Genomic DNA, 57,671 nt, shown 5'->3' on the forward strand with positions numbered 1-57,671 from the left:
AACAGTACCCACCGACTCCCCAGCCTTGATGGTAATCACCGAGCCATTGCTCAAGGTGACAGTCACCGGGGTTTGCGCCGGGTTGGTCAGGGTAGCGGTATAGGTAATCTGACCGCCTTCGGTGACGGTGTTACCCGCCGTCAGCGTAACGGTGGTGGTGTCGATCGAATCAGTGATCGTAGTAACCGCAGGCGTCGTACTCGGYACCAGRTTTTCAAAGTTGCCGCCGGTCGCACCGGTAATAGTGGTGCTGACAGTCGAACCATTGTTGTAAACGTCGTTAGCCGGTGTATCGACCACAACAGTACCCACCGACTCCCCAGCCTTGATGGTAATCACCGAGCCATTGCTCAAGGTGACAGTCACCGGGGTTTGCGCCGGGTTGGTCAGGATAGCGGTATAGGTAATCTGACCGCCTTCGGTCACGGTGTTGCCTGCCGTCAGCGTAACGGTGGTGGTGTCGATCGAATCGGTGATCGTAGTAACCGCCGGCGTAGTGCTCGGTACCAGGTTTTCAAAGTTGCCGCCGGTCGCRCCSGTAATAGTRGTGCTGACAGTCGAACCATTGTTGTAAACGTCGTTAGCCGGTGTATCGACCACAACAGTACCCACCGACTCCCCAGCCTTGATGGTAATCACCGAGCCATTGCTAAACGTCGTTAGCCGGTGTATCGACCACAACAGTACCCACCGACTCCCCAGCCTTGATGGTAATCACCGAGCCATTGCTCAAGGTGACAGTCACCGGCGTCTGCGCCGGGTTGGTCAGGGTAGCGGTATAGGTAATCTGACCGCCTTCGGTCACGGTGTTACCCGCCGTCAACGTGACGGTGGTGGTGTCGATGGTGTCGGTAATCTGCGTAACAGCCGGGTTCGGGTCAATCGTCAGCACCAGGTTATTGCCGCCGGTGGTGCCGGTGACGTTCACGTTGATCTGGCTTGGGTCGATGTACGGGCTGTCATTCGGTGCCAGCGGCACGTTGACGGTGCCGGTCAGTTGGCCGGCGGTGATGGTGATCACTGCGCCGTTGGACAGGGTGATGCTCAGGTCATTGACCGGCGGCTGCGTGACGGTGGCGGTGTAGGTCAGCACGCCACCGGCTTCGGTGATGGTCGGCGTTGCGCTCAGCGTCAGGGTCGACGTCTGCAAGACCAGGTTGCCATTGCCGCCGGCGTTTTGGGCGCCCGTGAGTTGGGTTGTTGTCGCGGCGCCCTGGCCCAGTGGGCCGGTCGGGAAGCCGATCGTCGGGTCGACACGGCCCGCAGTCGCGTCCAGTACAACAAAGCTGTGGCCCCCGCCCGCAGCACCATTGCCGGCAGCCGTCGCGCCGGCGGCGGTAGCATCCAGGTCGGTGGTCGGGTCGGCGCCCGCGACGATGGCTTGCTGCAGTTCGGCTACCGACGGCGCGGCGTTCTCGGCGGCAGCGGCCAGGTCAAGGCTGGAGTCCGGCAAGTCGGCGCTCCACTGGGTTTCACGGCCCAGGTCCAGTGTGCGGCCGTCGGCCAGCTCAAGGCTCACAGCGCCGGACATGCCGGTATCGATCTGGTCGCCCGCAAACAGGCGGTCACCTTCTACAAGGACACGGCGCGTCCCTTCCGGAGAAATAACGAAAACTTGACCAACAATGCTTTTGACGATGGCAACAACACTGCTCATTAAAGATTTCTCCGGCGATCCGTTTCTGATGAATTCCATGTGGCCGCTCGCGGGGGTGAGGGCCAGACAGGAGGGGGCGTAGTCTAAGTAGTTACTGACGTCAAATTATTGGCTAGATTTATTCGTTATCTAGTTTATGCCAAACTATTGACCTTCTGGTCGCCATCCTAAACAATTGGCCCCGTAATGTCACATTGATATTTATGCGGCGAACCGTCCTACATGTGTGAAGCAGTTCCGCTTTTTGAACTTTCCGACGTACGGTCATTACGGTAGCCATTATCCGACGCAGCGAGGCCAATCGCTGTGATTTGAGACAAGAAGTCCTGGGGAATTTTTTAATGCGTCTGCACCTGTTCAAGGCAATACCGTTCGTACTCGCCGCCGGTTTCGTACAAGCCCAAACATTGCCCCAGGCCATGCAGCAGGCGCTGGATGTGCACCCGGAAATCCAAGCCGGTGTGAACAGCCGAATTGCCGCCGATTACCAACTGCGCGCCGCTCAAGGTGGTTACTTGCCACGCGTTGACCTGAACGCCGGTTACGGTCGTGAAGGCACCGACAACTCCACCACCCGCGCCGCCAGCGGCCCGAACGGCAACCAGTGGGACACCCACAACCGCGGCGAAGCGAGCCTGCGTCTGCAACAGATGATCTTTGACGGTTTCGCCACCTCCAGCGAAGTCGGGCGCCAACAAGCCAACGTCAACTCCCGTGCTTATTCGTTGCTCGGCACCTCCGAGCGCACCGGTTTGACCGTCGCCCAGGTCTACCTGGACGTGTTGACCCGCCGCGAATTCGTGCGCCTGGCCGAAGAGAACCTGCGCAACCACGAACGCATCTACGACCAGATCAAATTGCGCACCCAGCGCGGTGTCGGCAACGGTGCCGACCAGGACCAGGCCGAAGCGCGTCTGGCCCAGGCCCGCAACAACCTGATCACCGAGCAGACCAACCTGGCCGACTCCCAGGTCAACTACCTCAGCGCCGTCGGCCAGATGCCCGATCAGCTTGAGCGCCCAGCGCCCTTTATGGCCATGCTGCCGGCGGACCTGAATGAAGCCCGGCGCCAGATGCTCGATAACAGCCCGATCCTGCGTTCGGCCGAGTCGGATATCTCCGCCGCCGAGAGCCAATACGAAGCTGCCAAGTCGCCCTTCTACCCGCGCTTTGATGCCGAGCTTGGTACCAATGCCGACAACAACGTCGGCGGCGATGCCGGCCACAGCAATGGCTGGGAAGCCATGGTGCGCATGCGCTTCAACCTGTTTGCCGGTGGCAGCAACAAGGCCGACCTGCAGTCCAAGTCGTACCAGGCCAGCCAAGCCCTGGATATCCGTAACAACGCCTTGCGCCAGCTCAATGAAGAACTGGGCCTGGCCTGGAACGCCTTGAACAACGCCAATGCGCAGTTGCCGGTTGCCCAGCAATACGTGGACCACAGCACCCGCGTGCGCACGTCTTACCAGCAGCAGTTCAGCCTGGGCCAACGAACCCTGCTCGACTTGCTCGACAGTGAGAACGAGTTGTTCACCGCTTCCCGTCGTCTGGAAGAGATCAAGAACATTCAGTTATTTACTCAGTATCGAATCAAGGCGACCATGGGCGAATTGCTCAAAAGCCAGGGCGTGGTCGCACCGATGGCGTCCGTCGTACAGAACGACGTGAAACCTAAAGTCCAACTGCCTGGGATGAATTGAGCCACCCCAATAGCCCCATCTGTTAGTCGAGAGTGCACCGCGTGGAATCCGAAGTCAGTCGAGTTCATCTCAGTCATGATCCACGCACGCTGCACGACGACCCGTTACTGGACGGGCTGTTGGCGCTCTGTGCCCTGCATCAAAAGCCCGCCAGCGCGGCCATGCTTACCACCGGTTTGCCACTGCCGTCGCAGCGCCTGAGTGCCGAGTTGCTGCCGCGTGCAGCCGCGCGTGCCGGGCTGCAAGGCCGGGTGTTGCAGCGCAAGCTGGAACAGATCCCGACGATTGCACTGCCGGCGTTGCTGTTGCTCAAGGACGGTCGCAGTACCGTGCTGGTGGGTTGGCAAGGCGAAGACGAAGCACGCATCCTGCTCAGCGAAAGCGACGGTGGTGAAGTGCTGATCAAACGTGAGCTGCTGGCCGACGACTACATCGGCAAGGTCTTCTTCGCCCAGCCGCAGCACAAATTCGACGTCAACCACGGCACCCTGATTCCTCGGGCGCGCTCGTGGTTTCGCGACACGCTCAAACGTTCGCGCTGGCTCTACACCGACGCCATTGCCGCGAGCTTCCTGATCAACATCATCGCCATGGCCGCGCCGCTGTTTGTGATGAACGTGTACGACCGTGTCGTGCCAAACCAGGCCACCGCCACCCTCTGGGTGCTGGCCGTGGGTATCTGCGGCGCCTACCTGTTCGACCTGGTGCTCAAAAGCCTGCGCAGTTTGTGCCTGGACCTGGCCGGCAAGAAAACCGACCTGATCATCTCGGCCACGCTGTTCGAGCGCATTGTCGGCATGTCCATGAAGTACCGCCCGGCACGGGTTGGCAGCTTCGCGCAGAACATCCATGAGTTTCAGAGCCTGCGTGATTTCCTCGCATCCTTGACCCTCACCAGCCTGATCGACCTGCCGTTTACCCTACTGATTTTCCTGGTGATCGCCATCCTGGGCGGGCACCTGGTGTGGATCCCGGTACTGGCGTTCCCGCTGGCCTTGGGCATCGGCTATGCCCTGCAAAAACCGCTGGTGGCGACCATGGAACGGACCATGGCCCTGGCCGCCGAGCGTCAGTCCAGCCTGATCGAAACCCTCGCCGGGCTCGATGCGGTCAAGGTCAACAACGCCGAGAGCGAGCGCCAGTACGGTTGGGAGCAGACCATCGGCACCCTCAGCCGCCTCGAGCTGCGCGTGAAGTTGCTGTCGGGCCTGTCGATGAACATGACCTTGCTCATCCAGCAACTGGCCGGCGTGATCATGATCGTCTTCGGCGTGTACCAGATCATCGACGGCAACCTCAGCATGGGCGGCCTGATTGCCTGCTACATGCTCAGTGGCCGCGCCTTGAGCCCGCTGGCCTCGCTGTCGGGCCTGCTGACCCGTTACCAGCAAGCCAAGGTCACCATGACCTCGGTGGACCAGATGATGGAGCTGCCCCAGGAGCGCAATTTCGAAGAGCGCCCCATGAGCCGCCGCACCCTGCAAGGTGCCATCGAGTGCCGTGGCCTGAACTTCACGTACCCGAACCAGCAGAACGCCGCGCTGAAAAACATCAACCTGGTGATCAAGCCGGGCGAGAAAATCGGCATCATCGGCCGCAGTGGCTCGGGCAAAAGCTCCCTGGCCAAGCTGATTGTCGGCCTGTACCAGCCCGACTCCGGCGCCTTGCTGGTGGACGGCGTGGACGTGCGCCAGATCGACGTGAGCGAGCTGCGCCACAACATCGGCTACGTCGCCCAAGACATTCAATTGCTGGCCGGCACCCTGCGCGACAATTTGGTGTCCGGCGCGCGCTATGTAGAAGACGAAATGGTCCTGCAAGCCGCGGAATTGGCCGGCGTGCACGAATTCGCGCGCCTGCACCCACAAGGTTATGAACTGCAAGTGGGCGAGCGCGGGCAGAACCTGTCCGGCGGCCAGCGCCAGAACGTCGCCCTGGCCCGTGCGCTGCTGCTCAACCCGCCCATCCTGCTGCTGGACGAACCCACCAGTGCCATGGACAACACCGGTGAAGAACGCTTGAAACAACGCCTGCAAGCCGTGGTGCAAAACAAGACCGTGGTGCTGGTGACGCACCGTGCCTCACTGCTCTCGCTGGTGGACCGCCTGTTGGTGGTCGACCGTGGGCAGATCCTCGCAGACGGCCCGAAAGCTGTGGTTATGGAAGCGTTGAAAAAGGGGCAGATCAGTGTTGCTTAATTCCATCAAAAGCGCGGTCGGCCGCTACTTCAAAGGCACCGACTCGCTGCAGGGCCAGCCCCTGCCTGAAGTCAACAAAGCGCTGATCGAAGATGCGCCACGGGTGATCCGCCTGACTATCTGGGCCATCATTGCGTTCTTCGTCTTCCTGGTGACCTGGGCCGGTTTTTCCAGCATCGACGAAGTTACCCGAGGCGACGGCAAGGCGATTCCGTCGTCCAAGCTGCAGAAAATCCAGAACCTGGAAGGCGGCATCGTCTCCGAACTGTATGTGAAGGAAGGCCAGATCGTCGAAGCCGGTGCGCCGTTGATTCGCCTCGACGACACCCGGTTTGTCTCCAATGCCGGCGAAACCGAAGCGTTGCGCCTGGCCATGCAACTGCGCGTTGAGCGCCTGAGTGCGCAGGTGGATGACCGCCCGCTGAACATCCCCGACGACGTGCTCAAGGCCGCGCCCAGCCAGGCCGCCAACGAACGCTCGCTGTATGAAAGCCGCCGTCAGCAATTAAAAGACGAAGTCGGCGGTTTGCAGGAGCAACTGGTGCAGCGCCAGCAGGAGCTGCGCGAATTTACCTCCAAGCAAGGCCAGTACCGCAGCCAGTTGTCCCTGCAACGCCAGGAAATCAACATGTCCGAGCCGTTGGTGGCCCAGGGCGCGGTATCGCCGGTGGAAGTGCTGCGCCTCAAGCGCGCCGAGATGGAAACCCGTGGTCAGTTGGACGCGACCACCCTGGCGATCCCGCGCGCCGAGTCGGCGATCAAGGAAGTGCAGCGCAAAATCGACGAAACCCGTGGCAAATTCCGCAGCGAAGCCCTGACCCAACTCAACGAAGCCCGCACCGAGCTGAACAAGGCCGAGTCCACCGGCCGTGCCCTGGAAGATCGGGTCAGCCGTACCCTGGTGACCTCGCCGGTGCGCGGTATCGTCAAGCAGCTGTTGGTCAACACCGTGGGTGGCGTGATTCAGCCGGGCAGCGACATGGTCGAAATCGTGCCGCTCAATGACACCCTGCTGGTGGAAGCCAAGATCCGCCCGCAAGACATCGCCTTCCTGCATCCCGGGCAAGAGGCAATCGTCAAGTTCACCGCCTATGACTACACCATCTATGGCGGCCTCAAGGCCAAGCTCGAGCGCATCGGTGCCGACACCATCACCGATGAAGACAAGAAAACCACCTACTACATGATCACCCTGCGCACCGACCGCAGCCACCTGGGCACTGATGAGAAGCCCTTGTTGATCATTCCCGGCATGGTGGCCTCGGTGGACATCATCACCGGCAAGAAAAGCATCCTCAGCTACCTGCTCAAGCCGATCATCAAGGCGCGGGCCGAGGCGTTGCACGAGCGCTGATCTTCGGCGCCTGTTGTGGCCTCATCGCAGGCAAGCCAGCTCCCACATTTGAATGTGTTCACACATCAAAATGTGGGAGCTGGCTTGCCTGCGATAGCGCCATCCGCTTCACCGCAGATCCCAACCCTAAAGCATATCGATATTCGCTAACGGTATTTAAGCTTCCATTCTTATACCTATAAATTCACTCCCCTGTCCGACCGGGAGTGCCCTCATGTCCGCCACCTCTACTGTTCCAACAGCGACCCCAACCGCCCAATCCTTCGAGATTCGCCCACTGCCCGGCAGTGTCGGCGCCGAGGTCATTGGCCTGGACTTGTCCCGCCCGGTCAACGACACGGACTTCGCACGCATCCACCGTGCGCATCTGGACCACCACGTGGTGGTGTTCCGCGACCAACGCATTACCCCCGAACAACAGATCGCCTTCAGCCGCCGCTTCGGCGTGCTGCAGATCCACGTGCTCAAACAGTTCCTGCTGGCCAACCACCCGGAAATCCTGATCGTCTCCAACATCATCGAAAACGGCCAATCCATCGGCCTGGGTGACGCGGGCAAGTTCTGGCATTCGGACCTCTCCTATAAAGAGCTGCCCAGCCTGGGCTCAATGCTGCACGCGCAAGAGTTGCCGTCCGAAGGCGGCGACACCCTGTTCGCCGACATGCACAAAGCCTGGGATCAACTGCCCGAGCACCTGCGCAAAGCCGTGGAAGGCCGCAGCGCCGCGCACTCCTACACGGCGCGCTACAGCGAGACCAAATTCGAAGGCAACTGGCGCCCAACCCTCACGCCCGAACAGTTGGCTCAGGTGGCGGAAGTGGTCCACCCGATTGTGCGTACCCATCCGGAAAACGGCCGCAAAGCCCTGTTCGTCAGCGAAGGTTTCACCACCCGTATCGTCGGCCTGCCGGAAGACGAAAGCCGCGACCTGCTGGCCCAGCTCTATGCCCACAGCGTGCTGCCGGAGAACATCTACCGCCACCAGTGGCAGCCCCACGACATGGTGTTCTGGGACAACCGCTCGCTGATCCACCTGGCCGCCGGTTGCCCGAGCCACCTGCGCCGCAAACTGTTTCGCACCACCATCCAGGGCGATGCGCCTTTCTGATTCCCGGCAAGAGAGTTGACATGAACGCGCCCCTGCAAGGCCACGCGGCCAGCACCCCGAGTACCGCCAAACCGCTATTGGCGGTGGACAACGTCAGCCTCGAATACCGCACGCCCGAGCGGGTGGTGCGGGCCACGCACCAGGTCAGTTTCGAAATCGACCCGGCCGACCGTTACGTGCTGCTCGGCCCTTCGGGGTGCGGCAAATCCACCTTGCTCAAGTCCATCGCCGGGTTTATCAAACCCTGCGAAGGCGAAATTCGTCTGTTGGGGCAAAAGGTCGACGAACCCGGGCCGGATCGCATCGTGGTGTTCCAGGAATTCGACCAGCTGCCACCGTGGAAAACCGTCAAACAGAACGTGATGTTCCCGCTGCTGGCCTCCAAGACCCTCAAGCGCCGCGAAGCCGAAGAGCGCGCGCTGCACTACCTGGAAAAAGTCGGCCTCAGTGCCTTTGCCGACGCCTACCCGCACACCCTGTCCGGGGGCATGAAAGCCCGGGTGGCCATCGCCCGCGCCTTGGCCATGCAACCGAAAATCCTGCTGATGGACGAACCCTTCGCCGCCCTCGACGCCCTGACCCGGCGCAAGATGCAGGAGGAATTACTGCTGCTGTGGGAAGAGGTGCGCTTCACCCTGTTGTTCGTCACCCATTCCATCGAAGAAGCGTTGGTGGTGGGCAACCGCATCCTGTTGTTGTCGCCGCACCCCGGGCGCGTGCGGGCAGAAATCCACAGCCATCAATACGACCTGCACAGCCTCGGCGGTGTGGAATTCCAGGCGTCGGCGCGGCGTATTCACCGCCTGCTGTTCGATGAAGCGCCCGAAGCCGAACGTGAGTTGGGTTTCGCCGATATCCGCATTGCTTACTAAGGGGCCGCACCATGCGCCAGGAATTTGAAGTCACCCTCGAACCACTGCTCAGCGTCCCCGTCGAGCGCGAATTGCCCCTGCGCCAACGCCTGTGGCAGCAAGGCTGGCTGCGCAAGGGCTTGATCCTGATCGTGCTTGCGATCCTCTGGGAGGCGGTCGCCCGCTACCAGAACAACGACCTGCTGCTGCCGAGCTTTTTGCAGACCTCCCAGGCGCTGTTCGACGGCTTGCTCAGCGGTGAACTGTTGAGCAAGGTCTGGATCTCGCTGGCGGTGCTGATCAAGGGCTACCTGATCGGCATCGTGTTGGCGTTTGCCCTCACCACCTTGGCCGTGTCCACGCAATTGGGCCGCGACCTGCTCAGTACCCTGACGTCGATGTTCAACCCGCTGCCGGCGATTGCCCTGCTGCCGCTGGCGCTGTTGTGGTTTGGCCTGGGGCAGAACAGCCTGATCTTTGTGCTGGTGCATTCGGTGCTGTGGGCGTTGGCGCTGAACACCTATTCGGGGTTTCTCGGCGTGTCCGAAACCCTGCGCATGGCCGGTCGTAACTATGGCCTCAAGGGCATGCGGTTTGTGCTGTTCATCCTGATTCCGGCGGCGCTGCCGTCGATCCTGGCCGGCCTGAAAATCGGCTGGGCCTTTGCCTGGCGCACGTTGATCGCCGCTGAACTGGTGTTCGGCGCCACCAGCGGTAAAGGCGGGCTGGGGTGGTACATCTTCCAGAACCGCAACGAGCTGTATACCGATAAGGTCTTTGCCGGCTTGGCTGTGGTGATCCTGATTGGTCTGCTGGTGGAAAACCTGGTGTTTGATACCTTCGAGCGTCTCACCGTAAAGCGTTGGGGCATGCAGCGCTGAGCCACTGATCCCTGCTAGGATTGCGTGCAATTCACTCCCCACTGGTCACGAGTGCTTGGCATGCAACTACCGGACATGAACCTGCTGGTCGCCCTCGACGCCTTGCTCGACGAGGGCAGTGTGGTCGGCGCGGCGCGGCGGATGAACCTCAGCCCGGCGGCCATGAGCCGTACCCTTACGCGGATTCGCGAGGCGGTGGGCGACCCGATTCTGGTGCGTGCCGGTCGCGGCCTGGTGCCGACGCCCAAGGCCTTGCAGTTGCAAGGCCAGGTGCGCAACGTGGTGGAACAGGCGGCGTTGCTGTTTCGTTCGGCGGACGAGGTGGACCTCAGCACCTTGCGCCGCCGCTTCAGCGTGAGGGCCAACGACTTTTTTGTCGGCGTGTACGGCGGTCGTCTGTTCGACACCATGGAGCGCATGGCGCCGCTGTGCGAGCTGTGCTTTGTACCCGAAGCCGACACCGACGATGAAGCGCTGCGCGAAGGGCGCCTGGACCTGCGGGTCAGCAGCAACGTGCCGGCCACCCCGGAAGTGAAGGTGCAGAACTTGTTTTCCACCACATTCGTGGGGCTGGCGCGGGAAGACCATCCGCTGTTCGACGAAGAAATCACTGCCGCGCGTTTTGCCAGCTACTCCCATATCAGCATCTCGCGGCGTGGCATCGCCCGTGGCCCGATCGACACCGCGCTCAATGCCCAGGGCCTGGAACGCCGCGTGGCGATGATCGCTCCGGGGTTCCACGGTGCGATGTTCATGCTGCCCGATTCCGACCTGGTTATGCCGGTGCCCAAGGAAGCGCTCCTGAGTGCCAATCGCCTGAAGCTGCCGCTGCGCGCATTCACGTTGCCGATCTCGCTGCCGACCCTGGTGATCACCCAATCCTGGCACCCACGCTTCGACAAAGACCCGGCGCATAAATGGCTGCGCGAAACCATGCGCGAGAGCTGCCATGCCACCTGGCTCGAAGCCCAGCCCAGCAGCTGAGCTGCACTTGATCCATGTGGGAGCTGGCTTGCCTGCGATGGCGGTCTGACTGTGTAGGGATTCATTGCCTGACCCACGGCTTACACAACTTTTAAAGGCAGCCAATTACCCTTGTGGCGAGCAGGCTTGCCCTGCGTTGGGCTGCGAAGCAGCCCCAGTAAAGGCACTGCAGTTTTTCCTGAAAGTACTCAGCGTCTGGGTTTGGGGCCGCTTCGCAGCCCAACGCAGGGCAAGCCTGCTCGCCACAACAGCTCACTTGCCACAGACTTCGTGTTTACCCTCTTAGGATTGCGTCTGGCGCACTTATAAGCTTCCAACAAGTAACTTTTTTGTCATGTATGCACCCCATTAAACTGCTCGGGTATTTCTAATTCCGAGTTGCGCGTTCATGACATCCCTCGCTGCCCCCGCTCTCCAGGCTGCAGCCAAACCCACTGCCCTGAGCCCGCCTGTGTTCGGCCCGCGCATCATCATCGGCTTGGTCGGTGTGTTGTTGGCGGTGCTGGTCTCGGGTCTCAATGAGATGGTCACCAAGGTCGCCCTCGCGGATATTCGCGGTGCGCTGTTCATCGGTTTTGACGAAGGTACCTGGCTGGTTGCGGCCTACACGGCCACCTCCGTAGCGGCCATGGCCTTTGCGCCGTGGTGTTCGGTGACGTTTTCGCTGCGACGCTTCACCCTGTGCGCCATCGGCCTGTTTACCTTGCTGGGCATCCTGTGCCCGTTTGCGCCGAACTACGAAAGCCTGTTGATATTGCGAACCGTGCAAGGCCTGGCCGGCGGCGCATTGCCGCCGATGTTGATGACGGTGGCGCTGCGTTTCCTGCCGGCCCACGTCAAGCTCTACGGCCTGGCCGGTTACGCGCTCACCGCCACGTTCGGCCCGAGCCTGGGCACGCCGCTGGCGGCGTTGTGGACCGAATACGTCGGCTGGCAATGGGCGTTCTGGCAAATCGTCGGGCCGTGCCTGCTGGCGATGGTCGCGGTGGCTTATGGCTTGCCGCAAGACCCGCTGCGCCTGGAGCGCTTCAAGCAGTTCAACTGGCGCGGCCTGCTGCTGGGTTTTCCGGCGATCTGCATGCTGGTGATCGGCCTGTTGCAGGGCAATCGCCTGGACTGGTTCGAGTCGGGCCTGATCACCTTTCTGCTGATCGGCGGCAGCGTGTTGCTGGTGCTGTTCATGCTCAATGAATGGTCGCAACCGGTGCCGTTTTTCAAGTTGCAGATGCTCGGCCTGCGCAACCTGGCGTTCGCCCTGATCGTACTGGCGGGCGTGCTGATGGTGCTGACCTCTGTGATCATCATCCCGTCGAGTTTTCTCGCCCAGGTGCAGGGTTACCGGCCACTGCAAACCGCGCCGGTGATGCTGTTGATGGCATTGCCGCAATTGATCGCGCTGCCGCTGGTGGCGGCGCTGTGCAACCTGCGTTGGGTCGACTGTCGCTGGGTGCTGGGCATTGGTTTGAGCATGCTGGTGCTGTGCTGCATCGGCAGTTCGCACCTCACCTCAGCGTGGATACGTGACGATTTTTACGGCTGGTACCTGCTGCAGATTTTCGGCCAGCCCATGGCCGTATTGCCGTTGCTGATGCTCTCTACCGGCAGCATCCAGCCGATGGACGGGCCGTTCGCCTCGGCCTGGTTCAACACCGTCAAAGGCCTCGCGGCGGTCATCGCCACGGCCGTGCTGGACACGCTGACCACCCAGCGTGAGCACTTCCATTCGACCCTGTTGGTGGACCACCTGGGCAACTCGCCCCTGGCCGACGGCGACGCGCCGGGCCTTGCCCACCGCCTGCACCAGCAGGCCGTGGTGCTGACTTCTTCAGACCTCTATTACGTCATGGCCGGTGTCGCGGTGGCGTTGATCCTGCTGATTTTCTGGATGCCCACGCGGATCTTTCCGCCTCGCGCACCGACCTAGCCTCAAGGACTTCTCATGAAACGCAAAGACAAAATTGCCGTCTCCGTTATTGCTGTGTTTGCTGTCGGCGTATTGGTTTATCTGGTCGCGCCGGGCGTGCTGGGCAGCAAGCGCCAGACCACCAACGACGCTTTCGTCGCCGCCGATTTCACGCTGGTGGCGCCGCGCGTGGCGGGTTTTATCAAAGAAGTGCTGGTGGAAGACAACCAACAGGTCAAGGCCGGCCAACTGCTGGCGTTGATCGACGACCGCGATTTTCGCGCTGCCGCCCAAGCCGCCGACGCCGACACCCTGGTCGCCCAGGCCCAGTTGAAGAACGCCACCGCGACCCTGGAGCGCCAAAGCTCGGTGATCGCCCAGGCTCAGGCCACCGTCGCGGCCGACCGTGCCGAAGTGGCGTTTGCCGAGCACGAACTGAACCGCTACAACCACCTCGCCGGCGTGGGCGCAGGCACCGTGCAGAACGCCCAGCAAGCCAAGACGCGTATCGACCAGGCCACCGCAAACCTGGCCAAAGCCACGGCGGTGCTGGCGGCTGAACGCAAGCAAGTGGAAATCCTCACCGCCCAGCGTGACGCTGCCGACGGTGGACTCAAGCGCGCCCAGGCCGCATTGGAAATGGCCAGCTACCAACTGTCCTACACACGCATTGTGGCGCCGGTGGATGGCATGGTCGGCGAGCGTGCCGTGCGGGTCGGCGCCTATGTGACGCCGGGCAGCAAGATCCTCGCGGTCGTGCCGTTGGCCGAGGCCTATGTGGTGGCCAATTTCCAGGAGACGCAACTGTCGCATATGCATGCGGGCCAAGCCGTAGAACTCAGCGTCGACAGCCTCGACGGCGAATTGCTCAAGGGCCACCTGGAAAGCCTGGCACCTGCTACCGGCGTGACCTTTGCGTCGGTCAGGCCGGATAACGCCACCGGCAACTTCACCAAGGTGGTACAGCGCATTCCGGTGAAGATCATCCTGGAGCCGAACCAGCCCCATATTGAACGCCTGCGCGTGGGCATGTCGGTGCAAGCCACAGTCGACACCCGGCCTGTCGCGCAGTCGCGTGAGGTGGCCCAGCAATGAAGTCATTTGCCTGGCTCACCTTGAGCCTGATCAGCCTCAGCGCCTGCACGGTCGGCCCGGATTTCCAGCGGCCCCAAGGCCCGCAAGTTACCCAGTGGAGCGAACCCCAGGGCCGTCAGGCGGCGAGCCACGCGGTGACCGACCCTTTGCAGGAACGCTGGTGGGACGTGTTCCACGATGCAGAACTCTCGGCCCTCACACGCCGTGCGCTCACCGATAACCTCGACCTGAAACTGGCCAGCAGCCGCCTGCAACAAAGCCGCGCCGTGCGTCAGGTGACCACCGCCGAGCGTTACCCCAACGTCAACGCCTCCGGGGATTACGTACGCCAGCGCAACAGCGGCAAAGGCTTGAGCGACCCGTCCAAAAACAATGGTCAATCTGCTTACAACCAATGGGACATGGGCTTCTCCGCTGCCTGGGAGCTGGACTTCTGGGGCCGTGTCAAACGCGAAACCGAAGCCGCCGACGCCACCCTGCAAGTCGCCGAAGATGACCGCCGCGCCGTATTGCTGTCGGTACTCGCCGACACCGCCCAGGACTACATCCAACTGCGCGGCGTGCAGAACACGCGCGCCGTCACCGAGCAAAACCTCGACGTCGCCCGCCACAGCCTCAAGCTCTCGCAGCTGCGCCTGGCCGACGGCGTGGCCACCGACCTGGATGTGGCTGAAGCCGCCGCCCAGGTCGCCGCCATCGAAGCGCGTTTGCCGGATTTGCAGCAGCGTCAGGACCAACTGATCAACGCCCTGAGCCTGCTGATGGGCGAGCCGCCGCAAGCGCTGCATGCGCAATTGTCCAAGGACGCCGCCGTGCCGCAAACCCCGCGCCAGGTCGCCATCGGCTTGCCGTCGGAACTGGCCGAACGCCGGCCCGATATCCGCCAGGCGCAAGCGCGCCTGCATGCGGCCACTGCCAGTATCGGCGTGGCCAAAGGCGACTTTTACCCGCGTATCACCCTGTCCGGCAGCCTCGGTTCCCAGGCCCTGCAACTCTCGGATTTCGGCTCCTGGGGCTCGCGCGCGTTTGCCTTCGGCCCGCAGTTCAGCCTGCCGCTGTTCAATGGTGGGCGCCTGCAAGGCATGTTGAATTTGCGTGAAGCCCAGCAACAGGAAGCGGCGCTGGCGTACCAGCAAACCGTACTGCGTGCCTGGCATGAAATCGACGACCAACTGACCCGCTACAACGCCAGCCAACTGCGCCGCGACAGCCTCGCCGAAGCGGTACGCCAGAACCGGATCGCGTTGAGCACGGCACAACAGCAGTACGTCGAAGGCGTGGTGGATTTCGTCAACGTGCTCACCGTGCAAAGCGCGCTGCTGGCCACGCAGGAGCAGTGGGTAGAAAGCTCCACCGGCGTGTCGCTGGCGATGGTGGGGCTGTACAAGGCGTTGGGCGGTGGCTGGGAGTCCGTCTACCCCGAAACAGCTTCTATTCCCGCAGGCTGAACATAACCCACTGTGGGAGCGGGCTTGCCCGCGATAGCGGTAGTTCAGCCAACGTTATGTTGACTGAAGTGCCCTCATCGCGGCATAGGTATTTACATAACTCTTGAAGGCCGCCACTTTCTCCTGTGGCGAGCAGGCTTGTCCTGCGTTGGGCTGCGAAGCGGCCCCAAACCCTGACACTGAGTACTTTCAGGAAAATTGCAGTGCCTTTACTGGGGCCGCTTCGCAGCCCAACGCAGGACAAGCCTGCTCGCCACAACAGCCCACCTGCCACAGACTTCGTGTTAACCGGTTGTGTAGATACCTATGCTCATCGCGGGCAAGCCCACATGGAATATTGCGTGATTCAAGGGTTTTGCAAAAAAACCACATACCCCCTGAACCATTCACTCCTTTTCAAATACCCCGGCTCTTCCCACACGCCGCCCTGAATCAGCCCCACCTTGAACGGCAGCCCCAGCCGGTTCATGCGTGGCAAGTACGCCGCGTAATCCGGGATGCTGTGGCGCCCTTGGTAGGTCTGTACCACCACTTCATCCACCACGCCTTTGAGCTGGGCGATGGCGTGCGGGTCGGCGTTGCTGCTCCAGTCCATCAAGCCGGTAATGCTCAGGCGCAGGTCGGCAGGCAGGCGTTGGCGCAGGTCGCGCAGGAAGCTTGTGTATTCGTGCAGGTATTGGGTGCGGGCGTCGAAGTCGATCTGGATGCCGACCACCGGGTTGCCCGCATCGCGCCAGCGTTGCACCTGGCCGAGCAGTTGGGTGTAGACGCGCTCGGGCCAGTGCAGGGTGTGGGCGCGGTATACCACCCAGACCTGGCCTTGGGTGATGCGCGGTACGCTGATGCCTTGGGCGATAAACTGCACGCCCCGTTGCGGTGCGCGGCGCGTGGAGTTGATCTGGCCCTGGAGGATGTACAGGGTTTTCGCCTGTTTGAGCACCGGCTGCGGCGCGACCCCGCTCCACAGCCAGAAGGCGTCGTAGTCACGGGCGTCAACGCCGGCAAAGGCCGGGCTTGCCAGGAGCAGCAAGCCTAGCCACAGGTGTTTCACCAGTAGTACTTCAGCGACTGCGCCCACTCGGTGTCGGCAAACCCGGTTTTGAGCTGGCGGAACCAGCCTTTGCGCACGGATTTATCCACATCTACACCGCCGCAACCGTTATAGCCGGCCCGCGCATAGCAGTTGATCGCGCGGAACAGCGCGTAGGCCTTGTCGTTGTGCGGCGCCTTGGGGTTGGCAATGACCTGGCGGTAACCGTCGAGCCGCGAGAAGGTCTCGCCCTTGAACAACGAGGCGGTGCTGCCCAGGCTGCCGGCGGCGCGCACTTGGTCCAGCGGCATGCCATCGAGGTTGTTGCGCAGGATGAACTCACCCAGGCAGTTCAGGCCCTTGGGGTTTTTCCCATCGGCCTGCAGGGCGCTGGCGATTTGCGCAATGCTCGGGCAGGCGTAGCCGGACTCCGCCTTATCGCCGTTCCACTGAAACAACTGCAGCGAACGGCCATCGCCATACACATAACCCAGGCTGGTGCCGAGTTTGTCGGCGGGCGCCGATGCCGGCAGTTGCTTGAGGTCATCGGCGAAGGTGGCGTACTGGCCGCGCATCAGGTCTTTGTACAGCAGCACAAACTGGGCGGTGGCGCGCTCGACCGGGTCACTGGCCTGGGTGATCTGCTGGCGCAGCAGGTCCTGGCCTGCGATGTTGCGCAGCAAGATATAGCGCACCTGCTTGGCGCTGATCGGCGAATCGCTGGCGAACACGCTGGCCAGTTGGCCGTTGCGCTCGTAGTTCATCGCCAGCGCCAGTTCCAGCTGGTCGCGCTGCAAGGGTTGCTTGGCGAGGGGCAGCAGCTTCAGCCAGAGGGCTTGCGCGCCTTGCCAATCCTTCTTGGCTTCCAAAGCAAGGCCGCGCAGGGTTTGCTGGCTGAAGGCGAAGTAGTCGAGGCTGGCGGGCACGTCCTGGGGCAGCAGTTTCAAGGTGGTGTCGGGCTGATGTTCGACGTACAGCGCAAACGCCGCTTGCACGTAGTCGTACAGCGCAGGCTCCTGGGCAAACACCTGTTTTTGCGCGTCCAGGGCCGTGCGGCTCAGCAGTGGCGGGTTGCCGGCGCGCATCCACATCAAGTCGTTGACCGCCAGCATCAGTGGGTTGGCCGAAGGTTTTTGGGTGGCACTGAGCAGCTTGTTGTCGGCTTCCTGCACCAGCTCGTCCAGCGACACATTGCGCTGTTTGGCGCTCAACTGCGCGGCCAGGTCGTTGGCCAGCTTGTCGGTATCGCCCGCCAGCCAATGCACCCGTCGCAGCAGGCCCTGGGCAGAGACGGCGTATTCGCCCTGTGGATAGGTTTTCAGGTAGAGGTTAAAGCTGGTGTCTGCATTGGCCAGCACCGACTTATCCACATGCTCCAGTTGCGGCATGCCGTATTCGTCGAAGGCGTTTTCCTGGGCCTGGTTCAGCTCGGTGCGGGCGATCATGTAGAACGCGGCTTCCTTGACCCACGGCAGGCTGCCGGCGGCGGCAGCGACAAAACCACGTTGCGCATCGCCAAACCGGCCACTGTAGAAGTCGCCGGCGGCTTGCAGGTAAGCGCGCAGCTCGCGGCCTGCGGCGGACTGGATCTGCTCCGGGTCACCCAGGCTGGCACCGTCCCAAGTGCAGGCGCCGAGCATCGCTACACGTCCCTTCGCCAGCAGAAGGCGCTCCGCTTCTGGCACGTCGGCTTTAACCACTTGGCTGATAAACGCCGTGGCACTGCTTTCATCATTGCTGCGGCAGCGGCTGCCTTCGCCGGTCAGGAAGGCGTCACCCGCCGCCTTGTCGCCTTCACGCTGAATGCCCAGTGGCGCGAGCAACTCGTCGAGTTTGCTGGGTGTGGGGGCCACGTCGGTTTTTTCGTCGGTGGCGTCGGCCACCGGGGTCAGGCGGTACACCGGAAACGGCACCGGGCCGAAGCCTTCTTCCAGGTCGGTCTCGCCCAGTGCATTGGGCGTCAGCGCTGCCACCTGTTTATCCGCCAGCAACAGGCGCAAGTTGACCCGGCTGTCATTGCCCGGGCTCAGGAAGGGCAGGTTGCTGCAGCCTTCAAGGCTGTCGCGTGAGACCCGCCAGTCGGGGTAGCACGAGTCATCGCCGCTGGCCTGGGCCTGGAAGGAAAGGCCGGCGAGCAATGCCAGGGCCAGTGGTGACAGAAAACCGATGCGCATGACGTGTCCTTGATCCTGAGTCCTTTGAGGGACGCCATAATAGCGTGATCTGACAAATGCTTCGGTGAAGGCCTACACAAATCGCCGATTTGTCCGATTCCAGCAGCGAATAAAGGGTTTTTGTCCTAGAGTGGCGGTCATTCACGCGCAGGGCTTTTTGGCCGGCCGGAAAAGGCAATGGTAGGGGAATCGAGGTGCGACGGTCTGTGGTAGAGCAAGATGAAAAGATGGCGGCGTTGCCCGCATTTGATCGCGTCGCGAGTAGCTGGGACGTTGCCGGCTGGATGAGCCGTCTGTGGTGGGTACCGATCCTGGTACTGGCCGTCGCCCTGCGTTTTTACAACCTGACCTCCTCCGCAATCTGGGGTGACGAAGGCTCCAGTCTGCTGCTCAGCGAATACGCTGCCGGTGACCTGTGGTTTCACGCCGCCCACGATGTGCACCCACCGCTGTACTTTTTCATGCTGCGTGGCTGGATCGAGCTGTTCGGTGACAGTATCTGGTCGATTCGCAGCATGAGTGCGATCCCCGGTGCGATCGCCGTGGGCCTGGGCATCTGGTTGACGCGGCAACTGTCTACCCGACGTGCCGCCGTGCTTGCCGGGATCCTGCTGGCGCTGCTGCCCACGGCGGTGCGCTACAGCCAGGAAGTGCGCATGTATTCGCTGTTGGCCGTGTGGCTGCTGGGCGCCACGCTGGCGCTGGTGTACTGGGTGCGCCAACCAGAGCGCACGCGCTATCTGGCGGCGTATGTCGTGCTGATGAGCGCCGGTTTCTACACCCATTATTTCACTGCCCTGTGTGTGCTGGTGCATTGGGCCTATCTGGCCTTGTTGAGCTCAACCCAGGCGCCCGGCCAGCGTCTGCTCAAACGCCCTGCGTGGTGGGTGGCCAACGCGGCGATCGTCGTGGCTTACCTGCCGTGGCTACCCAATGTGTTGGGCCTGGTGCAACACATTGAACAACTGAAGGTGGGCGGGGACATCGGCTGGGAAGACCCGGTCAACCTGTTTTCACTGCCGTCGATGATCTGGCAATTCATTGTCCAGGACGAGGGCATCGGCTTTTGGGCGCCGTTGTTCTGGTTCATCCCGTTGCTATTGATTGCAGTGGTGGGCATCACCGCCTGGCAGGATCGCGAACGCTATCGCCCGGCCAGCCTGCTGGCGCTGTTTGTGCTGCTGCCGCTGCTGTTGGTGTATGCGGTTTCGTTCGTTTCGCCGGTGTTTATCGAGCGTTACCTGACGGTATACGCCCTGGGTTTGCCCATCCTGGTGGCGCTGGCCATTGATCGCCTGCCGACACGCTGGTCATGGCTGGGCGTAGCGTTGTTCGTGCTGTTTGTCGGCATGGAGCTGATGGGGCTCAAAAACAACTTCACCGTCGATGAACATGACCAGTTCAACGTGCCCGTGGAGTTCGTCAATCGTAATTACCAGGAAGACGACCGCATCGTTCTCAGCGACATGTTGTGGTACCTCAGCTACGTGTATTACGACCAGACCGACGCACAATTGCAGCTCTACACGCCGCCCAAACCCGACGGCACGCCGACCCGCCCGAACGCCTACGGTTTCGGCACATTGGTCGATCAGGACGGCGGGCGCATTTACCTCGACCGCCTGTCGGCATTGCCTGCCGATACTCACCGCGTCTGGCTGATCAGCAGCAACGAAGCGCCGGATGAGTTCGCGCCCTTACCTGAAGGCTGGCGTGAGTTGAGCCGTCAGGATGGCGGTGGTGCGAGGGCGCGACTGTTCGTGCTGTGCAACGGGGCGCAGCCGCAACCTGAAGGTTGCCGCTAGACTCAATTAAGTATTCTTTACCTGGAGCCCGCCATGGAATCGCCTGTGCACAGCTTGCCATCACTGTTCAAACAGCTTGGGCTGCCGGAAGACCCGGTCAGTATCGAGAAGTTTGTGGCCGTGCATTCGCCGCTTAAACCGGATCTGAAATTGGCAGATGCCTTTTTCTGGAGTGCCAGCCAGAGAGCGTTTCTGCGCGAAGAAATTCTCGACGATGCGGATTGGGCTGAGGTGGTGGATGAGCTGAATCTATTGTTGCGGGAAGGGCGCGGCGTGTAACGGCCGATCGTTCCCACGCTCCGCGTGGGAATGCCTCCTGTGACGCTCTGCGTCACGACTTCAAGAGCGGACGCGGAGCGTCCTGGGCTGCATTCCCACGCAGAGCGTGGGAACGATCAAAACGGGCGGGGAGTGTGAGAAGTGGGACAGCTTGGGAAGTTTCCTACCGGTTAAACAGAAACGCACGATAGTCGCCAGAATGAAGAGCCCGCTATTTACAGACGCTGATTTCCTCTTATGGCCACGTCATGCAGCGTCTGATCCCTCACAAAGAAATTGAAAACTATGATCTCACCAAAATCGAAAGCCCCTACTTTGCTGGTATCAAGGTAAGGGAATTCTTTCGCGCGCCTTATGCATTGCAGGGGCTGTGCGAGCTGCTAGCCGAGTGCAATGTTTCTCCTGTTCGGTGTTCAGGGGATAACGATCAGCGCCGAGTTTTGGACAAGTTGGCATCCGGTGATTGGCTGTTCGTAATGGACCGGCCTTTTCTTCCGTTAAGTCGAGAATGCCGTGTTAAGTATGGGCATTTGATGGGGCGCCGACTGTATGTCGGGCCTGGTAAATGGGAAAAGGTAAGTATCGATTACGATGGGGTTAAAAATACTGCGATCCTGGCCGCAAACCGACTGGCATCTATGGGTGACGAAGGACGAATGTTCTTATCCGACGGGAAAGATCTCGCGAACACCACCAGGGTCATGACGCAGCGCTGGGTCCGTATGGATAGTCGTGATGACCAGTTCACCCACAGATCGGTTGAGCACCGATACGGGGAGCTGCGGCAAATCAAGCAACGCTATCTGGAGGGGGATGACAATTGGCAGCAGGGTGGGAAATCCTGGCATTGGCAGCCTGTAACACCGGATACAGCGTATGAATACAAGGATGCGAAACAGTGACGCGCAAGCAGGTCTTTTGGTTTTGGGGAGTGATGGATGCCATTTATCTGGTTCGCTATTGGGTCACCAGTGCGGTGGAGGGGCGAGTTCCTTACTTGAGCGATATCGAGAGCGCATTATGGGTTTTGCGTGACCACAGCGTGCTGCAGATTTACACCTTTGGCTTTGTCATGTTGCTGCAGATCTCGATAGTGGCATCCTGTTTTTTATTTCTTCTTAGCAGTGAAAAGGTCCGCTGGCTTGTTTACCTTCAAACCCCGTTACGGCTAGTTTTTTTTATCCCTTCAATTTCGCTACTGCTAATAGGCGCTCAGTTAGTCCCAGGCTACAGCGTGTTGGTGATGGCGGTGCTAGTCGTCGCGTCCGAGGCAATGAAGGTTTGGAGTATCTGGCGATGGGGCAAGGAATCTGACGTTTCCAGCATTCGGCGGTAGTCAATAAGCCAGTTGCACAGCCTCAACCATCCCCCCTATAGTTCGCCTCGTCGCCGCACATCGGCGATCGGATTTGGCGATCCGCATTCTATGACGCGTTACAGCGCTCTAACTCCGTGTTCTCCGCTTGGCGGATACATGAGTTCTATGGCGGCTGTGCGCGGGAGATCTTCGGATCTGCCGGGTTTCATAGATAACCGGTTCGCCAACCTGCGTACAGCTGCCACCCATACTCGTTTGGCGACGGGGAAGGGTGGTCAAAATCTTATCTATGAGGCTTTATCGATGGACCAATACAAACCGCTTCAAACCAATCCCACCAGCGTTCCCGTTCTGGCTTTCAACACGTTTGCGCCCTCGCACCTGCTCCATGAAACAGCCCGAAGCCGCGTGCGTATCGGCACCGAGCTGTTGGAAACGCTCAGCGCCAAAGCAGACAGCCAGAACCTTCATCACCTCGTCACCGCAGCACTGGTTTCGTTGCGCGATGGCTTGGACATGATGGGCGAAATCCAGCGGCGCCTGGATGCTCAGGCCGAACAGCCAGTCTGAGGCCAACACGGGTCCAAAATGTGGGAGCTGGCTTGTCGGGTCGCCGCATCGCTGCGATGGCGGTGGTTCAGTCAACATCAACCTCGGCTGATCCACCGCTATCGCAGCGATGCGGCGACCCGACAAGCCAGCTCCCACAGGTGTTTTGTTCTGCCGGAATTCTAACGTTCTCGCTCAAACGCGCTTTACTTACCCACAAACCCACCACCCATCACAAAAGTGTTTCAAAACTTGACGGCTTTGGATCCATCCACCATATTGATAGTTAGCAAACTAACTGTATGTGAACAATCCAGTGTCCCAAACCCTCGAACAACTCCATATGAACCTCAGCAGCAGCATGGTGGTGGGCGCCCGTAACTGGCGCAAAATCTGCCAGACCACGCTGGTGAGCTATGGCATTTCCGAAGCCTGCGCCGTGCCGTTGCTGATGATCGGCCGCTTGGGCGACGGTGTGCACCAGGTGAAAGTGGCCCAGGCCTCCGGCATGGAAAGCCCGTCGTTGGTGCGCTTGCTTGATCGTCTGTGCCATGACGGTTACGTATGCCGCACCGAAGACGTTCACGACCGTCGCGCCAAGGCCTTGAGCCTTACCGAGCGCGGCCGTGAGTTGGTGCAGGCGGTGGAAGTGCAACTGGTGCGCCTGCGCCAGGAAGTGTTGGCCGACATCGCCCACGGTGACCTTGAAGCGGCGTTGCGTGTACTGCGGGCCTTCGAGGCGGCTGAGGCGACCTCTTGAACGGATTTTTTACCGGCATGCCGCCGGCCCGCGACTGGTTCTACGGCGTGCGCACCTTTGCGGCGTCGATGATCGCCCTGTACATCGCCATGCTCATGCAAATGCCGCGTCCGTACTGGGCGATGGCCACGGTGTATATCGTCTCCAGCCCGTTTGTCGGCCCCACCAGCTCCAAGGCGTTGTACCGCGCCATCGGCACCTTCATGGGCGCGGCGGCGGCGGTGTTTTTTGTGCCGATGTTCATTCAGACGCCGTACCTGCTGGTGGTGATCATTGCGCTGTGGACCGGCACCTTGTTGTTTTTGTCTTTGCACCTGCGTACCGCCAACAGCTACGCGCTGATGCTGGCCGGTTACACCTTGCCGCTGATCGCCTTGCCGGTGGTGGATAACCCGCTGGCCGTGTGGGATGTGGCCGAGGCGCGTACCGAAGAAATCTTCCTCGGCATTGCCGTTGCGGCCGTTGTGGGCGCGATGTTCTGGCCGCGGCGCCTGATGCCGGTGTTCGACGGCTCGGTGGCCAAGTGGTTTGCCGATGCCCAGGTCTACAGCCAGCGCTTTCTGACCCGTAACGTTACGCCCGACCAAATCAGCACCTTGCGCGGCGGCATGGTCGCGACCTTCAACACCCTGGAACTGATGATCGGCCAGTTGCCCCACGAAGGCGCACGGCCGCAGACGGTGCGCAACACCAAGGAGCTGCGCGGGCGCATGATTCACCTGCTGCCGGTGATCGATGCCCTGGACGACGCGGTCTACGCGATCGAACACCGCGCCCCGGAGTTTCTCGACCGGCTCACGCCGTTGCTGCAAGAAGCCGACGCCTGGCTGGCGAGCACCACCGAAGAGGCGCCGCTGGAACGCTGGCGCGTGTTGCGCGACAGGATCGACGCCGCGCAACCCCAGGGCGAAGCGCTGGACGACCGCCACACGCTGCTGTTCTCCAATGCCTTGTATCGCCTCGGCGAGTGGGTGGACCTGTGGCAAGACTGCCGCAGCCTGCAAGCCGCCATCCAGTGTGAAAGCCAGGACACCTGGCGCGCCGTATACCGCCACTGGCGGCTGGGCCGGCTCACGCCGTTCCTCGACCGTGGCCTGATGTTCTACTCGGCGTTTTCCACCGTTACCGCGATCATCGTCGCCTCGGTGCTGTGGATATTGCTGGGCTGGACCGACGGCGGCAGCGCGGTGATCCTGGCCGCCGTGGCGTGCAGCTTTTTTGCTTCCATGGACGACCCGGCGCCGCAGATTTATCGGTTCTTCTTCTGGACCGCGATGTCGGTGCTGTTCGCCAGCCTGTACCTGTTTCTGGTGCTGCCCAACCTGCACGACTTCCCGATGCTGGTGTTGGCGTTTGCGGTGCCGTTTATCTGCATCGGCACCCTCACGGTGCAGCCGCGTTTCTACCTCGGCATGCTGCTGACGCTGGTCAACACCTCGTCGTTTATCAGCATCCAGGGCGCCTACGACGCGGACTTCCTCAACTTCGCCAACGTCAACCTGGCCGGGCCTGTGGGCTTGTTGTTTGCCTTTGTGTGGACGCTGATCGCACGGCCGTTCGGCGCCGAGTTGGCGGCCAAACGCCTGACCCGCTTTAGCTGGCGCGACATCGTCACGCTCACCGAGCCTGCGACCCTGGCCGAACACCGGCAAATGGCCGTGCAAATGCTCGACCGCCTGATGCAGCACCTGCCGCGCCTGGCCCTGATCGGCCAGGACACCGGCAGCGCCCTGCGCGACTTGCGTGTGGCGCTGAACCTGCTCGACCTGCTGGCCTATTCGCCACGCATCTACGGCGTGCCACGGGTGCTGCTCAACCAGGTGGTCGAAGGCGTGGGCGGTTACTTCAAAGCCTGCCTCAAGGCGGGTGAACGCTTGCCCGCGCCCAGTGGTCTGCTGATGACCCTCGACCGCACCCGCCGCGCCCTCAACGGCCAGGGCAAGCAAGACGAAGAAGACACCCGCCTGCATCTGCTGCATGCCCTGGCCGGCCTGCGCCTGTCGTTGCTGCCGGGCGTGGAATTTATCGACGGCACCGAGCGGGAAGCGCCGTTACCTGATGGAGCGCCTTTATGATCGGTGATCTGGATATCAGCGGGGTGTTCCTGCCCACGCTGCTGGTGCTGATGGGCATTACGTATGTGTTGTTCCTGGTGGTGCACGGGCTGTTGACGCGCATTCACTTCTATCGCCTGGTCTGGCACCGGGCATTGTTCAATGTGGGGCTCTACGCGCTGTTACTGGGCGCCGTGGACTCACTCAGTCGATACCTCATGACATGAAAAAACCTTTTTTGACCATCGGCCGTGTCGTCCTGACGTTATTGATAGTGACCTTCGCTGTCGTTGTTGTGTGGCGCATGGTCATGTACTACATGTTTGCACCCTGGACCCGTGACGGGCATATCCGTGCCGACATCGTGCAGATCGCCCCGGACGTGTCCGGGCTGATCCAGCAGGTCGACGTGCGCGACAACCAGTTGGTGACCAAGGGCCAGGTGCTGTTCGCCGTCGACCAGGACCGTTTCAAGCTGGCCCTGCGCCAGGCCCAGGCCGCCGTGGCCGACCGCCAGGAAACCCTGGCCCAGGCCAACCGCGAGTACAAGCGTAACCGTGGCCTGGGCAACCTGGTGCCGAGCGAACAACTGGAAGAAAGCCAGTCGCGGGTAGCCCGTGCCCAATCGGCCCTGGCCGAAGCCCAAGTGACCGTGGACGCCGCCCAGCTCAACCTCGACCGCTCGGTGATCCGCAGCCCCGTGGACGGTTACGTCAACGACCGTGCACCGCGCAACCAGGAGTTCGTCACCGCCGGGCGCCCGGTGCTGTCGGTGGTGGACAGCAACTCCTTCCACATCGACGGTTACTTTGAAGAGACCAAGCTCGACGGCATCCACGTCGGCATGGCTGTGGACATTCGCGTGATCGGCGACAACGCCCGTCTGCGCGGGCATGTGCAGAGCATCGTCGCCGGTATCGAAGACCGCGACCGCACCAGCGGCTCCAACCTGCTGCCCAACGTCAACCCGGCGTTCAGCTGGGTGCGCCTGGCCCAACGGATTCCGGTGCGTATTGCCTTTGATGATGTGCCGGCGGATTTCCGCATGATCGCCGGGCGCACGGCTACGGTGTCGATCATCGGCGATAAGGTCAAAGACGGAGAGCAACCATGAAGCAGCTGCTGGCAACCGCTGCGCTGGGTTTGCTGCTGTCGGCCTGCCAGGCGGTAGGCCCGGATTACACGCTGCCGGAAACGTCCGCCATCAACCGTGGCGACCTGCAAGGGCAGCTCGCGGGCGAGGGCAACAACGTGGTGTCGGCACCGGTGCCGGCCGATTGGTGGAAGCTGTACAACGACCCGCGCCTGGATGAGCTGGTGCGCCAGGCCATGGCCTCCAACACCGATTTGCGCGTGGCTGCCGCCAACCTGCAACGCGCGCGTTTCCAGACCCAAGAGGCTGAATCCGCAGGCGGTTGGAGTGCCGGCGCCAAGGCTGAAGCCCAGCGCCTGCAGGAGTCGGGCGAAGCGTTTTTGCTGACGGAAAAAGTCCCGGTGGCCAACATCGGCAGCGCCAGCATCAGCACGTCCTACCAGTTTGATCTGTTCGGCACCTTGCAGCGCGGCATCGAAAGCGCCCACGCCAGCGCCGACGCGGCCCAGGCCGCCGCCGATATTGCGCGCATTACGCTGGTGGCGGATGTGGTGCGCTCCTATACCCAGGTCTGTGCGGCCAATGAAGAACTGGCAATTGCCAACGAGTCCCTCGACCTGCAAGGCCAGAGCACCAAGCTCACCCAGCGCCTGCGTGACGCCGGGCGCGGTGACGAAACCCAGGTGACCCGCTCGCAGACCCAATACAAATCCTTGCGCGCCGAGATCCCGCGCTATCAAGCATCGCGTCAGGCAGGCTTGTTCCGTTTGTCGATGCTGCTGGCCAAACCGGTGGACCAGTTGCCCGCGGGCACCGGCACCTGCGCCGAGCTGCCGCACATCGCCCAATTGCTGCCGGTGGGCGACGGCGCTGCGCTGCTCAAGCGCCGCCCCGACGTGCGCCAGGCCGAACGCCAACTGGCGGCGGCCACCGCACGTATCGGCGTGGCCACCGGCGCGTTGTACCCAGACATCAGCATCGGCGCCACGGTGGGCACGGTCGGCATTCTTGACGACCTCGGCACCCCTGCCACCAATCGCTGGGGTTTTGGCCCGCTGATCAGCTGGACGGTGCCGACCAACGGTGCGCGTGCCCGTATCCACGAAGCCGAAGCAGCGACCCAGGGCGCCCTGGCGCACTTTGACGGCGTGGTACTCAATGCCATCCGCGAAACCCAGACCGGCCTTGCGCAGTACACCGCACAACTGCAACGCCGCGACGCCCTGGCCGAGGCCGGGGCGTCCGCCAAGGAAGCTTCGGAGCAGACGCACCGCTTCTTCCAGGCCGGTCGCGCCTCGTTCCTGGCCGACCTGCAGGCCACGCGCACCTACACCGATGTGCGTGCACAGCTGGCGGCGGCGAACACGCAAGTTGCCATGAGCCAGATCGATCTGTTCCTGGCCTTGGGCGGCGGTTGGGAAAGCGGACGAACGCAGGCGTCACAACCCGGCAAACCCTGAGCGAATAGCTATGCTTTGACAGGCGGGCCACCGTGAGGCTCGCCTGACAAAGTTCGCGTTTGCTCATGGGGATTCCAATAATGAAAAACCCTTATGCTCCCGCATTCTGGTGCGTGCTCTTGGCACTGGTGTTGTTATCGGCTGCCTATTTCTACGGCGTCATGCTTGCCCACCAACTCGACAAGGCCATGGTGTTTCTCGACAGCGCCTGCCTGGTGATCGGCACCTTGTCCATCGGCGTGGTGGCCTGGGCGTCCTATCAAAATCAACGGGTGAAGAAAAAGCTGCTTCAACAAGGCAAGACCCGCGTGGCGATCTGGGACACCAAGGTCGCCCTGCGTCGCGTCGAAACCGTATTCGACCGCTATTTCTGGGGCAGCTACTGGCAGCCCGGGCGCACCTTCCAGGAAGTCATGGGCGAGCTCACCGGCACGCCACTGGAAAAAAGCCTCGAAGCCCTGAAAAAACAATGTGTGCTGCTCGACCAGCAGGTCGCCGACGGTAGGCATTGGCTGAATAACGCACGGGAATTGTCCGACGTGGCCACACAAATGGCACGAGAACGCTACCAGCTGGACTTCTGCGACCCCAAGGCCGACACCCCCAACAACGCGGTGATACACCGCGAGTTTGAGGTGTTGGTGTACACCTGGACCGCACGCTTGAAGAGTTTCGATCACCAACTCGATGAGGTTGAATTGGAATACTCGTGAACCAACCGCTGACCTGACCCCTCTGAAAAGCTGGGCCGTTTTCGGCCTCCAGTGCTAATCTTCCCCCGTTTTCGGCGGGTTTGAGCCAACCCCTCCTGGGGTTCAAGGAAGACAGCCCACTTCTCACAGGATTTGATCAGGTCACTTCATGAATAAGCCAGCAGTTGTTTTCTTGGGTTTCGTTGTCGCCGTCGGCGCCATCAGTGCAGGCGGCGCCTGGTACACCGGTAAGCAACTGGAGCCGGTGTTGCAAACCGCGATCCAGAACGCCAACAAAGAACTGCAGACCTCCATGGCCGGCGTCGATGGCACGGTGAACCTGGAGCTGGTGTCCCTGGACCGTGGCCTGTTCAGCAGCACCGCGCACTACCGTCTCAAAGGCCAAGGCAGTGTGTTCGGTGAAGAAAACCCGAACCCTGAGCTGTTGTTCGTCGACCATATCGAACACGGCCCGCTACCGTTCTCGCGGCTGGTGACGCTGAAATGGCTGCCGGTCATGGCCACCAGTCACTATGAACTGGAAAAGAACGCCACCACCGAAAAATGGTTTGCCGCCAGCAAGGACGTGTCGCCGCTCAAAGGCGTGGCCAATATCGGCTACAACCGCTCGGTCGACGGCAACGTCGAACTGCTGCCGCTGGATATCAAGGACGACAAGTCTTCGGTGAGCTTCTCGGGCGCCAACCTTGACTTCGACAGCAGCGCCGAAGGCAAGAAGGTCAAGGCCAGCGGCTACATGAACAGCCTCAAGGTGGCAGTGATCGACGCCAATGGCCAGCCGCTTGAAGCCGAGCTGTCCGGCCTGACCGTGGCCAGCAACCTGGAAAAATCCACCTTCGGTTTCTACACCGGGCAAAACACCGTTGAGCTGACCGACACCAAAGTCACCTTCGGCCCGCAGAAAGCCGTGCTGACCCTCAAGGGCTTCGAGCAGAAAGACACCAGCGAAACCAAGGACAACAACCTGGCGGGTCGCGTCGACTACAAGATCGACGAGATCGGCTACCAGGGTAAACCTGTAGGTTCGGCCGCCATGGCCCTGAGCATGAAGAACATCGACATCCCGGCGATGCTGGTGCTGACCAAGCTCTACCAGGACAAGATGCAGCCGGTGCAAGCCGCCGCTGCTGCCGGCCAGCCAGTGCCTGAGCTGCAACTGACCGAAGCCGAGCAGACCCTGGCCGAGGCCAACGTCAACCAGGTGCTGGCCGCCAAACCGCAAGTGGCGGTGGAAAACCTGTCGCTGAAAACCACCCACGGTGAAAGCAAGTTCAACCTGGTGGTGGACCTGACCAAACCCGCTTCGATGGAGCTGCCGCCGGTTGAGCTGGGCAAGCAGGTTATCGCGCTGCTGGATGCCAACCTGACCCTGTCCAAGCCGATGATCGGCGACGTCGCTGCCCTGCAAGCTGAAGTGGGCGGTGTGACCGACCCTAAAGCCATCGAGCAGCAATCGCAGATGGCGGCCGAAATGGTCAGCGGCATGGCCGTTGGTACTCAGCTGGCGACCCTGGTGGGCACCGACGTGGTTTCCAAACTGCACTACGCCAACAATGAAGTGACCTTCAACGGCCAGAAGATGACCGTGGAGCAGTTCATTGGCTTCGTGATGGCCAAAGCGGGTGCGGTCAGCGGCGCGCAGTAAGATTTCTTACATCGGTAAGAAATAAATAATGGAGGCGCAGGTTGGCCTGAAGCAGCAGTCAAACAACCGGCGTACAGGCCGGCTGTGATTGCTTGGCTCAGGCAACCCTGCGCCTCCATTAGTCTTTCTGCGGTTGGACAATTCTGAACAATTGTTCTGATTTGGGCATTTCTCTACATCCTTAAGGGATAGTTCCTACAGGAAAGCTAGGCCGGGTCACGAGACGCCGGCACCCTGATGCGTAGCGCTCAGGACCACCTATCGTTACAGCTTTCCGTGTGTAAGGAAGCTCACGATATGCTGCGAACACTACCCATCAGTGCTTCAGGCCGGTTGCGTCTGCTCATTGGGGCCGCCTTATGCAGCCAACTGCTGACGCCCAGCCTTGCCTTCGCCGACCCAGCCTATGACGCCCTGATTATCCAGGCGCGTAACGGCAACTTCACTCCCGCGCTGACCCAGTTGCGCCAACTGTCGCCTGAACGCCAGACACCTGGCCAGATCAGCGATCACCTGGTGATTGCCGGTTGGGCAGGGCAAGACGCCGAAGTGCTGAAGGTCTACGAGGCCCAAGGCAAAAATCGCAACCTCACCACCCAGGCGCTGGCCACGGTGGCGCGCACTTATCGCAACCAAAAGCAGTGGCCACAGGCCCTGGCGGTTTATCAGCAAGCGCTGGTGCGTGAGCCGGGCAATGTCGACCTGCAACTGGGCCAGGCCCTGACCCAGGCCGACGGTGGCCAGGCCGCGACAGCCGTGCAGCGCCTGCGCGCACTGGTAGCGGCGCAACCCAATGACCCCAACCGCCGCATGGCCCTGGGTTATGCGCTGACCCGCGCAGGCTTGAACTACGACGCCTTGTTTGAGTTCGACCAGGCCTTTACTCGCGCCGGTGACAAACCTGAAGTGGTCCGCGAATACATCGTCGCCCTGCAAAAGGCCCGCCTGCCGGAGCCGGCGCTGCGCCTGTCGGCCAAACATCCGGGGCTGCTCGACGCGGTGACCCAGCGCCGCCTCGAAGGTGACCTCGCCGCCGAGCGCGTGCGCATGGCCGAGTTCGCCACCCGCACCGAAAAAGAACGCTACGTGGTTGCCGACCGTGCCCTCAATGACTACGACAAACTGCTCGCGCGCTGGACTCCGGACCCGAGCGCCCATGACGACGTGGTGCGCTGGCGCATCGACCGCCTGGGCGCCCTCAAGGCGCGGGCACGCACCGCCGATGTGATCCGCGACTACGAAACCCTCAAGGGCGAAGGCGTGCAATTGCCCACTTATGCCCTGCGCTGGGTCGCCGCGTCTTACCTCGACCAGCGCCTGCCGGAAAAAGCCGAGCCGTTGTACCGCCAGGTGATCAGCGCGGCCGATGCCGAGCCCGATGACCGGGTCGAAGACACCACGGCCCTGTTCTACGCCCTGCAGGAAAGCGACAAAGGCGCCGATGCGCGCGAAGTTGCCAACAGCCTCGCCAACAGCCAGAAACCTCGGGTCGAACTCAAGGGCTTGCCCATCGGTAACCCCAACGACGCCTGGATGGACGCGCAACAACTGTCGGCCCAGGCCGGCGTCTACGGCGGTGACCTGCCGGGCAGCGAAGCCGGGCTGGACGCGTTGGTGGCCAAAGCCCCCGGCAATGTCGGCCTGCGCCTGGCCCAGGCCGACATGTACCGCGCCCGCGACCTGCCGCGCCGCGCCGAGGGCATCCTCAAGGAAACCGAAGCCCAGACCCCACGGGATATCGGCCTGGAAGTCAGCCAGGCCTACACCGCCATGGACCTGCAGGAATGGCGGCAAATGGACGTGCTCACCGATGACGTGCTGGCCCGAAACCCCGACAGCCGCCAAGTGCAGCGCCTGAGCCGCCTGCGGGATGTGCACGACATGGCCGAGCTGCGGGTGGAAGCCTACACCGGTAAAAGCTACGGCGGCGGCAATAACAACGACACCGGCGCGGTGGCCGGCAGCCGTGACTGGGGCATCGAAAGCGTGCTCTACACGCCGCCTATCGATGAAGACTGGCGCCTGTTCGCCGGTGCCGGCTATGCCACCGCTGATTTCAGCGAAGGCACCGGCCAACACCGGTGGCAGCGCGTCGGCGTGGAGCGCCGCACCCGTGACATGACCCTGGAAGCCGAAGTCTCCAACCATTCCTACGGCTATGGCTCCAAGCAGGGTGCGGCCGTGTCGATTGCCCGCGACATCAACGACAACTGGCAGTACGGCGGCAGCCTCGGCTACCTGCTCACCACCACGCCGCTGCGGGCGTTGAATGCCGATGTTACCGCCAATGGCGGCAGTGGTTTTATCCGCTGGCGCGCAAATGAAAGCCGCGAGTGGAAACTGGCCCTGAGCCCGTCCCACTTCAGCGATGGCAACAACCGCTTCGAAGCCGTGCTGACCGGCCGCGAGGGCATCTACAGCGCGCCCGGCGTGCAGGTCGACCTGGGCCTGGAAGTCGGCACCAGCCATAACAGCAAAGAAGACACGGTGTACTTCAACCCCAAGTCCGACTTCACCGTGTTGCCCACGGTCACGGTCAATCATGTGCTTTATCACCGCTACGAGACTCAGTGGAGTCAGCAGTTCCAGCTCGGTGCAGGTACGTACAGCCAACGGGATTACTCAACCGGTGGCGTCGGTTTGATCGGCTATGGCCAACGTTTTCGCTGGAACGATGTACTCGACGTGGGCGCCAACCTGAGCCTGATCAGCCGACCTTATGACGGTGATCGCGAACGCGATCTGCGCTTGCTCGTCGACCTCACTTACCGTTTCTAAAAGAGCCTGACCATGACCGTCCTTTGCCGTTGCCTGTTGGTCCTGGGTGTAATGCTGGCCAGTGCCTGCGCCCAGCAACCCGCGCCCTTCACTCCACCCGCCGAGCGGCCGATAGCGGCCAACGAAGCGCCGTGGCCGAAAAACCATTTCCTGGGCATTGCCTACCACGACGTCGAGGATCGCGACCCCGACCAGGCGGTGGTGGCAGTGCGCACCGAGCGCTTGATCGAACAGCTGGCGTGGTTGCGCGAGAATGGCTACCAGGCGGTCAGCGTCGACCAGATCCTGGCGGCACGCAACGGCGGCCCCGAGTTGCCGCCCAAAGCCATCATGCTCAGCTTCGATGACGGCTATTCGAGCTTCTACACCCGCGTGATGCCGATTCTGCGCGCCTATCACTGGCCGGCCTTGCTGGCGCCGGTGGGCTATTGGATCGATACGCCGCTCAATCAACCGGTGGACTTCGCCGGCTCGCCACGCCCACGTGGGGAATTCCTCACCTGGCAACAGATTCGTGAAGTGTCGCAGTCGGGCCTGGTGGAAATCGCCGCGCACACCGACAACAACCACAAAGGGATTTTGGCCAACCCCCAGGGCAACCTGGAGCCGGCGGCGACCAGCCTGCGCTTTGATCCGGCCACCGGTCGTTATGAAGACCAGGCCAAATTCGATGCGCGCATGCGGGCTGATGTCGCGGCGATCACCAACAAGATCCGCAGCGTAACCGGCAAGGCGCCTCGGGTGTGGGTGTGGCCTTACGGCGCCGCCAAAGGCACCGCGCTGGAGATTGTCGGCGCGCAGGGCTACAAGATGGCGCTGACCCTGGAAGACGGCCTCGACAGCCTCGGCAACCTGATGAACAGCCCGCGCTTTCTGGTGGCTTCGGACCCGGATGGCGAGCATTTCGCCAACAGCATGGTGGCGGTGCAAACCCAGGCACCGCTGCGCGTGCTGCACGTGGACCTCGACAACGTCTACGACCCGGACCTTGCCCAACAAGCGCGTAACCTCGACCAGTTGGTACAACGTGTGGTCGACATGGGCGCGGGCACCGTGTTCCTGCAAGCCTTCGCCGACCCCAAGGGCGACGGCCTGGTGCATTCGCTGTACTTCCCCAACCGCCACTTGCCGGTACGCGCTGACCTGTTCAACCGCGTCGCCTGGCAGTTGCGCACCCGTGCCCACGCCAGTGTGTATGCCTGGATGCCGGTGCTGAGTTTCGCCCTCGACCCCAAGCTGCCGCGCGTGACCCGCTGGGACCCGCAAACCGGCCAGGTCGGCACCGACCCGGACCAATACAAGCGCTTGTCGCCGTTCGACCCGCAGGTGCGCAAGATCATCGGCGAGATCTATGAAGACCTGGCCCGCAACAATGCCATCGACGGTGTGCTGTACCACGACGACGCCGTGCTGTCCGACTTCGAAGACGCCAGCCCCGCGGCGCTCAAGGCTTATGCCGCCAACGGCCTGCCGGGCAGCATCGCGGCGCTGCGTGCAGACCCTGCCGTGATGCAACGCTGGACGCGCTTCAAGAGCCACTACCTGATCGACTTCACCAACGAGCTGACCGCCAAGGTCCGCGCCATCGGTGGCCCGCAGGTGCAGACCGCACGCAATATCTTTGCCGAGCCGATGCTCAACCCGGCCAGCGAAGCCTGGTTTGCGCAGAACCTCGATGACTTCCTCCAGGCCTACGACTGGACTGCGCCCATGGCCATGCCGTTGATGGAAGGCCAGGAGCTGAACACCTCCAACGCCTGGCTGGAAAAACTCGTCGCCACGGTCAAGGCGCGCCCCGGCGCGCTGGATAAAACCGTGTTCGAACTGCAAGCCAAAGATTGGCGGACCAAAGCGGCACCCGATATCAATGGCGCGCAAATGGCCGAGTGGATGGGCGTGCTCAAACGCCAGGGGGTCAAGAGCTTCGGCTACTACCCGGATAACTTCCTGGAAAACTCGCCGGACCTGAAGACAGTACGTCCGGCCCTTTCCAACCAGTGGAACCCTTGATCATGTTTGACAGAATCCTGGCTCTATTCGTGTTGGCGCTGGTACTGGGCGTGCCCCTGGGCCTGATCTTCCTGGTCACCGGGCAGTTCTTGATGGACTTCGTGTTTTTCTACCCGCTGTTCATGTCGGCGTTGTGGATCGCCGGCGGGCTGTACTTCTGGCTGCACTGGGAGCGGCATTGGCCGTGGGATGAAGACACGCCGGCGCCGACTCTGGCCGGCAACCCGCTGATCTCGATCATCATCCCTTGCTACAACGAGGGTGATAACGCCGCCGACACCATTCATGCCGCACTCGGCCAGCTGTACCCGAACGTTGAAGTCATCGCGGTCAACGACGGTTCCAGCGACAACACCGCCGCCGTGCTTGATGCCCTGGCCCTGGAAAACCCGCGCCTGCGCGTGTTGCACCTGGCGCAAAACCAGGGCAAGGCCGTGGCCTTGCGCATGGGCGCCGTGGCGGCGCGCAGTGAGTACCTGGTGTGCATCGACGGCGATGCCTTGCTCGACAAAAACGCTGCGGCCTACATGGTCGCGCCGATGCTCGACAACCCGCGCCTCGGCGCCGTGACCGGCAACCCGCGCATCCGCACGCGTTCAACCTTGATCGGCCGGGTGCAGGTGGGCGAGTTCTCCTCGATCATCGGCTTGATCAAGCGCACCCAGCGCGTGTTCGGGCGGATCTTCACGGTGTCGGGTGTGGTGGTGGCGTTTCGCAAGAAAGCGCTGGACCGTATCGACTACTGGTCCACCGACATGATCACCGAAGACATCGACGTGAGTTGGAAGCTGCAACTGGACCACTGGGCGATCTTCTACGAGCCCCGTGCCCTGTGCTGGATCCTCATGCCCGAAACCGTTGGCGGCTTGTGGAAACAGCGCCTGCGCTGGGCCCAGGGCGGCGCCGAGGTGCTGTTCAAGAACATCCGTGGCATCTGGCAGTGGCGCCATCGCTACCTGTGGCCACTGCTGTTCGAGTACTGCCTGTCCACCGGCTGGGCCTTCACCTTCCTGCTTTCGGTGATCTTCTGGGGCGTGGGCAAGTTCGTGGTACTGCCACAGGCGATTGCCGTGGATTCCCTGATGCCACCGGCCTTTACCGGCCTGGTATTGGCGATGGTGTGCCTGCTGCAATTTGCGGTGAGCATCCTGATCGACCGGCGCTATGAAAAGGACCTGTGGAAAACCCTGTTCTGGACCGTGTGGTACCCGATGGTGTTCTGGCTGGTCAGCCTGTTCACCACCCTGGTCAGTTTTCCCAAAGTGCTGTTCAACCAGCACCAGAAACGTGCGCGCTGGGTCAGCCCGGACCGCGGCATCAAACCCAGTGAAGAGGAGGCGTGATCATGAAGCTGGTCAGAACTCGCCAAAACACCGTGATGTGGATCATCGATGTGCTGCTGACGCTGCTGGCGTGGGGCGGGTTGATCTGGCTGCTCGCGCGTGGCATCGGCGCCATGCTGGAAACCCACGGCGGCCCGCGTATTGAGGCGCCCATATTTGCGGCGCTCAACACCTTGCAGATCTACCTGTGGATCGCCTTGTTCAACGCGGTCATCCTGATCAGTTGGGCGCGTTATCAACAACGCCGTGGGCGCAAATTCGCCCAACGCCGCGCCGAGGCCAATGCGCTGAGCGACAAACACCTGAGTGAGAGTTTTAATTTGGGCGACGGCCACCTGGAGCAGTTTCGCAAGCCGGGTGTGCTGGTGATCCACAACGACGAAGACGGCGGCGTGGAGGATGTGAAGTCGCACGTGTCCCGCGACGTGGAGCGCCCCGGCCTGGCCCTGGTGCCCGGCGCGGAAAAAGGCCAAGACGCCGGCTAGAAAACCCAAAGACACCTAGAAGATCGTTCCCACGCTCCGCGTGGGAATGCATCCCGTGACGCTCCGCGTCACCTAGTGCTGATATCACCGGGACGCGGAGCGTCCGAGGCGGCATTCCCACGCAGAGCGTGGGAACGATCCCATCTGCATCGCCTGGAATTCCGATAAATGGGATCCCACTCACAAAACAGCCAAGAACTTTTCCTCATTCTCCTGCACTAACCTAACTCGGCAAGTAGTTGATGGCTAAATAATGGCATTTGCTCGGATGTTTGCCGAATGACTATCAAAAGAGTTGCCGCTGGTCGGAATAAAAGTTCCAACGACCGCCGTCATCTCTTATTGATAATTCTTTGTTGTTAATAATCAATGTGTTGCGGATGTAATAAGTACGAATGTGCAACTGTCCCGGTTTCTTGGGCCAGCGCTAGTTCGATGGTAGTTTGCCGCCCCTTGATAATCGATGGATCGAACATGTCTTTTTTATCGCCACGGACTCGGTATGTGTTGTGCACTTTCATGCTCGCCTGCCTGAGCCTGAATACGGCCATCGCCGCCCCTACGCCAGGGGATCAAGACCTGATCCGCGATCGGCAGAATCGCCTGCTCGAAGAGCAAAGCCGGCGCCTGCAAGAGCTTCAGGACCTGCCCGGCAAAGAAGCCAAGCCACAGGCACCGGCTACGCCTGCCGACACCCGCTGCTTCCCGATCAAAGACATCGAACTTAAAGGCGCCGACAGCCTGCCTGCCGGCGACCGTGCGCTGCTGCTCAAACCCTATACAGGCCAATGCCTGGGCGTCTCGCAGCTCAATGAGCTGCTCAAAGTCATCACCGACTATTACATCGCCAAAGGCCGCGTCACCAGCCGTGCCTACTTGCCGCAACAAGACCTCTCCAGCGGCCATCTGCAGGTGTTGGTGGTCGAAGGCAAACTCGAAGCCGTGCGCAGCGCCGAAGGCAGCAACGTCACCGAGCGTGAACTGGCCATGGCGTTTCCCGGCAAGGTCGGTGAGGCGCTGAACCTGCGCGAAGTCGAGCAACTGGTGGACCAGCTCAACCGGTTGCCGTCCAAACAGGCGCAAATGGAACTGACCCCCGGCAAGCAAGTGGGCGGCAGCGACGTGGTGGTCAAGAACACCCCGCAAAAGCCCTGGCGCGCCAGCCTGTCGCGCAACAACGACGGGCAACGCAGCACCGGCGAGCAACAGTGGGGCGCGGGCCTGGAGTGGGACAGCCCGCTGGGCCTGGCCGATCAACTGGTGCTGCGCGGTGGCCACGATGCCATCAGCGACCACCAGAAAACCTCGAAAAACACCCTGCTCTACTACAACGTGCCATGGGGCTGGTGGAACTTCACTTACACCTACAGCGAGAGTGATTACCGCGCGCTGGGTTACACCGACACTTTCAAGTTCAAGCAGTCGGGCGACAACCAGAACCACCAGTTGCGCGCCGAACGTGTGATCCACCGCGATGACGTGAGCAAAACCTCGCTCAACGTCGGCTTGGCTCATCTGCGCACCAACAACTACATCAACGACGCCCAGCTCGAAATCAGCAGCAACCGCCTCAGTGAGTTGCAGTTTGGTATCAACCACGGCCGACGCATCGGCAATGCCTTCGTCAACATCGACCTCGGCGTACAGAACGGCATCGGCGCCTTTGACGCTCAGCGTGACGACCAGCACCGCGACCAGTTCGGCAACCTCACGCCCACCCCGGATTACCGCAAATACACCGCCACCGTCAGCTATTTGCAGCCGTTTCGCCTGTGGGGCGAGTCGTTCAGCTTCACCAGCCTGGCCACCGGGCAACGCAGTGAAGACGTGCTGTTCTCGCCGCAGCGCATCAGCCTCGGCGGCTCGTCGTCGGTGCGCGGTTTCAAGGACCAGCAACTGTCTGGCGACAGCGGCGGCTACTGGCGCAACGAAGTGCGCTGGGCCCGCCCGGTCACCCTGGAATGGTTGCGCCCGGCCTTTGCGGAATACGGCACCAGCCTCGGTTACGACCAGGGCGTGATCCGCAACGACCGTTACAACGGCGACAACCACGGCCGCGTTTCAAGCAACTCCGTGGAACTGTTCGCCCGTGGCAAATACGTCAGCACCAGCGTGACCTTTGCCCACTCGTTAGAAAGACCTGGAGTGGTGACGGAGCGCGAAGCGCCGATCTACTTCCGCATGGATTTCTTCCTGTAATTCAACGCCCCGCTGCAACGAGAATTTGACCATGGATGTTCGCCACTTTGCCTTTCTGGCCCGCCAACCTTCTGCTGCCTTGAAGCGCCGCGACGCGTTCTTCGGCCTGCCCAAGCGCGGCCTGGTGCTGATCCTGGTCAACGCGCTGTTCTGGCAGCCGTTGCTGGCCCAGGCCGAAGGCATTGTGGTGAGCAACCCGGCCACCAGCGTCGGCCAGGCCGGCAATGGCGTGCCGGTGGTGAACATCGCCACCCCTAATGGCAGTGGCTTGTCCCACAACCAGTTCAAGGACTACAACGTCGGCCCCAACGGCGTGATCCTCAACAACGCCACCGGTGCGGTGCAGAACACCCAACTGGGCGGTTACATCGTCGGCAACCCCAACCTCAAGGGCGGCGCGGCCAACGTCATCCTCAACGAAGTCAACGGCGGCAGCCCGAGCCAGTTGCGCGGTTACACCGAAGTGGCGGGGCAGTCGGCCAAGGTCATCGTCGCCAACCCTTACGGCATCACGTGCAGCGGTTGCGGGTTTATCAACACGCCCAACGTGACCCTGACCACCGGCAAGCCGATGATGGACAACGTTGGCCGCCTGGACCACTACCAGGTGGACGGCGGCGCCGTGACCATCGACGGCGAAGGCCTGAACGCCAGCAACGTCGACCGCTTCGAAATCATTACCCGCTCGGCCAAGATCAACGCGCAAATCAACGCCCGTGAACTGGCCGTGGTCGCCGGGCGCAACGACGTCGACGCCAAAAGCCTCAAAGCCACTGCGCGGGCCGACGACGGCAGCGCCAAACCCGAGCTGGCCATCGACTCCAGCGCCCTGGGCGGCATGTACGCCGGCGCAATCAAACTGGTGGGCACCGAAGCTGGTGTGGGCGTGAAACTCGACGGCACGTTGGCGGCCAGTGGCGGCGATATCCAGCTCGATGCCAATGGGCATTTGAGCATGGCGCAAGCCGCCGCCAGCGGCGCGGTCAACATCAACGCCGCAAGCCTTAACGCCAAAGGGCCGGTGTATGCCGGTACCGCCCTTAACGTGAACACCCAGGGCGACCTAACCAACCGCCAAAGCCTGGCCGCCCGTGACCGTATTGCGCTGTCCGCCGGTGGCACCTTGACCAACGGCGACATCATCGAAGCCGGGGTCAACGCCGACAACACTCGCAACGCCACGGGCGACGTGAGCCTGCGCGGCAAGGCCGTCACCAACACCGGCGCCAGTGTGATTGCCAGCCGCGCGTTGAGCGTGGATGCCCAAGCGTTGAACAACCAGGGCGGCACACTGGGTGCCAAACAGCGCACCCAAATAACCGCCGCCGCAGTCGACAACCAGAACAAAGGCCGCATTCTCAGCAACGGCGGCCTGGCCATCACGGCCGATCGCCTGCAGAACACCCAAGGTGGGTTGGTCACCAGCAATGGGCCGCTGACCGCCGTCGTCGGTGAGGTGCATAACCAGGGCGGTGAACTTTCAAGCCTCGACACCGCAGCGCTCACGGTCGCGACCCTCGATAACGTCGCAGGCCTTATCACGGCGGGCAATGCGCTGAGCCTCAACGTCGGCAGCCTCAACAACCAAGCCGGGCTGGTCACCAGCCAAGGCACGGTAAGCGTGGCCGGTAATAGCCTCGACAACCGCCAAAAAGGCTTGGTCGCAGGCGTGGGTGGTGTGCAGGCCAATGTCGTCAATATCGACAACCGCAACGGCGAGCTGTCCAGCCGTGCGGGCGTGCAGGTAACCGCTACGCAACTGGATAACAGCGACGGCGGGCTGCTGATTGCTGGCGCCGGTGCAGGTTTGAATGTCGACCAACTGCTTAACCGCAACCAGGGTCTGATCAGCAGTGAAGGGCTGCTGAGCATCACCGCGCGCACGCTGGCCAACGGCGGCGGCACGCTCTCCAGCGCCGGGCCGCTGACCCTCAGTGCACTCGGCGCGGTGGACAACCGAGGCGGGCGGCTAGTCACCGATGGCAGCCTGATACTCAACGCCGCAAGCGTCGACAACAGCCAGAACGGCACCCTCAGCGCGCGCCAGGCCCTGTCCCTCGGCACTGCCGACCTGAACAACCAGCAAGACGGCCAGATCACCAGCGCCGAGGCCCTGACCCTGGACCTCAACCGGGGCGAGTTCAATAATCAGAACGGCCTGATCAACGCGCCGCTGTTGATGCTCAACAACCTCAAGAACGTGCATAACCAGGGCGGCGAAATCTCCAGCAGCCAGTCGTTCACACTCACCGCCGACAACCTCGATAACAGCAGCGGCAAACTGCTGAGCAACGCCGCGCTGACCCTGCGCATCGGCCAGGCCCTGGCCAACGTCAAAGGCATGATCGCTGCCGCCTCGGTTGACGCCCACGCCACCGACCTCGACAACAGCGGCGGCACCCTCACCAGCCGTGGCGACACGCTGCTCAACGTGGCTGGCCGCCTGACCAACCGCGACCAGGGCCTGCTCAACGCCAGCAATACGCTGACGCTCAACAGCGCCGCGCTGGACAACCAGAACGGCTCGCTGCTGGGCAGCGCGATTGCCCTGGATTTCGGCACCGCCACCGGCGACCTGAACAACGCGGGTGGCCTGATCACCACCGCCGGCAACCTCTCCATCAACCACCTGCGCGACCTCAATAACCAGGGTGGCGAACTCTCCAGCGCGCAAACCCTGAACCTCAACGGCCGCACGTTGAACAACAGCAACGGCAAGCTGATCAGCAATAACCTTCTGGTGATCAATGCCGAAAACCTGATCAACCAGAATGGCCTGATGTCCGGCTGGCAGGGCCTCACCGTCAGCGGTGCAAACCTGGACAACCGCAACGGCGGCACCTTGTCGAGCCGATACGGCGACCTTAACGCCACGCTGACCGCCAACCTGCTCAACAGCGCAGGCGGGGCACTGGTGAGCCAGAAAGCGCTGACCGTTAATGCCGGCGAACTGGACAACAGCAACAAAGGCGTACTCTCCAGCGCGGCCGGGCAGACGCTGACCGTCGGCGGCTTGCTGAACAACGCCCAGGGCGGCGTGATCGACAGCGGCGCGGCCCTGAGCCTGACTACGCAAAACCTGGACAACAGCGCCGGCAGCATCAGTGGCGGCACCGCCACCACCCTCGACCTGCTCGCGACCCTGACCAACACCAACGGCAAACTGGCCAGCGGCGACCCGCTGTTGATCAGCCGCGCGGCGCAGATCAACAACCAGGGCGGCCAGATTGCCAGCCAGGGCCTGTTGACCCTGCTGACCGGCGGCCTGGATAACCGTAACCGTGGCACCCTGGCTGCCAACGACCGCTTGAGCCTTACCGCCAGCGGTCTGGTGCAGAACGGCAACGACGGCTTGATCTACAGCCAGAACGCCGACCTCAGCCTCACGGCCAACCGCTTGGACAATGGCAAAGGCACCTTGCAAAGCCAGGGCGGCATGACCGCCAACGTGGCCGACACGCTGGATAACCAGAGCGGCAAACTGATCGCCCAGGCCGGTGACCTCAGCGTCAACGCCGCCAGCCTCGACAACCGTGGCGGCACCCTCGCCAGCCTCAAGGCCGCGCTGCAAACCCAAGTGGTCGGCGTGCTGCGCAACGGTTACGACCTCAACAACAACCGCCAGGGCGGCGTGATGCAGGGGCAAAGTCTCAACCTGCAAGCCGGCAGCGTGGACAACTATGGCGGTCGCATCGCGGCGCAGGGCGGCAACGCACTGGTCACCACCGGCAACTTCGACAACCGCAACGGCGGGCTGTATGCCAAAGGCCTGATGCGCGTGGTCGGGCATGATTTCGATAACAGCGGCGACAACGACGGCCAGATCGCCGGCCAACAGATCGACCTGGACCTCAGCGGTGCACTCAACAACCGCCTGGGCATCATCGAAAGCGAAAGCAGCCTGAAGGTGCGCGCGGCCAGCCTCGATAACCAGACCGGGCGCCTGCGTGCGCTGGGCACGGCGGGTACCACCGAATTCGCCATCGGCGGTCTGTTCGACAACCGCAACGGCGTGCTGGAAACCGCCAACAACGACCTGACCCTCAACGCCGGCAGCTTCCAGAACCTGGGCGGCAACGTACTGCACGTGGGCACCGGCAAGTTCGGCATTGCCCCGGCCAACCTCAACGACGTGGGCGGCAGCCTGGTCACCCGTGGCGACCTGACCATCACCCAGGGCAACTGGACCAACAGCAGCGTGATCCAGGCCGGGCAACTCACCGTTAACGTCGACAGCCTCGACCAGACCGCCACCGGCCAACTGCTCGGCGCGCGGCGTTTTGTCGGCAATGGTGCCAACTGGACCACCCACGGCCTGATCGCCAGCGACGGTGCGCTCGACCTGACCTTGAGCGGCGCCCTCAACAGCAGCGGGCGCATCAGCAGCCTGGGCAACCTCAACCTCAGCGCCGCACAGGCCAACTTGAGCGACACCGCTAGCATTGCCGGCGGTGGCGTCACCACCGCCAACATCGCCGGCACACTCAACAACCGTGGGCGCCTCACCGCTGCCACCGACCTGGTGGTCAACGCCGGCACACTCAACAACTACGCGACCCTGGGCAGCGGCCAACGACTGGTCGCCACCACCGGCGCCTTGCTCAATGACCACGGCCTGATCTTCAGCGGCGGCGACATGAGCCTGCGTGTGGACGCGCTGAACAACAGCTACGCCGACGTCTACAGCCTGGGCAACCTCAGCGTCGACCGTGACGGCAAGGGCGGCCTGGCCAGCAGCATCCTCAACAGCTCATCGACGATTCAGAGTGACGGCAACCTCAGCCTGTCCGCCAACTCGATCAAAAACCAGCGGGCGGTACTCGACGTCAACGATGCGGGTGTCTACACCGCCTCGGCCACCGAAGGTACGTGCATCAAGTACGTTAACGCCGGTGACTGCAAAGCCGGCGGCACCCCGCGCAACTACGTGTGGGAACTGGTGACCCGCGACAAACTGGAAGTCACCGCCGCCAGTGCCGGTTCAAGCATCACCGCCGGCGGCAACATGACCCTGGCCGGCGGCGACCTGCTCAACAGCAGCAGCTCGATCGCGGCCGGCGGTAACTTCACCGCGCGCCTGAACAACCTGGTCAACACCGGCATCGAAACCGGCGAGACCGAGACTTATCGTCTTTTCACGTCAGAGCGCACCAAGCACCCTGAAGGTTGGTTCGGCGCCGCCGCCGCACTCACCAACAAATACTGGTACAAAAGCGCCGGTTACAACCCCAATGACCTCGGCGGCCTTGAAGCCACCGTGGCCAACTTCATCGGCATGATGGAGATCGAGCGCACCCAGTTCGGCAAAGTCACCAAAATCGCCAGCGATGACCAACGTTACGCCGCCGTGATTCAGGCTGCCGGCGCGGTAGACGTCAAGGCCCAAGCCGGGATCGACAACAGCGTAGTGCGCCTGGGCTACAACTACATCGGTGCGGGCGCCAAAACCACCACCGACGCCACCGGTGCCAGTGGCGCAGCCGGTTACTCCACCCGCGTCACGCTCAACCAGCAACTGCCGCCGGACCTGGCCCAACAGCAGATCAACCCGCTGAGCCTGCCCGGCTTCACCTTGCCAACCGGCCAGGGCGGGCTGTTCCGCCTCAGTGGCCAGAGCGCCAGCGCGCCTGCCAGCACCGGCCCGCAAGGCTGGACCCTGGGCGGCGGCAGCGTCGACCGCACGCCGGTTACCGGCCCGGTCGTGCCCGGCAGCGGCACCTCGGCCGACGGCGTGGTGATCAACCGCGTGCAAGGCCTGCCAGACAGCCAGTTCGTCTCCAACCCACAGAAATACCTGATCGAAACCAACCCGCTGCTGACCAACCTCAGCCAGTTTTTAAGCTCCGATTACATGCTGTCCAAACTGGGCTACGACCCGGACCAGGCACAAAAGCGCCTGGGTGATGGCCTGTATGAACAGCGCCTGATCCAGCAAGCCGTGATCGCCCGCACCGGCCAGCGTTTCATTGATGGCCAGACCAGCGACACAGCGATGTTCAAGTACCTGATGGACAACGCCATCGGCACCAAACAGGCGCTAAACCTGGCCGTAGGCGTGAGCCTCACCGCCGAGCAAGTCGCGGCCCTGACCCACGACATCGTGTGGATGGAAAACGCCACCGTCGCCGGCCAGCAAGTGCTGGTGCCCGTGCTCTACCTGGCCCAGGCCAACAACCGCCTGGCGCCCAACGGCGCACTCATCACCGGCAGCGACCTGAACCTGGTCAGCGGCACCGACCTCAACAACGTCGGCACCCTGCGCGCCACCAACAACCTCGCCGCCAGCGCCGGGCGCAACATGGTCAACGGCGGCCTCGTGCAAGCGGGCAACCGCCTCGACCTGCTCGCCGGCAACAACCTCACCAACCGCGCCGGCGGCATCATCGCCGGGCGCGACGTCAGCGTGAGCGCAGTGAATGGCGATGTACTCAACGAACGCACCGTCACCAGCCACCAGAGCAGCAGCGGCTACCGCACCGAGCGCACCGACTTCGTCGACAACGCCGCCCGCATCGAAGCCGCCAACACCCTCACCCTGCAAGCCGGGCGCGACGTCAACAGCACCGGCGGCGCCTTCAAAAGCGGCGCCGACCTGGGCGTTCAAGCCGGGCGCGATGTAAGCCTGGCCACCGCCGAACAGCGCAACGCCAATGCCGTCAGCACCTACATGCGCAGCAGCAGCGCAACCCAGTACGGCACCGTGATCGAGGCCGGTCGAGACTTCCAGGTGGTGGCTGCGCGGGACATCAGTGCTATCGGCAGCCAGTTGAATGCCACGCGTGATCTGGCGCTGGTAGCCAAGGGCAATGTGAACCTGGCGTCGGCGGCGAATGAACAGCATTCGGCGTTTAATTCCAGGAAGGTCACCAGTGTTGAAGACCATGTTCAGCAGGTATCGACCGTGCTCAAGGCTGGCGGTGATGCCACCCTGAGCGCCGGGCAGAACCTGCAACTGGTGGCCAGCCAAGTGGACGCGGGCAAAGAAGCGTACCTGGTTGCGGGTAACGACCTTGCCCTCAAGGCGGCTGAAAATCAGGACTACAGCTTCTACAGCAAAACCAAGAAGACCTCGTCCGGGAAGAAATTCCGTCTGGATGAGACATCCGCCATCAACAATGTCGGCAGCCTGGTCAGCGCGGGCACCAACAGCACCGTCGTGGCGGGTGCAAACCTGTTGCTGGCCGGCAGCGCCGTCACTGCCGACAAAGGCGCTGCGCAACTGGTCGCAGGCCAGGACGTCAGCATTCTTGCGGTCACTAACTCCGACAGCGCCCGTCACGAACGCAAAGAAAGCAAAAGCAGTTGGGGCGGCCTGAAGTCGAGCAAGGTTCAGGACAAAGTCGACGAAAAACGCACCACCGCCCTAGGCAGCATGGTCTCCGGCGAAACCGTCACCATCGCCGCCAATCGCGACGCCACAGTCACCGGTTCCAACCTTGTCAGCACCGGCGACCTCGCCATCCAGGCCGGCCGCGACCTGACCATCGACGCGGCGCAAAACACCTTCGCCCGCACCGACATGCACAAGGAGAAGAATCGCGACCTCACCGGCGTGCTGACCGGCAACAAGCTCGGTCTGGACGATGTGACAGGCAACCAGAAGCTGTACATCAACAGCTCGAAGCACAATGGCACGGCCAATGAAATGACCTTGACCGGCAGCACTATTGGCTCGAGTGCGGGCAATGTGTCGTTGACAGCGGGGCGTGAGTTGAAGGTGGTGGCCAGTGATCTGGTGAGCACCAAGAACATGGAGTTGAGTGGGGCTGATGTCACCGTTACTTCGGGGATGGAGACGGCCAGTCAGACCAGTAAGGACAGCTCCAAGAGCTTGGCGGTTGGGCGGGTGATCGCGGGCTCGGTGGTGGACACCGCCACCAGCATGCGCGATGCCGTCAAAGCGGCCCGTAGTGCTGATGACCCACGCCTCAAGGCAGTCAAAATCGCCCAGGCTGCCCTCGCCGCCTACAACCTGAACGGCCAGGCTTCGGACGCCAATGCGCAAAGCTCCGGTTTCAAAAATAAAGTCGGCGGCACGCCCGGCAACGGTTCGCTGATCAAAATCGGCACCGAACTGGCCAATAACCGCAGCAAGAACAGCATCGAATTCAACAGCGTCACCGCCAAGCAGAGCACGCTCAACGCAGGGCAAGACTTGTCGATCGTTGCCACGGGCGCTGCGGCGGGTACTCAGGGTGATATCCAGATCACCGGCAGCCGCTTGAAAGCCGCCAACACGTTGTTGTTAGCCAAAAACGATGTGTTGATGCAAAGCGCACAAAACACCACCGACCGCAAAAACGAAGGGTCGAAAAATAAAACCGCCATCGGAGCCAGCTTCAATATTGGCGAGCAAAACGGCTTCACCCTCGACCTCGGTGCGCAGGGTGCCAAGAACAATGGCAACGGTAACTCCGTCACTCAGGTCAATAGCACCCTCGATACGGGCAGCCTGTTGTTACAAAGCGGTGGCGATACCACCCTCAAAGGCGCCCAGGTTCGTGCGGACCGTATCAAGGCAGATATTGGCGGCAACCTCAATATCATCTCCCTCCAAGACACCGAGTCGTCGCGCAGCAAACAGAGCAGCGCAGGCTTCGGCGCGAGTATTTGCATCCCGCCGTTCTGCTACGGCTCTACCGTAGCGGGCTCGGCGAACCTTGCCGCCGCGAATATGAACAGCGACTACAAGGGCGTGACCGACCAGAGCGGTTTGTATGCGGGCACGGGCGGCTACGACATCAATGTCGGCAAGAACACCACCCTGCAAGGCGCGGTGATTGCCAGTGAGGCGTCAGCTGATAAGAACCACCTAAGCACTGACCGCCTGATCGTCAGCGACATCAAGAATGTCAGCGAAATCAAAAGTCAATCTGCCGGTATTTCGGTGTCTTCCAGCAGTACCAGCGGTGCGTCGATGGGCGGCAGCATCCCGATAGCGCTCAAGGAGAAAGACCATAGCTACACCCGTAGCGCGGTCAGCGAAGGCACGATTGTGGTTCGCAATGCCGAAGGTGCCAATGACCTGGTGGGGCTAAATCGCGATACCGACAACGCCAATCAGAAACTTGACCGGCCTGATGAAAAGGCGATGCAAGAGCGTATTGACCTGATCCAAAGCTCGGCGCAGTTGGCCAGTGGGGTGATCAGTGCGGTGGGGAAGGCGAAGGCGGATGAGGCGAAAGCACTGGCCGATAAAGCCAAAACCCAGACCGAAGCCGGTTCGCCGGATGCCACTGGAACGGTGCTCGCAGCGAATGCCGCTTATACGGAAGCCCAGCGCTGGCAGGTCGGTGGCGACAAACGCTTAATGGCCGATATCGCGTCCGGACTAATCGCCGCAGGGCTGGGTGGCGCGCCTGTAGGAACGACGGTTGGTATTGTCGCCAACACGGCCTCCAGCGATATCTTCAACAAGATTGGCGATTATGCCCAGTCGCGTGCGACTGATCCTAAGTCGGATGCGGCCACTCGGGCGGCTTGGGCTGAAGGCGGTGCGGCACGTGTGATGTTGCACGCGTTGGCGGGGGCGGCTATTGGGTTGTCCAGTGGCAATGTGCAAAGCGGCGCGTTGGGCGCGGGAACATCGGCTGCCTTGATGCCGACCATTGCCGACGCGCTGGGGAAAAATGGCATCAAGGGTGTGGATCAAGATGCAATGGCCGCCTTGATCGCGGCAGGCGCCGGGGCCGTGGTTGGCTCTGGGCGAGGTACCTCAGGTGCTGTTGTCGCGGGAGGAAACGCGATGTCGGTGGACGTCTATAATCGAGCAGCTCATGAGGCGGAGGTGGCGGCGATCAAGGCTGAGGCTCAGAAAGGTGACTTCACGGAAGCGAACCTGGAAAAGGCCATGTGTTACATCATCAAGTGCTGGGCTCATCTGGAGCGAGGGACCAAGGAGTATCACGATGCATACTTGAGTGAAGCCGATATGGTCGGGCTGAGTAATGAGCTTGAATGGGCAGATGCGCAGAGGGATAAAGGCCTGTTTAACTATTCGCTCACTGACTCGGTTTTTGATGCGGGAACGCGTGATGTCATTCCTGTGGTAGCTAACACCGCCAAGACTGTCACGGGAGGGGCAAGTGTTTACTCGGGGGGCACTCTATGCGGCACAGTGGCCGGGTGCTTTTTCGGTGGGCCTATGATTGTATTCGGATTAGGGAATATTGAGGAGGGCACCTCAGCCCTTTATAACCATGTTAATAATGAAGAGGGCAGTTATAATCATGTTAAACAAACTTTTGATCAGATTCCTGGCGGATATGGGCCGGTGATATATAGTGCCGCAGATTTCGCGTTATCAATTGGTTCGGGGTTTGTAAAGGTGCCTCTGAAGATGGGGTTGGCTGATGGTTTGAACAAGAAAAAATCAATATTTGATGTGACGGTCAGAAAGTTTGATAATAACCAATTTATTCTTGGTAAAAAGGCGCCGTATGGCGGTGCAATGTTGCTATATTTTCTGTCCGTGGGCGCGAAAGGCAATAGCCTTTACAATGAGGCGGTCGATGCGAGCAAGTAAACTTATAAATACCCTGCTGCTGATAGTTTCATTGTTGGCGGTGGTGTGTGGGGTGAGTACGTTTTTCGGCATGATGGTCGCCATAGTGGTTGGTATACTGCTTCGCACAGATTCGAACTGGGTGTTCATCTGGATTGGATTTCCCTTGTCAGGAATATTTGCTGTGTACTGGATAGTTACACGGTGGGATTATGTGAAATCCTTTATGTCCGGGCGTGGTGGGTGGTAGAGCGGGTAATCGAGGTCAGATCACGTTTGTATGTGGTCTTACTCCTGGCTGCGCTACTCAATGGCTTTCTACGATTTGACGGTAGCTGGAAGCGCTTTTTCCTCATGGTGCTGGTGCAGTTGTGGTTTGGCCAGGCGGTCTACAGCTATGCGCGAGGCGCCAGGGTGGCCATCGCGCCGGGCGGCATGAGTAAGGATGCCGACCCGGAGTGGCGAGCGGCGTTGGCCGGCTTCGCCCTGTTTTTATACGGGGTCGTATTTTTTTTGAGTTTTTGAACCTTGCATAGCCCATGTATGTATACGGAAAACCCTTATGAGAAAAGTTGCCTTTATCCTCTCGGCCCTGATCCTCGCGGGCTGTCACTCCAATGCGCGCGACTCGTCGTCCAGCCTGCTCAAAGACGGCGTGCAGTTGCAGCAGAACAAGGTCGTGGCCGATGCCGAGCAAGCCAAGGTGATCATGCGGGCCACCGGTTTTACCTACCCTGTGCAGTTCTCCGTGCGCCGTGGCGGTGATGCGGATCAGCGGCCGGAGATCCTCGGCACGGTGGTAGATTCAGGCCGTGGCAAGGTGTTCGGCTGGATCGCCAAGATGAGTGAGGTTGCCAACAGTGCGGCGGTCAAGCGCTTCCCGCAGTTGGAAGTGTTGGCTGATCCGTGGCAGACAATCGAGGTATTGGGCGAGTCGCGGGTGTATGACTCGAACTACTACCGCTACGCCGAAAAAATTGTCTACGCCTGCGGCCCTATGAGCTCGGCGTTCAAGCCGCAGAAGCAGAAGGTTTACCTGGTGGAGTTCGTAATCGTCGGCGCGGGCTGTGAGCAGCATGTGTATGACATCACCGATCCCGCGCAGCGTATTCCCGTCCTCGAGTGAAATAGGGGTCATGAAATAGGCAGAAATAGGGGTCAGACCACGTTTTTGTTTTTTAGAGTTGAGCAGAGTTGCTCTTTAAAAACATGATTTATTTTTTGTAATTATTCCACTCTGTTGGCCTGTTGAAGGGCGGCTAAGCTGTAAGCTCTTATCCAGTTAGGGGTTTATATGGCTCGCCGTCCTAGGGTTTTACTGCCGGATATCCCGTTGCATATTATTCAGCGGGGAAACAATCGGTCTGCGTGTTTTTACTCAGATGAAGACTATATTTTTTACATTGATACATTAGCCGTGCTTGCTGAATTGTATGGCTGTAAAGTTCACGCATTGTGCTTGATGACAAATCATGTTCATTTGTTGTTGACTCCCACCTGCTGCGCAGGGGCCGGCCTGCTTATGAAGGGACTGGGGCAGCGCTACGTTCAATATGTCAATCGAACATATCAACGAACGGGCACGTTGTGGGAAGGCCGTTTCCGCTCCTGTTTGGTTCAACAAGACAACTATGTTTTAGCTTGCTATCGATATATCGAAATGAACCCGGTCAGAGCNGGCACGTTGTGGGAAGGCCGTTTCCGCTCCTGTTTGGTTCAACAAGACAACTATGTTTTAGCTTGCTATCGATATATCGAAATGAACCCGGTCAGAGCCGGTATGGTTGCTCATCCGGGCGACTATCGCTGGACCAGCTATAGGGCAAACGCACAGGGCGAGCTATCAGGCTTTATAAGCCCGCATGCGGTTTATAGCGAATTAGGTAGCGGCACCGCGCAACGAGCCGAAGCTTACCGGTCTATATTCAATGATCGACTTTCACCTGGGCTGATAGAACAAATCCGATCTTCTACAAACGGTAATTATGTTTTGGGCGATCAGAAGTTTGCGTCCGAGATCGCGCNAATGATCGACTTTCACCTGGGCTGATAGAACAAATCCGATCTTCTACAAACGGTAATTATGTTTTGGGCGATCAGAAGTTTGCGTCCGAGATCGCGCAGGCATTAGGTAAAAGAGTTTCGCAGGGCGTGTCAGGACGCCCAAAAAAGTATGAGTTAAAAGAATAGTGGTCTGACCCCTATTTTCTTTCGACAGCAGGGTTCACCGATGCGCGCTCGGGCGTGGGTGGCACGATTCCGTTGTTGCTCAAGGAATCCGACAGCAACAAAACCCGCAGCGCCGTCAGCCCGGGAACAATCGAGGTAAGGAACGCGGCCGGGGCCAATGACCTGGTCGGCTTGAACCGTGACACCGCCAACGCCAACAAGCCGCTCGACCGGCCCGACGAAAAGGCCATGCAAGAGCGGATCGACTTGATCCAAAGCTCGGCGCAACTGTCGAGCACCGTGATCAACAAAGTTGCCGAAGCCAAGGCGAACAAAGCCGCAGCATTGAGCAAGCAGGCAGATGATCAGGCCAAGGCGGGCTCACCCGATGCTGAGCAAACCGCACTGGCGGCAAACGCGGCATATCTGGATGCCAAGGGCTGGCAGGTGGGTGGTGACAAACGATTGATGGCCGATATTACTTCCGGCCTAATTGCGGCCGGATTGGGTGGCGCGGCAGGGAGCACCGCTGTAGGGATTGTTGCTAATACATCGTCCAGCGACATTTTTAACAAAATCGGCAGTTTCGCTGATGGGCAAAAAAACCGTAAAGATATTGATGATGTGACAAGAGCCGCCTGGGCCGAAGGTGGTGCCGCGCGCGTTCTATTACATGCATTGGCAGGTGCGGCTATAGGTTTATCCAGTGGCAATGTACAGAGTGGCGCGTTGGGCGTTGGAACCTCTGCTGCGATTATGCCGTCAGTGGGTGAAGCTCTAAAAGGTACTGCATTAAGTGAGGTAGAGCAGAACGCACTTTCGACGCTGATAGCCACTGCTTTGGGGACCTCTACTGCATCAGGCAGTGGAGTCAGTGGCGCGGTTGTAGCAGGTAGCGGTGCGGCGGCAGTCGACCTCAATAATCGCCAGCTGCATGCCATAGAAATCAATAGGATCAAGGCGCTGGCAGGGAAATTTGCCGAAGAAAAAGGAATTTCTCTTGAGGTTGCCGAAGCTAGGCTCCTAGCCCAGGCGCAGCAAAACGTCGATAAAGATTTTGCTAATGACCATGCGATGGTCGATGTCAGTGCAATGTCGTTTCTGCGCTCCCAGGCAAATACATTCGTAGACGAAAACGGGCGTGCGATGTTGATGTTCGCGCCCGGCGGTAAAGACGCTTATGAAAACGCAGGGATGTACGGCCATACCTGGGGTAAGTTTTCGGCTGAGCAGCAAGCGATGTTAGCCGCCGCTTCAACCAAGAACCAGACTCAAAAAGACAGCGAGATATGGGAGGCAACACGTAATACTGCACTAGCGGGCCTCGGCAAAGGCGTGGTGAATTACCCCAGTGACGCCCTTAATGGAATCATCGACTTCGGAAAGCAGATTCTTCACCTTGATGGCGTCGGTAAGGAGGTTGTTACCGTACCGCTGGATTACAGCAATCCGGTCGAGCGAGACATTGCCAACGGTACGCAGCACCTGATAGATAATGCGATGATGGCGGTGGGCGCCGCGTGGTCTTCGGTTAGGAGTGCAAAAGAAGTAGCCGGAACGAGTAAGAATAATTTGCCTGTTCTTTTTGATGGGGAATTCGCTACTAAGCAGTTGCTTGGTACCGCTATGACACCTGGTGGTAAGCAAATTAACTTTCATGCTGCGGATCGTATGGTAAATCCGCCTAAAGGCAGAGAACCGATGACCATTCTGGAAGTAGAGGATTTTATTGATACAGCAGATAAAATTAGAAAAATAAAAATAGATGATCGTGGTACCTCTGTTACGCTCATGAACTCTAAATATCCTAAAGCTCAAATTGCTGTGGATGGGAATCGTATTATCACGGTTGTTAATCCGGTAAAGAAAAAATGACGATAGATAATTTGATTGAGCATCTTGATAGATTTGTGAGTGGTTCTAATATTTCGGTTCAATGGGCAAAAGATACGGAAACTCTTCTGGATGAAATTGAAGAAAATGAAGGTTTTGGTAAGTTTGAAAATCTCTTTGATGAGCTGCAGGAAAAGCTCTCGCTTTATCGGCCTGGAGGCGGCGATCATCTTATAGATGAGTTCGAAATGAAACTGTTTTGTTTAAGGGTTGTTTCAGCACTTTTAGAAGAGAGGTAGGCAATAGGGTCAGTCCGATATTGTCCTGCTGTAAAATGGTGCAAAAGGGCCGGGTTCTGCTGGTACGGGCACGACGGCGGAGAAATAGGGGTGAAATAGGGGGCAGACCACGGTTTAGGGTTTTGTTTTTTAGAGTTCAGCAAAGTTGCTCTTTAAAAACATGATTTATTTTTTGTAATTATTCCACTCTGTTAGCCTGTTGAAGGGCGGCTAAGCTGTAAGCTCTTATCCAGTTAAGGGTTTATATGGCTCGCCGTCATAGGGTTTTACTGCCGGATATCCCGTTGCATATTATTCAGCGGGGAAACAATCGGTCTGCGTGTTTTTACTCAGACGAAGACTACATTTTTTTACATTGATACATTAGCCGTGCTTGCTAAATTGTATGGCTGTAAAGTTCACGCATTGTGCTTGATGACAAATCATGTTCATTTGTTGTTGACTCCCAGCTGCTGCGCAGGGGCTGGCTTGCTTATGAAGGGACTGGGGCAGCGCTACGTTCAATAGGAAATAGGGGTCAGACCACGGTTTTCGTTTTTTAGAGTTCAGCAGAGTTGCTCTTTAAAAACATTATTTATTTTTTGTAATTATTCCAATCTGTTGGCCTGTTGAAGGGCGGCTAAGCTGTAAGCTCCTATCCAGTTAGGGGTTTATATGGCTCGCCGTCCTAGGGTTTTACTGCCGGATATCCCGTTGCATATTATTCAGCCGGGAAACAATCGGTCTGCGTGTTTTTATTCAGATAAAGACTATATTTTTACATTGATACATTAGCCGTGCTTGCTGAATTGTATGGCTGTAAAGTTCACGCATTGTGCTTGATGACAAATCATGTTCACTTGTTGTTGACTCCCACCTGCTGCGCGGGGGCTGGCCTGCTTATGAAGGGGCTGGGGCAGCGCTACGTTCAATATGTCAATCGAACATGTCAACGTACGGGCACGTTGTGGGAAGGCCGTTTCCGCTCCTGTTTGGTTCAACAAGACAACTATGTTTTAGCTTGCTATCGATATATCGAAATGAACCCGGTCAGGTTTGGTTCAACAAGACAACTATGTTTTAGCTTGCTATCGATATATCGAAATGAACCCGGTCAGAGCGGGTATGGTTGCTCATCCGGGCGACTACCGTTGGACCAGTTATAGAACAAACGCACAGGGCGAGCTATCAGGCTTTATAAGCCCGCATGCAGTTTATAGCGACTTAGGTAGCGGCGCCGCGCAACGAGCCGAAGCTTACCGGTCAACATTCCTGGATCGGCTCTCACCTGAGTTGATAGAAAAAATTCGATCTTCTACAAACGGCAATTATGTTTTGGGCGATCAGAAGTTTGCGTCAGAGATTGCGCAGATAGTAGGTAAAAGAGTTTCACCGAGCGTGTCGGGACGCCCGAAAAAGTGTGTGTTAAAAGTTTAAGAATAGTGGTCTGACCCCTATTTCCCCAGGAGCAGAGAGAGACGGTTTCAGCGTTGTCTGGTTTGGCCGCAGGGCTGGCGGGTGGGATTGCTGGCGGTGACCTGAGCGGAGCAGTGACGGGCGCGCAGGCGGGGACTAATGCTGTTCAAAACAACTATCTGAGTAAGGAGCAGAAGGCTCAACGTGATGCAGAAATGGCAGGCTGCGCGGGTCTGGGATGCCGGACTGGAACTGCTACCAAGTGGATGGCAATCGACATCGCGCAGGACGCAAGTTTCACAGCAGGTACAGCCGCGGGAGCTGTGTTGGGGCTCAATGACGCCGTGGACAGTATCGTGCACACCGCCGGCAACCTTAAGGAAACTTATGCGGCGCTCAAAGCCGTGGTTGAAAGCGGTGGCGTTTGGGATTCAGTCAAGCAAACGTACATCGACCGCATAGATAACTTGCAAGCGCAGTTTGAACAAGCTGGGGCGAGTGGTTCCTTCCAGGCTGGGGTTGAAACTGGAAAGCTGTTGAGTGACATGGCGGGTGTTCTTGCTGGTGGCGGAGCGCTCGTGAAAGGCGGCGCCATGTTGGCGGAGAAGGTTGCGGCCAAGGTCGCCAAGGCCGAGTTGCAGGCGGTGGCAAAAGAGGCAGGCGAAGCCGTTGCAACAAAAGGTCCAAACACTGCGTTACCTGGGACCACTTCGAAGGGGGAATACAGCAACAATCTCCCGGCAGGCTACGATCGGGGTCCCATTACCGTTGGTGGTAAGGCGGTTGATGGCGCTACGGATTTTAGTCTTGGTGCAAAAGAGCCCTCGGCGCCTGTAATGGGGGGATTGGATCTTTCGAAGGTCGATGTATTGACCATAAAAGACGCACGCAAGCTTGAGGGCGAAAATAAAGGTTTGATCTTCGTACAAGAGCCTCAGGGCGATTTTAGTAAGCCGTTCGTGAAATTCGAAGCGGGTACAACAGGAGCTTTTTCAGACGTTCTGTCGCAGCGTAAGGCCGTGCCCGCAATACGGTTTGACAACCCAAATCCTAACGGTAACAATTTCGTGAAGTTTGATGGTGTTGAGGATGTCGATGGTATTACCTTAATTGACCGAAAAACAGCATTGACATCGTTTGATAAGCAACTTCAAAGTGTTCAGCGAGTATCGAATGCGTTGAAACAAAATCCCGGTATCAAAGCCGTTTTTGAATTTCCAAGTCAAAAAGCGGCCGATAGAGCAACTGATATTTTGATTGAGCAAAATATCAGAAACATTACTGTGAGGGTTGCACCCTAATGGCTACGCATAAGCTTGAATTTCGTCATAGGCCAAAATTTTCAGAGTCGATTGAAAAGCGACACGAAAATTTTCTCGAAAGGTTGTCCGGCTTAGGTGCGCCATGGGATTTGGCCGGTGCTGTAGATGTTCCCGATATTGAAGGCGAGCTTGTTGTTTCTGTTTCTTTAGATAAATTCCTTCCAAAGGGAATAAAAGGTCGAATTGCATATTCTCTTAGAAGCGAGAGATATCTAGAAGATGATGCTCAATTTGATGACTCTATATTCATTGAGTTTTCGAATGCTAAAATTGATTATTTGGACTTGTTGAAAAGAATTTTCCCTGCGTACGTAGAGGCTTTTGGTGCCTATAGAGCTGCACTGCATGATTGGTCTGTCACTAGAAGCGACTGGCCGGCAGTAGTAGCTGCATGCGATGCTACAAAAAAAGATGTTAACGGGAGAGATGGTGTTTTTCGTATAAATGCGGCGAATTATTTTGATGAGAAATTGTGCCTTCGCGCATTTGGGAAAAGCCCTCAACAGATTATTAACTGTCTCAAGGGGCACGTTGAGGAGGCCTCGGAATTGGCCGGAGGTGTGTTGATTGTTGTTAGCTATACGCCGCTGACCACCAGCGAGATAGCTACTGCTGGAGAGCGATTAAAAGAACTTTTGGTTGGGTGATGCGAGGGGAGGCTAGGTCCAGAAGAGCCGGGGCCAACTGGCGCACTCCCAACAATGACGACTTGTTGCCCTGCCTGCTGTCCGCACGTGACCTCCACGCTTGGCAAACTGGTAAGACAACTCGAGACCAGTCGACCAAGATTAAAGGATGTTTCAAGGGCCTAATAACCCCAGCAGCATACAAAAAAGGGACTGTAGAAAAAGGGGACGGATTTATTTAATTGTCCAAGTTCTTTTTTACTTAAATAAATCTGACCCTTTTCGCCTTCAGATGGGGAAATAGGGGTTAGACCACGTTTGAGTTTTTTAGAGTTCAGTGAAGTTGTTCTTTAAAAATATGTTTTATATTTTGGAAAAATAGGGTGGACCACGGTTTTACTTTTTTAGAGTTTTGTAGAGTTGCTCTTTTAAAAGCATGATTTATTTTTTGTGATTATTTTATTTCGTTGGTCTAGTAATTTCAACTAAGCTGTAAGCTCTTATCCAATTAGGGGTTTATATGGCTCGCCGTTCTAGGGTTTTAATGCCGAATATCCCGTTGCATATTATTCAGCGGGGAAACAATCGGGCTGCGTGTTTTTATTCAGATAAAGACTATATTTTTACATGGATACATTAGCCGTGCTTG

Annotated in this window: 39 protein-coding genes and 1 pseudogene; 37 read left to right on the forward strand and 3 right to left on the reverse strand. The window is 59.9% G+C overall.

What is annotated here, in order from left to right; translation table 11 throughout:
• Nucleotides 1-1,657 (reverse strand): annotated as a pseudogene (locus tag ASE80_RS29850) (retention module-containing protein); the annotation flags it as partial.
• Nucleotides 1,658-1,998: 341 nt separating this feature from the next.
• Between ASE80_RS29850 and ASE80_RS05850 the strand changes: the two are divergent.
• The 10 genes from ASE80_RS05850 to ASE80_RS05895 all read left to right on the forward strand — a co-directional run bounded on the left by ASE80_RS05850 (nt 1,999) and on the right by ASE80_RS05895 (nt 15,179).
• Entirely contained in the window at nt 1,999-3,357 is a 1,359-nt protein-coding gene (locus ASE80_RS05850) for a TolC family outer membrane protein (protein ID WP_056858082.1), read from the forward strand.
• Nucleotides 3,358-3,398: 41 nt separating this feature from the next.
• Nucleotides 3,399-5,555, forward strand: a complete 2,157-nt coding sequence (locus tag ASE80_RS05855) for a type I secretion system permease/ATPase (protein WP_056858202.1) — start codon at nt 3,399-3,401, stop codon at nt 5,553-5,555.
• Nucleotides 5,545-6,909 carry an HlyD family type I secretion periplasmic adaptor subunit gene (locus ASE80_RS05860; RefSeq protein ID WP_056858083.1) on the forward strand — a complete coding sequence of 455 codons (1,365 nt, stop codon included), beginning with the start codon at nt 5,545-5,547 and terminating at the stop codon, nt 6,907-6,909. The genes ASE80_RS05855 and ASE80_RS05860 overlap by 11 nt, the downstream gene beginning before the upstream one ends.
• Before the next feature lie 214 nt (nt 6,910-7,123).
• A complete protein-coding gene (locus ASE80_RS05865; RefSeq protein ID WP_056858084.1) occupies nt 7,124-8,017 on the forward strand; it encodes a TauD/TfdA dioxygenase family protein in 894 nt (297 codons plus the stop codon).
• A 20-nt stretch (nt 8,018-8,037) separates the two neighbouring features.
• Nucleotides 8,038-8,889, forward strand: coding sequence for an ABC transporter ATP-binding protein (locus ASE80_RS05870; protein WP_056858085.1), 852 nt, complete (start codon nt 8,038-8,040; stop codon nt 8,887-8,889).
• Between the two features lie 11 nt (nt 8,890-8,900).
• Nucleotides 8,901-9,749, forward strand: a complete 849-nt coding sequence (locus ASE80_RS05875) for an ABC transporter permease (protein ID WP_017136616.1) — start codon at nt 8,901-8,903, stop codon at nt 9,747-9,749.
• Between the two features lie 60 nt (nt 9,750-9,809).
• Nucleotides 9,810-10,733: a LysR family transcriptional regulator gene (locus ASE80_RS05880; protein WP_056858086.1), complete on the forward strand. Its 924-nt coding sequence runs from the start codon at nt 9,810-9,812 to the stop codon at nt 10,731-10,733.
• 388 nt (nt 10,734-11,121) lie between these two features.
• Nucleotides 11,122-12,657 (forward strand): MFS transporter, encoded by a 1,536-nt coding sequence (locus ASE80_RS05885; RefSeq protein ID WP_056858087.1) that lies wholly within the window; start codon nt 11,122-11,124, stop codon nt 12,655-12,657.
• Nucleotides 12,658-12,672: 15 nt separating this feature from the next.
• Nucleotides 12,673-13,731 carry an HlyD family secretion protein gene (locus tag ASE80_RS05890; protein WP_056858088.1) on the forward strand — a complete coding sequence of 353 codons (1,059 nt, stop codon included), beginning with the start codon at nt 12,673-12,675 and terminating at the stop codon, nt 13,729-13,731.
• Complete coding sequence (locus tag ASE80_RS05895; RefSeq protein WP_056858089.1) at nt 13,728-15,179, forward strand: efflux transporter outer membrane subunit; 1,452 nt, start codon at nt 13,728-13,730, stop codon at nt 15,177-15,179. The genes ASE80_RS05890 and ASE80_RS05895 overlap by 4 nt, the downstream gene beginning before the upstream one ends.
• Before the next feature lie 346 nt (nt 15,180-15,525).
• On the opposite strand, the gene ASE80_RS05900 is transcribed toward ASE80_RS05895, so the two are convergent.
• Both ASE80_RS05900 and ASE80_RS05905 read right to left on the reverse strand, forming a co-directional pair.
• Nucleotides 15,526-16,230 (reverse strand): DUF3142 domain-containing protein, encoded by a 705-nt coding sequence (locus ASE80_RS05900; RefSeq protein WP_056858090.1) that lies wholly within the window; start codon nt 16,228-16,230, stop codon nt 15,526-15,528.
• Nucleotides 16,227-18,383, reverse strand: coding sequence for a hypothetical protein (locus ASE80_RS05905; RefSeq protein WP_056858091.1), 2,157 nt, complete (start codon nt 18,381-18,383; stop codon nt 16,227-16,229). The genes ASE80_RS05900 and ASE80_RS05905 overlap by 4 nt, the downstream gene beginning before the upstream one ends.
• 194 nt (nt 18,384-18,577) lie before the next feature.
• On the opposite strand from ASE80_RS05905, the gene ASE80_RS05910 reads away from it, so the two are divergent.
• From ASE80_RS05910 to ASE80_RS29870, 27 genes are all read left to right on the forward strand, one after another.
• Nucleotides 18,578-20,188 (forward strand): glycosyltransferase family 39 protein, encoded by a 1,611-nt coding sequence (locus ASE80_RS05910; RefSeq protein WP_056858092.1) that lies wholly within the window; start codon nt 18,578-18,580, stop codon nt 20,186-20,188.
• 33 nt (nt 20,189-20,221) lie between these two features.
• A complete protein-coding gene (locus ASE80_RS05915; protein WP_056858093.1) occupies nt 20,222-20,467 on the forward strand; it encodes a DUF2789 domain-containing protein in 246 nt (81 codons plus the stop codon).
• A gap of 248 nt (nt 20,468-20,715) precedes the next feature.
• On the forward strand, nt 20,716-21,369 hold the full coding sequence (locus ASE80_RS05920; protein ID WP_056858094.1) for a hypothetical protein: 654 nt from the start codon (nt 20,716-20,718) through the stop codon (nt 21,367-21,369).
• On the forward strand, nt 21,366-21,803 hold the full coding sequence (locus tag ASE80_RS05925) for a hypothetical protein (RefSeq protein WP_056858095.1): 438 nt from the start codon (nt 21,366-21,368) through the stop codon (nt 21,801-21,803). The genes ASE80_RS05920 and ASE80_RS05925 overlap by 4 nt, the downstream gene beginning before the upstream one ends.
• 138 nt (nt 21,804-21,941) lie before the next feature.
• Nucleotides 21,942-22,355 (forward strand): hypothetical protein, encoded by a 414-nt coding sequence (locus ASE80_RS30635; protein ID WP_133257349.1) that lies wholly within the window; start codon nt 21,942-21,944, stop codon nt 22,353-22,355.
• Between the two features lie 322 nt (nt 22,356-22,677).
• Nucleotides 22,678-23,094: a MarR family winged helix-turn-helix transcriptional regulator gene (locus tag ASE80_RS05935; RefSeq protein ID WP_056858097.1), complete on the forward strand. Its 417-nt coding sequence runs from the start codon at nt 22,678-22,680 to the stop codon at nt 23,092-23,094.
• Entirely contained in the window at nt 23,091-25,169 is a 2,079-nt protein-coding gene (locus ASE80_RS05940) for an FUSC family protein (RefSeq protein WP_056858098.1), read from the forward strand. Before ASE80_RS05935 ends, ASE80_RS05940 begins: the two co-directional genes overlap by 4 nt.
• Nucleotides 25,166-25,375, forward strand: coding sequence for a DUF1656 domain-containing protein (locus ASE80_RS05945; RefSeq protein WP_016969155.1), 210 nt, complete (start codon nt 25,166-25,168; stop codon nt 25,373-25,375). Before ASE80_RS05940 ends, ASE80_RS05945 begins: the two co-directional genes overlap by 4 nt.
• Nucleotides 25,372-26,262, forward strand: a complete 891-nt coding sequence (locus ASE80_RS05950) for an efflux RND transporter periplasmic adaptor subunit (RefSeq protein WP_056858099.1) — start codon at nt 25,372-25,374, stop codon at nt 26,260-26,262. Before ASE80_RS05945 ends, ASE80_RS05950 begins: the two co-directional genes overlap by 4 nt.
• A complete protein-coding gene (locus tag ASE80_RS05955; protein ID WP_056858100.1) occupies nt 26,259-27,701 on the forward strand; it encodes an efflux transporter outer membrane subunit in 1,443 nt (480 codons plus the stop codon). The genes ASE80_RS05950 and ASE80_RS05955 overlap by 4 nt, the downstream gene beginning before the upstream one ends.
• A gap of 80 nt (nt 27,702-27,781) precedes the next feature.
• Complete coding sequence (locus ASE80_RS05960; protein WP_056858101.1) at nt 27,782-28,414, forward strand: hypothetical protein; 633 nt, start codon at nt 27,782-27,784, stop codon at nt 28,412-28,414.
• Nucleotides 28,415-28,562: 148 nt separating this feature from the next.
• The gene (locus tag ASE80_RS05965; RefSeq protein WP_056858102.1) at nt 28,563-30,059 is read left to right on the forward strand and encodes a YdgA family protein; all 1,497 of its coding nucleotides are present in this window, start codon (nt 28,563-28,565) and stop codon (nt 30,057-30,059) included.
• 297 nt (nt 30,060-30,356) lie between these two features.
• Nucleotides 30,357-32,837 (forward strand): poly-beta-1,6 N-acetyl-D-glucosamine export porin PgaA, encoded by a 2,481-nt coding sequence (gene pgaA / locus ASE80_RS05970; RefSeq protein WP_056858103.1) that lies wholly within the window; start codon nt 30,357-30,359, stop codon nt 32,835-32,837.
• A 12-nt stretch (nt 32,838-32,849) separates the two neighbouring features.
• The gene (gene pgaB, locus ASE80_RS05975) at nt 32,850-34,847 is read left to right on the forward strand and encodes a poly-beta-1,6-N-acetyl-D-glucosamine N-deacetylase PgaB (protein ID WP_056858104.1); all 1,998 of its coding nucleotides are present in this window, start codon (nt 32,850-32,852) and stop codon (nt 34,845-34,847) included.
• 2 nt (nt 34,848-34,849) lie between these two features.
• On the forward strand, nt 34,850-36,190 hold the full coding sequence (pgaC, locus tag ASE80_RS05980) for a poly-beta-1,6-N-acetyl-D-glucosamine synthase (protein WP_056858105.1): 1,341 nt from the start codon (nt 34,850-34,852) through the stop codon (nt 36,188-36,190).
• Nucleotides 36,191-36,192: 2 nt separating this feature from the next.
• Nucleotides 36,193-36,675, forward strand: a complete 483-nt coding sequence (pgaD, locus tag ASE80_RS05985; RefSeq protein WP_056858106.1) for a poly-beta-1,6-N-acetyl-D-glucosamine biosynthesis protein PgaD — start codon at nt 36,193-36,195, stop codon at nt 36,673-36,675.
• A 474-nt stretch (nt 36,676-37,149) separates the two neighbouring features.
• Nucleotides 37,150-38,874, forward strand: a complete 1,725-nt coding sequence (locus ASE80_RS05990; RefSeq protein WP_056858107.1) for a ShlB/FhaC/HecB family hemolysin secretion/activation protein — start codon at nt 37,150-37,152, stop codon at nt 38,872-38,874.
• A 31-nt stretch (nt 38,875-38,905) separates the two neighbouring features.
• The gene (locus ASE80_RS05995; protein ID WP_056858108.1) at nt 38,906-49,399 is read left to right on the forward strand and encodes a two-partner secretion domain-containing protein; all 10,494 of its coding nucleotides are present in this window, start codon (nt 38,906-38,908) and stop codon (nt 49,397-49,399) included.
• 261 nt (nt 49,400-49,660) lie between these two features.
• Nucleotides 49,661-49,903, forward strand: a complete 243-nt coding sequence (locus ASE80_RS30640) for a hypothetical protein (protein ID WP_133257348.1) — start codon at nt 49,661-49,663, stop codon at nt 49,901-49,903.
• A gap of 37 nt (nt 49,904-49,940) precedes the next feature.
• A complete protein-coding gene (locus tag ASE80_RS06005) occupies nt 49,941-50,504 on the forward strand; it encodes a hypothetical protein (protein ID WP_056858109.1) in 564 nt (187 codons plus the stop codon).
• A gap of 168 nt (nt 50,505-50,672) precedes the next feature.
• Nucleotides 50,673-51,055, forward strand: a 383-nt coding sequence (locus ASE80_RS31315) for a transposase (RefSeq protein ID WP_236708805.1), incomplete at its 3' end; no start/stop codon positions are given.
• A 588-nt stretch (nt 51,056-51,643) separates the two neighbouring features.
• A complete protein-coding gene (locus tag ASE80_RS06010) occupies nt 51,644-53,422 on the forward strand; it encodes a hypothetical protein (protein WP_111452863.1) in 1,779 nt (592 codons plus the stop codon).
• A complete protein-coding gene (locus ASE80_RS06015; RefSeq protein WP_056858111.1) occupies nt 53,419-53,679 on the forward strand; it encodes a hypothetical protein in 261 nt (86 codons plus the stop codon). Before ASE80_RS06010 ends, ASE80_RS06015 begins: the two co-directional genes overlap by 4 nt.
• Before the next feature lie 821 nt (nt 53,680-54,500).
• The gene (locus tag ASE80_RS31325) at nt 54,501-54,824 is read left to right on the forward strand and encodes a transposase (protein WP_236708812.1); all 324 of its coding nucleotides are present in this window, start codon (nt 54,501-54,503) and stop codon (nt 54,822-54,824) included.
• Entirely contained in the window at nt 54,715-55,095 is a 381-nt protein-coding gene (locus tag ASE80_RS31330) for a hypothetical protein (protein ID WP_236708814.1), read from the forward strand. The genes ASE80_RS31325 and ASE80_RS31330 overlap by 110 nt, the downstream gene beginning before the upstream one ends.
• Nucleotides 55,096-55,148: 53 nt before the next feature.
• Nucleotides 55,149-56,375, forward strand: coding sequence for a VENN motif pre-toxin domain-containing protein (locus ASE80_RS06020; protein ID WP_082463569.1), 1,227 nt, complete (start codon nt 55,149-55,151; stop codon nt 56,373-56,375).
• Nucleotides 56,375-57,043: a hypothetical protein gene (locus ASE80_RS29870; RefSeq protein ID WP_053253751.1), complete on the forward strand. Its 669-nt coding sequence runs from the start codon at nt 56,375-56,377 to the stop codon at nt 57,041-57,043. The genes ASE80_RS06020 and ASE80_RS29870 overlap by 1 nt, the downstream gene beginning before the upstream one ends.
• Nucleotides 57,044-57,671: the final 628 nt, after the last annotated feature.

This window comes from Pseudomonas sp. Leaf15 (assembly GCF_001421425.1).
Classification (GTDB): Bacteria; Pseudomonadota; Gammaproteobacteria; order Pseudomonadales; family Pseudomonadaceae; genus Aquipseudomonas; species Aquipseudomonas salomonii.

Bases quoted from the DNA above. Each gene is read 5' to 3' on its own strand.
- ASE80_RS05850 (WP_056858082.1), top strand. From the start codon at position 1,999: ATGCGTCTGCACCTGTTCAAGGCAATACCGTTCGTACTCGCCGCCGGT.
- ASE80_RS05865 (WP_056858084.1), top strand. From the start codon at position 7,124: ATGTCCGCCACCTCTACTGTTCCAACAGCGACCCCAACCGCCCAATCC.
- ASE80_RS05870 (WP_056858085.1), top strand. From the start codon at position 8,038: ATGAACGCGCCCCTGCAAGGCCACGCGGCCAGCACCCCGAGTACCGCC.
- ASE80_RS05875 (WP_017136616.1), top strand. From the start codon at position 8,901: ATGCGCCAGGAATTTGAAGTCACCCTCGAACCACTGCTCAGCGTCCCC.
- ASE80_RS05880 (WP_056858086.1), top strand. From the start codon at position 9,810: ATGCAACTACCGGACATGAACCTGCTGGTCGCCCTCGACGCCTTGCTC.
- ASE80_RS05885 (WP_056858087.1), top strand. From the start codon at position 11,122: ATGACATCCCTCGCTGCCCCCGCTCTCCAGGCTGCAGCCAAACCCACT.
- ASE80_RS05890 (WP_056858088.1), top strand. From the start codon at position 12,673: ATGAAACGCAAAGACAAAATTGCCGTCTCCGTTATTGCTGTGTTTGCT.
- ASE80_RS05895 (WP_056858089.1), top strand. From the start codon at position 13,728: ATGAAGTCATTTGCCTGGCTCACCTTGAGCCTGATCAGCCTCAGCGCC.
- ASE80_RS05905 (WP_056858091.1), bottom strand. From the start codon at position 18,383: ATGCGCATCGGTTTTCTGTCACCACTGGCCCTGGCATTGCTCGCCGGC.
- ASE80_RS05915 (WP_056858093.1), top strand. From the start codon at position 20,222: ATGGAATCGCCTGTGCACAGCTTGCCATCACTGTTCAAACAGCTTGGG.
- ASE80_RS05920 (WP_056858094.1), top strand. From the start codon at position 20,716: ATGCAGCGTCTGATCCCTCACAAAGAAATTGAAAACTATGATCTCACC.
- ASE80_RS30635 (WP_133257349.1), top strand. From the start codon at position 21,942: ATGAGTTCTATGGCGGCTGTGCGCGGGAGATCTTCGGATCTGCCGGGT.
- ASE80_RS05935 (WP_056858097.1), top strand. From the start codon at position 22,678: ATGAACCTCAGCAGCAGCATGGTGGTGGGCGCCCGTAACTGGCGCAAA.
- ASE80_RS05945 (WP_016969155.1), top strand. From the start codon at position 25,166: ATGATCGGTGATCTGGATATCAGCGGGGTGTTCCTGCCCACGCTGCTG.
- ASE80_RS05950 (WP_056858099.1), top strand. From the start codon at position 25,372: ATGAAAAAACCTTTTTTGACCATCGGCCGTGTCGTCCTGACGTTATTG.
- ASE80_RS05955 (WP_056858100.1), top strand. From the start codon at position 26,259: ATGAAGCAGCTGCTGGCAACCGCTGCGCTGGGTTTGCTGCTGTCGGCC.
- ASE80_RS05960 (WP_056858101.1), top strand. From the start codon at position 27,782: ATGAAAAACCCTTATGCTCCCGCATTCTGGTGCGTGCTCTTGGCACTG.
- ASE80_RS05965 (WP_056858102.1), top strand. From the start codon at position 28,563: ATGAATAAGCCAGCAGTTGTTTTCTTGGGTTTCGTTGTCGCCGTCGGC.
- pgaA (WP_056858103.1), top strand. From the start codon at position 30,357: ATGCTGCGAACACTACCCATCAGTGCTTCAGGCCGGTTGCGTCTGCTC.
- pgaB (WP_056858104.1), top strand. From the start codon at position 32,850: ATGACCGTCCTTTGCCGTTGCCTGTTGGTCCTGGGTGTAATGCTGGCC.
- pgaC (WP_056858105.1), top strand. From the start codon at position 34,850: ATGTTTGACAGAATCCTGGCTCTATTCGTGTTGGCGCTGGTACTGGGC.
- pgaD (WP_056858106.1), top strand. From the start codon at position 36,193: ATGAAGCTGGTCAGAACTCGCCAAAACACCGTGATGTGGATCATCGAT.
- ASE80_RS05990 (WP_056858107.1), top strand. From the start codon at position 37,150: ATGTCTTTTTTATCGCCACGGACTCGGTATGTGTTGTGCACTTTCATG.
- ASE80_RS05995 (WP_056858108.1), top strand. From the start codon at position 38,906: ATGGATGTTCGCCACTTTGCCTTTCTGGCCCGCCAACCTTCTGCTGCC.
- ASE80_RS06005 (WP_056858109.1), top strand. From the start codon at position 49,941: ATGAGAAAAGTTGCCTTTATCCTCTCGGCCCTGATCCTCGCGGGCTGT.
- ASE80_RS06015 (WP_056858111.1), top strand. From the start codon at position 53,419: ATGACGATAGATAATTTGATTGAGCATCTTGATAGATTTGTGAGTGGT.
- ASE80_RS31325 (WP_236708812.1), top strand. From the start codon at position 54,501: ATGACAAATCATGTTCACTTGTTGTTGACTCCCACCTGCTGCGCGGGG.
- ASE80_RS29870 (WP_053253751.1), top strand. From the start codon at position 56,375: ATGGCTACGCATAAGCTTGAATTTCGTCATAGGCCAAAATTTTCAGAG.